The organism is Pseudomonas sp. AC247 (assembly GCF_979258015.1).
In genome coordinates this window covers 3,022,615-3,078,775 of sequence record NZ_OZ409829.1, presented here as the reverse complement: position 1 = coordinate 3,078,775, position 56,161 = coordinate 3,022,615, and the positions used below count along the sequence as shown (strand labels likewise).

Sequence of the window (56,161 nt, the reverse complement as noted above, 5' to 3'; positions counted from 1 at the left end):
CACGCTGGAAGGGCATGGCGATGAATGTCTGGTGGTCAAACTCAGCGCCGAAGTTGCCGACTTGTCCGAGTCGATGCGCCTCACCTTGCGTGACGGCGCCGAGCAAGTGGTGGCGCGCATCGCCGAATGCATCGAACAAGGTCAGGCGGAAAAAAGCCTGCCGGCGGGTGATGCCCGGCATCTGGCGGAGACCCTCTACCAGCTGTGGCTGGGCGCGAGTCTGCTGAACAAATTGCAGCGCACCGGGCAATCGCTGAATACCTCGATGGCTACTACGCAGCAACTGCTGCGCGTCTGATCATCGATTCAACGGTTCAACGGCGCCGACCTGCCGCTAAGCAACGGTGGCAGGTCGGTGTTGCTCACCCTGACGAGATCAAAACTCCGGCGTGTACTTCACGCTGAACATCACATTGCGCGGGTCGCCGAAGTTGTTGTTGCCGTTGAGCTGGTTGTACGCGGAGGTGTAGTAGCGCTTGTCGAACAGGTTGTTGGCGTTGACCGCCAGACCGATTTCCTTGCTCAACTGGTAGCCGAGGCGCGCGCTCCATACGGTGGAGCCCGCCACATCGTAGGTGTGTTCATAACCCAGCGTATGGCTTTGCGCGGTGAAACCGAGGCCGGTGCTGACGCGTTCCCAATCGCCGCTGAACTGGTAATCGCCCCACACCCGCAGCATGTGCTTCGGTGTCCAGGTGCTGAAGACTTTGCCTTCGTTGTCCGGGTCATCCAGGTACTTGGTGGTGTTGTAGGTGTAGCCGGCGAACAGTTGCAGGTTGTTCAGGACTTCACCGCTGATCTCGGCTTCGATCCCCTGGCTGCGGACTTTGCCGGCAGCGTTGGAGCAATACCAACCGTCGCAGACCATGCCCGACGCGAGGTCGTTGATGGCGCGGTTCTCCTGGTCATAGCGGAATACGGCCAGCGAGGTGTTGACCCGGCCGTCCAGCAATTCGCCCTTCAAACCGACTTCGTAGTTGCTGCCCACCACCGGTTTCAGTGTTGAGCCACCGGCATCGCGGTTGGTCTGTGGCTCGAAGACGTCGGTGTAGCTGGCGTACACCGCCCACTCGCGGCTCAAGTCGTAGACGATGCCGGCGTACGGCGTGACCACGCCGGTTTCCGTCACAGTGCTTTCCGGTTGTGGGATCGCCGCATTGAAGGCTCTTTGCGTCGCGTACTTGTAGCTGTAGTCGTACCAACTGACGCGCGAGCCGAGTACGAGGGTCAGTGGATCGATCGGCTTGATCCGCCAGCTGCCATACAAACCTTTCTGCCGAATATCATATTTGCTCGGCGTGGCTTGGCCGCCCGGCGTGTTGAGAATGCCTTCGTAGCTGATCTCAGGGCGGTCGTGATCGATGTCAAAAATCGTGTCAGTGGTGTTGTTGTTGAAGGTTCGGGCGATTTTGTCGTCGCTGGTGTATTTCGAGTAGTTGCCGCCGAGCATTACTTCGTGGGCCATGGACAGCGCTTCGAACTTGCCGGTGACGTTCATGTCCAGACCGAGCTTGGTCGCATCGAAATCGGTGACGAAGTCGGCGTACTGAATGCCACTGCCATCGGGGTTGATGCCGTCGCCGCTGGTTTGCAGACGCTGGCTTTTGCCCTTGTTGGTTTCGTCCATGCGCACCGCACCGACCTTGAACGCCCAGTCGTCATTGAAGCGGTGCTCCAGATCGGCGTACAGCGTGGTGACGTCGATGTCCAGATGGTTCCAGCGCGCGCCGCCGTAGGTCGAGCGCGGCACGTTCAGCGGCTTGCCGTCGGCGTAGCGGGGCAGGCCACGGATCATCGGGCGCGACTCGCCATCGGAGTTGCTGATGGCCAGACCGAGGGTGGTGTCGTCGCGCAGATCAAAGTCCAGCGCGCCGTACAGCGAGTGGGTTTTGCTCCATTCGTAATCGACGAACGATTGGCTCTGGTCTTCGTCGGCAACGAAGCGACCGCGCACGCTGCCCGTCGAATTCAACGGGCCGCCGGCGTCCAGTTGCAGGCCGTAGTGATCCCACGAACCGGCCTTGCCGGTGATGGTCACGGTGGGCGCGTTTTGGCCGCGCTTGCGCACCAGATTGATCGCGCCGCCGGGGCTGCCGGTGCCTTGCAGCAGGCCGGAGGCGCCGCGCAAGATTTCCACGCGATCGAAGAAAATCAGATCCTGGGTCGCCCAGTTGCCCAAGGCGTAAGTGTTGCGCGAGATCGGTACACCGTCGTACTGCCAGTCATCGATCTGGAAGCCGCGCGAGGAAATGATCATGCCTTTGCCCACGCCCTGAAGGCCGACCAGACCGGTGGTTTTGTTCACCGCGTCTTTGAGATCAACCAGATCCTGATCGTCCAGCTGCTTGCGCGTCATCACGGTGATCGACTGCGGAATTTCCTTGAGCGTGTGCGTGCCTTTGCCGATGGTCACGGCACGCGCGGCGTAGGAGTTCGAGCCTTCGGTGGTAGCGTCGAGGCTGCGTTCAACGATGTTGGTGGCGTCCAGTTGCAGGGAGGCGCTGCTGTCGCTGGCGGGTTCGACGCTGAAGTTGCCTTGCCCCGTCACGCGCAGCTGCAAACCGCTGCCCGACAAGGCTTTTTGCATCGCCTGCGCGGCCGGCATCTGCCCGACCACCGCCGGAGCACGTTTGCCCTGAACCAGCGCAGGCTCCAGCGAAATGATCTGCCCGCTCTGACCGGCGATGGCATTGAGCGTGCTGGCCAAAGGGCCGGCCGGCAGGTTGAACGTCAGGTCTTGCGCCAGCGCTGAGGTCGACAGCGTTGCCAAGGCAACGCCAGCGTAAAGGTTACGGGGCCACGTGTTGAACACAACAATCTCCTGTTTTTGTGCAAGTGTCAGGAGATAGGTGCGATGAGAAATGAAAACCGGACACAAACAAGAACGATTTTCATAAAATATTTTTTCCGGCTCATTTTTTACTGATCAAGGTCAGCCAGGGGCTGTAGCGATCGACTCGAATGGGCAGCGTTTCGGCCAGGGCATTAAAGGTCCGCTCGGGATCGTCCAGCGGGAACACACCTTGTACGCGCAAGCTTCGAACGTCGGGAGCGACACGGACAAATCCTCGACAGTAGGGGCGCAGGGCCTCGACCACTTGCGCCAGGGATTCATCCAGCACATTCAATCGGCCGTTCAACCAATCGGCACGCCGACGCTCATCACCGCTGGCCAACGTGATAGTGCGCGAAGAAAGCACCGCCGCCTGACCTTCCCTGACGATTTGTGTAGTGCCGTCGAACAGCCGCGCTTCGACCGAATGCTGCAACACCACGAGGCGACTGGCGTCCTGCTCCTGAGCGACCAGAAAACGGGTGCCCAGAGCACGCATGTCACCTTCGGCGGTGCGCACGATCAGTGGGCGGCGCGAGTCGGGTGCGACGTCGATCAGCAGTTCGCCGTGGCGCAGAATGACCATGCGCTGCTGACCATCGAAGCGCAAATCCACCGCGCTGTCAGCGTTCAGGCTCAGACGGCTGCCATCGCTCAGATTGAAATTCTGCCGCTGGCCGCGCCCGGTGTGCAGATCGGCCAGCAACGATTCGCCGAACTGACTTTTGCTGCCCAGCCATAAACTGCCGCCGAGCAAGCCCAGGCCAGCGATCACGCGCAGGGCATCGCGGCGCGAAGCCTGCGGCTGCAATAACACCTGGCGGGCTTCGCTGGCCTGGCCGGGCAAGCGCCGGTCCAGCGTGCGAACGGTGTTGAACGAAGCGCCGAGCCGCTCCTGCAGTTTGTCCCACGCCTGGCTGTGCGCGCGATCGCTCGCCAGCCAGGCGTCGAAACGCGCCTGCGTGGCAGTGTCAGGTGTGGCAGCGCGAAGTTTGACCATCCAGTCGATGGCTTGCTCGCTGACCGGGTCCAGGCGCGCCTTGCTCATGAGGCCATTTCACATAGAAAGCACTGGCGCAAAGCCTGTTTCATGTAGCGGCTGACCGTCCGCTCCGACAGCCCGAGTTTTTGCGCAATCGCCACGTAGCTCAGCCCGTCCAGTTGGCTGTAAAGGAACGTGGCTTTGACGATCATTGGCAAACCATCGATCGCCCGGTCGATGGCCACCAGTGCTTCAATCAGTTGCAGTTGCTCTTCGGGGGAGGGCACCAGCACTTCCGGCAGCGTAGACAAACGCTCCAGGTAGGCGTGTTCCAGTTTGCGTCGGCGATGACGGTCAAAGATCAACCGCCGCGCAATCGTCGACAGGTAAGCGCGCGGCTGGTCGATGCTGTCCGGATCGACGCGTGCCACCAGCAACTGGCAAAACGTATCGGCGGCGGTGTCCTCGGCGTCCGCGTGATTGCGCACCTGCCGGTTGATGTGTTGCAGCAGCCAACGGTGATGGTCGCTGAAAAAGAATCCCAGCTTGCTGGACGGAGGAGAGTGCACTGGTGGTCTTTCCAGATGTTAGTGAGAATCTCTCTCAATACTACCTGTGCCAGCGGATACCGTGCAATGTCCCTGCGTTTTTGCCGAGAGAGGCGAAGTTGATTGTCCTGAATAGGTTGACGGTAAAACGCTTTTCAACCGATTTATCCCCCTTCGATGCGTCAGTAATCTGTACCCAACTTGAACGCAACAACAACTTCCAACATCGAAAAGGGACGCAGACCATGACCACTCCAACTTACAACCGCCTGAACAAAGACGACGCCATCGTGCTGCTGGTCGATCACCAGACCGGGCTGATTTCGCTGGTGCAGGACTTCTCGCCGAACGAGTTCAAGAACAACGTGCTGGCCCTGGCTGACCTGGCCAAGTTCTTCAACTTGCCGACCATCCTCACCACCAGTTTCGAACAAGGCCCGAATGGCCCACTGGTGCCGGAACTCAAAGAGATGTTCCCGGATGCGCCGTACATAGCCCGTCCAGGCCAGATCAACGCCTGGGATAACGAAGACTTCGTCAAAGCGATCAAGGCGACTGGTCGCAAGCAGATCATCATTGCCGGTGTGGTAACCGATGTCTGTGTCGCGTTCCCGACGCTGTCGGCGCTGGCGGAAGGTTTTGATGTGTTTGTGGTCACCGATGCTTCCGGGACTTTCAACACCACCGTGCAGCAAGCCGCATGGAGCCGCATGACCCAGGCCGGTGCGCAGATGATGAACTGGTTCTCGGTGGCCTGTGAGCTGCACCGCGACTGGCGCAACGACATCGAAGGCTTGGGCAACCTGCTGTCGCAGCGCATCCCTAACTATCGCAACCTGATGAACAGCTACTCGGCGCTGACGGCGCAGCAAAAATAAGCCGACACAGCTACGCGAAAAGCCTGCCCTGAAAAGCAGGCTTTTTGGCATGCGTTGGCGATTATATGGTCAACCACAGTCACCGCTTAGCCAGCGAGCAGCTCGCTGATCCACTGTGCTTGGCGAGCGACGTCTTGCACAGTGCCTTCCGGGAGGGCTTTCTGCGCCCGGGCAAGTTGGCTCAAGGTGTTTTGCTTGTGGCGCAGTTTGCGTTGCCACTTACTTAAAAACTCAGGGCTGCGCGCCTGCATCTGTAGCGGGCCGAAGTACAACTCCTGGTCGGTATAGCTCACCGGTTCGTCACGTTCGGCGACGATGATTTCGTAGTCGAAGCGGTTCTCCCGCAGGATTTCCTCGCAGAGGATGCGGTAGCCGTTGTCCATCAACCATTGGCGCAGCGGTTGCTCGCCGCCATTGGGTTGCAGGATCAGGCGTTCGCTGCCGCTCAAGTGGGTTTTGCCGCTGGCGAGGATGTCGCGAATGGTCTCGCCGCCCATGCCGCAGACGGTGATCACGGTAATGCCATCGTCAGGTTTGATCGCCGCCAGACCATTGGCCAGGCGAACCGTGATGCGATCGTGCAAGTCGTTGTCGCGAACGGTGCGCTCGGCCGAACGGAACGGCGTCAACGCGACTTCGCCAGCCACCGCCGCTGCAATCACGCCACGCCGCATCAGCGCCGCCGGCAGATAGCCGTGATCGGAGCCGATATCGGCCAGTCGTGCGCCGGCCGGCACATGCGCGGCGACGCGCTCCAGGCGCATGGACAATGTCTGTTGGTTCAACGGCAACCCCTGTTCGCCCCACACCGGCGGCATTTTTCGCGGAAAAGGGCTGCGACTTTGTCGAGCATCGCCGGGCGTGTCAAATCCCGGCGACAAAATCGACCAGGCCCATCGGCATCACTGCGCTGCCGATGGGCTTACGGCACTAGCCGGCGAGCGTGGCGTTATCGATCACGAAGCGATATTTCACGTCACCTTTGAGCATGCGCTCGTAGGCATCGTTGATCTGCTCGGCGCGGATCAGCTCGATGTCGGAGACGATGCCGTGCTCGGCACAGAAGTCGAGCATCTCCTGAGTCTCGGCAATGCCGCCGATCATCGAGCCGGCAATCGTGCGGCGTTTCATGATCAGGTTGAACACGTTCGGCGATGGGTGCGAAGTGGCCGGAGCGCCCACCAGCGTCAGCGCGCCATCACGCTTGAGCAGCACGAGGAACGCATCGAGATCGTGTGGGGCTGCGACGGTGTTGAGGATCAAGTCGAAGCTCTTCGCGTGCGCGGCCATTTCCTCGGCATTGCGCGACACCACCACCTCATCGGCGCCCAACGCTTTTGCCGCCTCACGCTTGGATTCGGAGGTGGTAAAGGCAACGACATGCGCGCCCAGGGCATGCGCCAGTTTGATGCCCATGTGGCCCAGACCGCCGATGCCGACTACACCGACTTTCTTGCCCGGCCCGGCGTTCCAGTGGCGCAACGGCGAATAGGTGGTGATGCCCGCGCACAGCAGCGGTGCGACTGCCGCCAATTGTGCTTGCGGGTGGCGGATGCGCAGCACGTAGCGTTCGTGTACGACGATGTTTTGCGCGTAGCCGCCCAGCGTCCAGCCCGGTGCATCCGCGGTCGGGAAGTTGTAAGTGCCGATCATGCCGTCGCAGTAGTTTTCCAGACCGCTTTCGCAGTCATCACAGTGTTTGCAACTGTCGACGATGCAGCCGACGCCGACCAGATCGCCGACCTTGTAATCCGCAACATGCGCACCCACCGCCGAGACGCGACCGACGATCTCGTGCCCCGGCACGCAAGGGAATTGCGTGCCGGCCCACTCGGCGCGCACCTGATGCAGGTCGGAATGGCAAATGCCGCAGAAGGCGATATCGATCTGCACGTCATGGGCTGCCGGGGCGCGACGCTCGATCTGCATGGGCTCAAGGGGGTTGTCGCCAGCGTGGGCGCCGTAGGCTTGTACAAGCATGGGAACATCCTCAGTCGATTTGTCGTGGGGACATTCTTGGGGTTTTGCCCCGCCGTGCAGTAGTGCATTCCTGTGCGATCCTTGCCTGATCCTGCGAGCCCTTGTGACGTTGCGCCGACAGACGCTCGCGCTGTTTGCAGGTAATCTGCCGGTTCTGACTAAAACAAAATCAAAGCAGGAGTCATTGATGCAAGCGATCCGTCTCGGTCTGGTGGGTTACGGCAAAATCGCCCAGGATCAACACGTCCCGGCGATCCACGCCAACCCCGGTTTTCAGCTGGTGTCCGTTGCCACGCAAGGCAAGCCCTGCGCCGGGGTAGAGAATTTTCAGTCCCTGAGTGAGTTGCTCGAAAACGGCCCGCCGGTTGATGCGATCGCGTTCTGCACGCCGCCGCAGGGCCGCTTTGCTTTAGTGCAGCAAGCACTGGCCGCGGGCAAACATGTGCTGGTGGAAAAGCCGCCATGCGCGACGCTGGGAGAGGCCATGGCATTGGTTGATCAAGCCTCGGAGCAGGGCGTCAGCGCGCTGTTCGCCTGGCATTCACGCTACGCGCCGGGCATTGCCATCGCCCGAGACTGGCTCGCCACGCGCACTTTGCAAAGCGTGCAGATCGACTGGAAAGAAGACGTGCGCAAATGGCACCCCGGCCAGACCTGGATCTGGCAACCCGGCGGCCTCGGCGTATTCGATCCGGGCATCAACGCGCTGTCGATCGTCACCCACCTGCTGGCGCTGCCACTGTTTGTCGAATCCGCCGAACTGCGCGTGCCGAACAACTGCCAATCACCGATCGCCGCCTCGATCAAAATGTCCGACGCGCAGCACCTTGATGTGCGGGCGGAATTTGATTTTGATCACGGGCATGATGAGCTTTGGAGTATCGAGGTTCGCTGCAAGGAAGGCGTGTTACGACTGGATAATGGCGGGGCGCTGTTGAGTATTGATGGTGTGCGTCAGGCCGTATCGGAAGAGGGTGAGTACGCGGCGGTGTATCGGCATTTTCAGCAGTTGATTGGCGAGAAGGGCTGTGATCTGGATTTGCAGCCGTTGCGGTTGGTGGCGGATAGTTTTTTTGTTGGGAGCCGGGTCTCGGTCGAGGCGTTTTATGACTGATCAAGGACCATCCCAGCCATAGACCTTTCAATTGTCAGCGGAATTGTGTCGCAACATAACCAGCAACACCGAGCTTCACATTCCTTCGAGGCTAATCGACAATGCACGCTCTGCTCCGGGGTAGTTCAGCGGTAGAACACTCGGCTCTTAACCGGGTGGGCGCTGGTTCGAATCCAGCCCCCGGACCCATTACATCGTAGGGTCACAAGGAAGTATGTCAAGGCGCGTCAGTGAGTACGGCGAAAGCCGTGGAGTGAACGCCGGTTATGCGGTTTATCAACTGTCTAACGCGTTGATCGCTTCGCAAAACGATGCTGCTCCGCAGACACTCAATCGGGTCGAGCGCTGGCAACGGGTTGTCGAACAGCTGATGAACGGCAACGCCCAATATGGGGCTCGCTTGCCATTTGCCGATTTACCGGAATGGGCCACGCTGGAAGTGGCTACGGGCGGTTTCGCCACTGGCCAACTCCTGGCCGGTGGGGATCTGACGACCCACGAGCATGAGTTGGCAGCGTCAATCCCCGGTATTCGCACAGGTCATGAACGATTTGATCTTAATGTCTGGCATCTTTCCGATGCGGGCGTTACAGCGCTACAAGAGCGTTTGGGGAAAGGCAACTATCAGATTGATGTCCCGGAGGAGGCTGCACTGCTGACGGTGGCATGGCTTCTGCTCCATCAGCGTATTGACGAAGCACGAACGCTGATTGAGCAGATCGCGCCTTTCTTTGATCGTCTGCGTTTCTTCCCGACTGCCATTGACGAGCCGCCGATTTCGACGGCCGAGGTGCATGTTTTTGATACCGCAACTGTCAGACAGCGGCTGACCCTGCAATTGGCTCAACCGCGTCTGGCCGTTCAAAAGCATGTTGTTGAAAATCGGCTGCCTCTTTACGACGCTGCGGTCTCGCTGTTTCTTTTGACGTATCAGGATGGCTGGCCTTGCAGGCACTACCCTGATGAATGGTTCGAGCGCGCGACCGCACTCGGCACGCAAGTCGTTGAAACGTGTGGCGCTGAAACTTACAAACTTGGTCCTTTCAAGACCCGGGCAGCGGAATTGTTTGCGTTACTCGCACAGTGTTCACGTGATCAAGCATCACTGACTGGCCGACACGTCGGTCGCATCCGGCGAATTGTCGATGACTTTGTCGCCAAACATGGCCATCCCGAATCCGACGCACACTCCATTAAGCGAGCAGAGCAGCGCAATCACGTGGCAGCCCCCGCGCATCATTTGATCGCCCAAGCTGTCTCGGCGCGTCTGGAAAACTATTCAGGTGCGGACGGTGTAAGTGACTTTTCGCCGCTGCTGAAATCCATCACCGACGAGGAGGCGAAGCGTTACGCGCTGACCGTCGGGACGATTATTCCGCCTGCAGTTCGTCGACGCCTTGAGCGTTGCCGCAAGGGCACTATCGCCGAACTGATTGACCATGGCTTGATTTCATCCGCAGACACCGTGGCGCAGGTTCTTCCAGCAATGACAGCTGAAATTTGTAGCGCTGCATATCGAGACGGGACGCTGCAATTGTTGGTTGGTACGACTTATTGTGCCTTCCGCCGTCGTCGATCGTTGTTACTGTTCAACCTGCAAAGTCAGGTCAAAATTGTAGAGCTACCTTGGGTCGCAGCTTTAGAGAGTGAGCGTGAGGCCGACGTTATCTCAACTGCAGGCGCCAGACAGGCGTTAATCGAAGCCTCTGCATTGACCCTCTCTGCGTTTCCGCAGGCGATTCTTCCTAACAAACTGTTGCAGGAGTTTGTTTCACTGGCTGAATCGGCGAAGCTGGATCTTCCCTTCGTCGAAGAGGTGGCCGCTGACATTTTCATGGGCGCGTTCTCCAATAAGTTTGCGAGAGCGGCCAGGCATTCGGCCAGATTGATGGCCGGAACGCTCTACGCCCGCTATTACGACATTGATACGGATAGGCTGGCGGGCCTTCCCGATCAGCGCCGATCACGACGCAAAAGTAAACCCCGTGATGCATTGGCGACGCTGTGCGCGCAACGTGCAAACGTCACCTTGGGCGGGTGGCAGTCAGCGGTTAACGGCAAGATCCTCGAACAGCAACAGATTCTGACAACGCACAATCTCGCGCTTTTGTTTGGCGAATTGGATCTCAAAACGCTGCTGCATCACCGTTTGAATGCGTTGGCCCTGGCGTGCTTCGACTGGATTTGCAGACGCCAGCAGATGCCAATCAAGTTTTACCATGCCCAACTGGTGATGTTGAAAAACACCGCATATGCCTGGCGGCAAATGATGTTTTACCTGTCGATGCTGGATGGCGAGATGATGCGTTCTGCGCTCGACAGCGTAGAGTCGCATTTTGCGGTGCAATCCAGTGAGTTCCGGGAAAGATTTCTGCCTGCCATGGTTGGGCTGCGTGTCGCCGCGGCCGGGCATCGGTTGACCTTGAGTCGCCAAGAAGATGAAGGTGCGAGGGTTTTTCTGGGATGGACCACTGAGCGACACTGGTTGATACCCTCGTAACGGCTGAGCCTCGAACCGCCGCAGATCTGCCAGGACGCTGCCACAAGCCCGTAGTGAAAAGCAGGCTTGTGGAGCATGACGTCCCTTCAGAAACGATCCAGTCGATAGAGTTTGCCATCTGGCCACGTGCAGACATCCCGCGCCCCCGCCATCCCGACAACCATCTCCGCCGTCACCGCCGCCTGCGTCAGCCCCAGATGCTGATGACCAAACGCAAGCAACACCTTGCCCCCACACACCCGATCAATCACCGGCAGCGAATCCGGCAACGACGGGCGAAAACCCATCCACGGCGTTGCACTTTCAGCGCTCAGATCCTTGCGAAACAATCCCTGGCTCAACCGATGCAACTGCCACGCGCGCTCCATGCTCGGTGGCTTTTCCAGCCCGGCAAATTCAACCGTACCCGCCAGCCGCAATCCCTCAGTCATCGGCGTCATGATGAACTTGCGTTCCAGTGAGGTGACGGGGAAGGGCAGGCGGTCGTGTTCCTGCGGCAGCATCAGGTGATAACCGCGTTCGGTGTCCAGCGGGACTTTCTTGCCGGTGAGTGCTGCGGTGAGTTTTGCCGAGTGTGCGCCGCAGGCAATCAGCACTCGGCGGGCGGCCAGAACGCCGTTGCCGGTGATCAGTGAAACGCCGTTTTCTTCAACAGAGCCCCCTTGCACTTGTTGCTGCAGAAAACTCACGCCGCTCGCTTTTGCCGCTTCAACCAATTCGCACACCACCCGGTACGGGTCAATGAAATGGCCGGTGCGCGGAAAGAACAAACCGCCCTGAATCTGCTCGCTGAGTTGCGGCGCAGTGTCCTGAATGGCTTTGGCCGGCCAGAATTCGACGGGCACTTCCTGTTGGCGCAATCGCGCTTGCAAGGCATCGAGGGCCTGACGCGATTCAGGGCGTTCGAACACCAGCAACGAGCCGTCGACCTTGAGCAGGTCAGGCCGCGCGATGTCCGCGAGCAAGCGTTGCCAGGCGTCCAGGCTGCTTTCATTGAGCGCGCGTAATCCGGCCACGGTGTTCTGAAACGGCTCCGCCCGCAGATTCAGCAGCAGCCGCGTGAACCAAAGCAAGGCACGGGGCAGGTATTTCCAGTCGAGACGCAACGGGCCCATCGGGTCGAGGAGCATGGCCGGCAGGTGTTTGAGGATCGACGCATCGGCAATCGGAAACACCTGCTCAGTCGCCAAGTGCCCGGCGTTGCCGAACGAGGCGCCGTGGCCCGGTCGCTGTTGATCGATGACCACCACGCGCAAACCCTGGCGCGCCAGGCGCAAAGCGCAAGCGACGCCGATGATGCCGGCGCCGACCACAGCGATGTCGTGGGAGACGTTATTCGCCATGGTTCAGGGCTTCCCTGTGCCCATCGAGCAGGCGACTCAAGTGCAATGGATTGGCCTGTTTCAGTGCGGTCGGCAGCAAGCTGTCGGGGAAATTCTGGTAACAGACCGGGCGCAGAAAACGCAGGATCGCTGCCGTACCCACGGATGTCGTTCGCGAGTCGGAAGTCGCCGGGAAGGGCCCGCCGTGCACCATGGCATCGCAGACTTCAACACCGGTCGGCCAACCATTCACCAGTAAACGCCCGGCCTTGCGCTCCAGAGTCGGCAGCAGCGCGCGGGCTTGCTCCTCGTCTTCATCATCCAGATGCAGCGTGGCGGTCAGTTGACCTTCCAGGTGCTCGGTGACCTGACGCATTTCTTCCACGCTGGCGCATTGCACGATCAGCGACGCAGCGCCGAACGCTTCGCTTTGCAGGTTGTGATCCGCGAGGAAATCTACCGCGTCGCTGACAAACACATGCGCCTGACCTTGATTCGGGGCGCTGTCAGCCTGGCCGATGGCCGCAACCGTCGCCCGAGGGTTTTCGTCCAGTGCATTCACCGCCGATTCATAGGCCTTGAAGATGCCTGGCGTGAGCATCGTCTGCGCCGGGCTGCGTTCAATCCGTTGCGCTGTGGCGGCGATAAAACTGTCCAGCGCCGCACTCTTCAGCGCTATGACCAATCCCGGGTTGGTACAAAACTGCCCGGCACCCAGCGTCAGTGAAGCGACAAAGCCTTCAGCCAACGCTTGCGTGCGGTTTTGCAAAGCCGCCGGAAACAGCAACACCGGGTTGATCGAACTCATTTCCGCGTACACCGGAATCGGCTCGGGCCGCGACTGCGCCGCTTGCATCAGCGCCAGACCACCGCTGCGCGAGCCAGTAAAACCGACGGCTTTGATGTGTGGGTCGCTGACCAGCGCGATACCGACTTCGCGCCCGGAACCGTACAACAGCGAAAACACACCTTCCGGCAAACCACAGGTTTTAACTGCTTGTGCCACCGCGCGGCCAACCAGTTCGCTGGTGCCGGGATGCGCACTGTGCGCCTTGACGATCACCGGGCAACCGGCCGCCAGCGCCGACGCGGTGTCACCGCCCGCGACCGAAAACGCTAACGGAAAATTACTCGCGCCGAACACCGCCACCGGCCCCAGCGCAATCTGCCGTTGACGCAGATCCGAACGTGGCATCGGTTGGCGATCCGGCTGCGCGTTGTCGACGCGCACATCCAGCCATTCGCCCGCGCGCACGGTGCGTGCGAACATTGTTAATTGTTGGCAAGTGCGCCCGCGTTCACCCAACAGGCGAGGGCGTGGCAGTCCGGTTTCCGCCATCGCGCGATCAATCAGTTCATCGCCGAGGGCTTCGATTTCTTCGGCGATGCTTTCCAGAAATTCAGCGCGGACATTCAGGGGTGTCTCGCGATAAGCGTCGAACGCCGCCCAGGCCAATGCGCAAGCCTGCTCGACGTGTTCAGCCGAACCGCCGGCATAGGCCGGTTCCAGCGCGGTATCCGTGGCCGGGTTGATGCCTCGAATGGCTTCGCGGTTGCCCGCAACCGTGTGCTGGCCGATCAGCATGTGGCCCGTCAGAGTCATGGTGTTTTCCTGATGAAAGTAGTGATGCCTGCCGTGAGTCAAAAACTGCACGGCAAGCGAAAGAAAAGATCAGGCGAAGTTCTGTTCTGCCGACCAGTTCTCGTACCAGTGACGGAACAGCGAGTACTGCTTCTCGGCATAACGTCGCTGCGAGTCGCTCAACGCATCGGTTTCGTTGAAGTGCAGGGTGTATTCCTTGTCGCCGTTGAGCACCATCAAGTGCTTGTAATACAGCACCAGGTCGCAGCCTTCATCGAACGACGACAGCACTGCCAGCGCCGATTCCAGCTCCCGCGCCTGACGCCGCGCCTTGGCATCTCCTTGAGCGGCCTTCTTGCTCAGCGCCACCAATTGCAGCACTTCGCGGGGCAGGGCGTTGCCGATGCCGGTGATTGCGCCGGTGGCGTTGCAGTTGACGAAACCGTGTACCACTTGCGTGTCGACGCCGACCATCAGGGTCACGTTTTCATCTTTGGAGGTGATGTTTTCGGCGGCGTAACGCAGGTCGGCGCCACCGCCAAATTCCTTGAAGCCGATCAGGTTCGGGTGCTCGCGGCGCAGTTCGAAGAACAGGTCGGCGCGGGTGGCGAAACCGTAGTAAGGGCTGTTGTAGATCACCGCCGGCAGGTTCGGCGCCGCTTGCAGAATGGCTGCGAAGTGGGCCTTTTGCGCAGTGGCCGAAGCGCCACGGGACAGTACGCGCGGAATCACCATCAAACCTTGCGCGCCGACTTTTTCCGCATGCGCCGCGTGGGCGACTGCTTCACGGGAATTCACCGCGCCGGTGCCGACAATCGTTGGAATGCCCGCTGCCACTAGACGCGCCACGCCTTCCTGCCGCTCGGCCTCGGTGAGCAGCGGCCAGTCGCCCATCGAGCCGCAATACACCACCGCGCTCATGCCGATGTCGATCAGCTCGCGACCCTTGGCCACCAGCGCGTCGAAGTCCGGTTTGCGCTGGGCGGTGCACGGGGTCATCAGGGCCGGCATGCAACCGGTGAAGATGTTGTCGCTCATTGTTTTAACTCCTTGGCACATCATTCAAATTGAGGTGAAAAGTCTGCGCGGTGGCTCAGATGCCCCACGCGAACGGGTCTGCTTCGTCGATCAGCAAGGTGCTGTCGGCGGTCATGTAGGCTCGGCCAGTGATGAACGGGCGAATGCGTTCGCCCTCCCATTCGAAGCGGCCTTCGAACTGGCTGCCGGTGATGCTCGCCTGCACCCAGGTCACACCGGGTTGCAGCTTGTCGTCGGCAGCGAGGCAGGCGAGTTTGGCGCTGGTGCCGGTGCCGCACGGGGAGCGGTCGTAGGCTTTGCCGGGGCACATGACGAAGTTGCGGCTGTCGGCGTTGGTGTCATCGGCGAACAGTTCGATGTGGTCGATCACCGCGCCGTCTTCGCCATGAATGCCTTGGTCTTCGAGGGCCTTGAGCATTGCCCAGGTGTAAGTCGTGAGGTGTTCGACGTTGTCCATCGTCAGCGTCTGGCCGTGTTCGGAAACGAGAAAGAACCAGTTGCCGCCATAGGCGATGTCGCCGAAGACGCGGCCGAATCCCGGTACGTCCACCGGCACTTGTTTGCGATGCCGATAAGCGGGGACGTTGCCCAGCGTGACCGAGCCGTCGTCATGCAACGTGGCGCTGACCGGGCCGACGGGCGTGTCGATCTTGTGCACGCCGGGTTGGATTTTTCCCAGGTATTGCAATGAATTGATCAGGCCGATGGTGCCGTGGCCGCACATACCGAGGTAACCGGCGTTGTTGAAGAAAATCACCCCGCACGTGGCGTCCGGCGACACCGGTTGGCAATACAACGCGCCGACCAGCACATCGTTGCCGCGCGGTTCCAGCAGGCAGGCGCGGCGCCAGGCGTCATGCTGATTGCGCAGGGCATCGCGCTTTTCCACCATCGTGTTGCCGGGCAAATCGGGGAACCCTGCCATCACCAGACGCGTAGGTTCACCGCCGGTATGGGAATCAATGACGTGTAGTTTTTTCATGAAGAGATCCCGTTGGGTGATTTCAGTAGGCGCCGGCAGGTCGCGCGGTCACGGTCGAAGCAGGGGCGGCGACTTCGCTTTCTTCGTCGTCCTCTTCAAGGCGCAGCAGGTGCGCCGGTACGCCTGTTGCGGCGCCCCAGTAATAAATACCGGTGGCGCAAACGGCGACGACAATGGTGTCGAACGGATGAGCGAGGATGCCGAGGCCACCAAAGGTGCCGAGTTTCGACAGCACGATGGTCACCGCGTAGAAGGCGATCAACCACGCCGAGGAGCGCACCTGGCTGGCCAGATTGAGGTGAGCGGTCGGCACGAAACGGCCGCACAGCAGGTACACAACGAACATCAGAATTTGCAGGCCGAGTAGCCACGACACGGTGTTCCAGCCCGACCAGTAGACGATCAGCGCGGCGATGATGAATGACACCGGCCCGAGCACGCCCATGCACTTGACCCGGAACGGACGCGGCATGTTCGGCGCATTGCGGCGCAGTGCAGCCACCGACACCGGCGCCACGGCGTAGCTCAGCACCAGCGCGGCGGAGACCACGTTGATCAGCGCTTCCCACGACGGAAACGGCAGCGTCCAGAACACCGACAGGGCGAAGGTCAGCCACAGTGCCGGACGCGGGATGCCGGACTTTTCGTCGATGTGGGTGAAGACTTTGAAGAAGGTGCCGGTCTGCGCCCAGCCGTAAATCACGCGCGGCGTGGCGTTCATGTAGATGTTGCCGCAACCGCTTGGCGAGATCACCGCGTCAGCGACCACCAGATAGGCCAGCCAACCGACGCCCAGTGCCAGGGCGATGTCGCGGTACGGCAGGGAAAATTCCTTGCTGATCCCGGCCCAGCCATTGGCGAGCATTTCGGTGGGGATGCTGCCGAGAAAGGCCATTTGCAGCAGCACATAAATCAACGTCGACAGCAGCACCGAGAGGATCAGCGCGATAGGAATGGTGCGCTGCGGATTCTTCACTTCACTGGCCACCGAGATGATCGGTGTCAGCCCCAGATAAGCGAAAATCACGCCACCCGCCGACACTGCCATTTCGATACCGGACAAGCCGAACGGGGCGAAACCTTGCACGTGGAAGTTGGCCGGTTTGAAGAAGGTGAAGAGCACGCCGATCACCAGCAGCGGCACGATGAACTTGAACACGCTGACCAGATTGTTGGCCTTGGCGAAAGTTTTCACACTGCGGTAGTTGAGCAGGAAAAACACGCAGAGCAGACCGAACTGCAGCGTCCAGCCGAGGATCGTCGGGTTGCCGCTGCCCGCCTGGGTCAGCTCGGGAAACCATGCCGCCGCGTATTGGCGCGAGGCAACCACTTCGATCGCCACCAGACTGGAAAACGCGATCAGCGTGATGAAGCCCATCAGGTAGCCGAGCAGCGGCCCGTGGGAGTAAACCGGATAACGCACGACGCCGCCGGCACGCGGTAGCGCGGCGCCCAGTTCGCAGTAGACGATGCCCAGCAACAACACGGCAAAACCGCCCAGCAGCCAGGAAAAGATCCCCGCCGGCCCGGCAATCGCGGACACGTGACTGGCCGCGAACAACCAGCCGGAACCGAAGATCGCTCCGAGTCCGATAAATGTGAGGTCGATCAGTGAAAGCTGTTTTTTGAACTTGCCTTGGCCTGACATGGCATCGCCTTCTTGTGAGTTATTGGATAGGCAGTGGGGTGTCACTGGGGCCAGACTTTGAACCGAACAGGCTTGCGGCGATTGATGTTTTATCGCCGGTTCGATGACGAAATCAGCACAATTACGCCGATCAAACGCGGCCCTCGACACGGTCGGAACGATCCTGCAATCTGCAGGCAAATGCCGCCCGGCTTAACCTTCGACAGGGGAGCAACCTTGATGCAGAGCGCGTTATCGATGCTGTCCCAAGGCGTTGACGGCAATCGCCCGCACACCCTTGAAGCATTACTGGCCGGCGCCGCGCAGCTGTTGCCGATGCTCGACGTGATTCCCAACGCGGTGATTTTCATCAAGGATGTGCAAGCGCGTTACGTGCTTGCCAACCGCACGTTGGTGCAGCGTTGCGGCCTGAAGGATCTGCGCCCGTTGCTCGGCAAAACCAGTGCGCAGGTGTTCCCGGCGCAACTGGGGCCTGGGTATACCGAGCAGGATCGCAAAGTGCTGGAGGAGGGGTGGGTACTGGAGGATCAGCTCGAACTGCATCTCTACGGCAGTCGCGAACCGGGTTGGTGCCTGACGCACAAACAACCGTTATATAACCGCGACGGTGAGATCATCGGTCTGGCGGGGATTTCGGTCGATCTGCAATCGGCCAGCGAAACCCATCCGGCGTTCGAGCGGCTGGCCGCCGTCGACGAGCATATCCGTGGCCATTTCAATCGCCGTGTGACCTTGGTTGAACTGACGCGGATTGCCGGCATTTCCGTGGCGCAACTGGAGCGGTACTGCAAACGCGTGTTCCACCTGACGCCCCGGCAGATGATCCAGAAAGTGCGCCTGGAACACGCTCATCGCTTGCTGCACAGCGACCTGCCGATCACTGACGTAGCCTTGCAATGCGGCTACACCGATCACAGCGCTTTCACCCGACAGTTCAAGGCCTCGACCGGCTTCACCCCGCGCCAGTACCGCCAGGCAACAGCCCACTGATGCCCATGCCCTCAAACACCGCACCCCTGTAGGAGCTGCCGCAGGCTGCGATCTTTTGATATTGTTTTTTACGGTCAAGATGAAAAGATCGCAGCCTTCGGCAGCGCCTACAGAGGGGATTTCAGGCGAGGACGGTGAGCCATGCCGACAGCAGCAGTAACAGCGCCAGTGCCGCATTCATCCGCTTGAACGCCTGCGGTGTGCCGAACAACCGTGCGCTGCCGATACCGAGCAATGCCCAGAACGTCATGCACGGCAACGAAACCAGTAGAAAGGCCAGCGACAACACCAGCAGCCACAGCGTTTTGTCACCGCCGCCGACAAACACGCTGACCACCGCCACCGCCATCATCCACACCTTGGGATTGACCAGTTGCAACAATGCCGCGCCCATCGCGCTGATGCTTTGATCTGGCGCATCCGTCGAATCCAGCGAAGGCGGCGCACTGCGAAAGATCTGCCACGCCAGCCAGCTCAACCAGAGCACCCCGCCCCAGGCCATGGCTTGCTGCACGCGCGGAAAGCGCAACAACGTTTCGCCGGCACCGAGCCCTACCACCAGCACAATCAGCGCCGCCGCCGCGCAGGCAGCAAAAATGATCGGCAGCGTGGCGAACAACCCCTGACGCGAGCTGTGGCTCAACACCAGAATATTGGTCGGCCCCGGCGTGATCGAAGCAACGAATGCAAACAGCAGGAAGGGCAGTAATGACGCCATGGGCAGGCTCCTTGGAAGTAAACACAGGAAGCCATGATCGCCAGTCGACGCGCGTCAGTCTGGAAGATTTGAGCAGCGCTTGCGGTAGTCGGCAGGGGTCAGTTGATAGGCGCGGCGGAACCAGCGGCCGAGATGACTTTGATCGGCAAAGCCGAGCACGCTGGCGACCTGTACCGGCGTGTCACCCCGCGCAAGCAACTGCCGCGCCTTGGCCAGACGCAGTTGGATCAGGTAGGCATGCGGCGCCAGCCCGAAGGCAGCCTTGAAGGCGCGGGTCAGACGAAAACGGTCGATAGCACAGACTCGGGCCAGGTCATCGAGACCGATGTCTTCGTAGACGTAAGCGTGCAGATAATCGCGCACGACTTGCGCCACCCGTGGCAGGCGCGGATCGATTTCCTGGCGTTTGCGCCAGTCCAGATGACGCGTCAGCGAGCCCAGCAGACCGTCGATGGCGGTCTGGCGAACGATGCGCAAGTCACCGTCATGCAAGGCATGGAAGGCTTGAACGATGGCGGCGCAAAGGCGCGAATCCTGGCTCAGCGTGTCGGCAAAGCCAGGCTGACTGTCGGCCGGTGCGTCTTCGAACAGCGCATGCATTTCACGCTCAAGCCAATGCGGATCGAGGTAGAGCATCGAATAGGTAAAGCCTTCCTCGGTCGGCGCCTGCCCATCGTGAATCTCCCCCGGCTCCAGCAAGAACACGTTACCCGGCGTACTGCGATGGCGCACGCGGCGGCAATTGAACTGCTGCACGCCTTGCTCGGTGACGCCGACAAGAAAACTGTCATGCCAGTGCGGGTCGTAGGCGTGCCCCTGAAAATGCGCGCGAATCGATTCAATCCCGGTATCGACATCCTGGGACAGATCAATCCAGCTGCGTTTATCCACGGCAGGCTCCTGAGCTCGGCTTCGACAAATACGGCCTCATAAAATACCGCGCAGCGACCACCGGCGTTTAGAACATTTGTGCAAATGGGCAACGGCAAACGGCTAGACTTTACACGTCAACACCCACATGCAGCAGGTGAAACGCGATGATCGGCCCACTGCAACACCGATGCGCGCCGTGGCTCACGCTCTGCCTGATTGCCCTCAGCCTCACGCTGACTGCCGGCTGCTCAAACCGCAAACACTATCCGCCCTCGGGCGTCGGCGACAGTTGCTACGCCAAGGCATTGCCGACGGTCGGCGAGGGCGGCCTCGCCTGGGGCTCCAGCCTGAACATGGCGCGGCAGAAATCGATGAACAACTGCATCCGCTACGCCGGCCGCTCCGGGGGCACGCCCAATACGTGTCAGGTGGTGTTGGCCAAGTGCAAATAGTCTATGACAGAGGATAGAGTGGATAAGCGGTCCCACAATCAGCATCTTCGCGGCGCGCAAGATTTATCAGAAAGCGGGATTCGAGTTGTTGGAGGAGGGGCCGATACACAGTTTGACAAAGCCCTTGCCAGGCATATCTGGGCAAAGGAGCTTTATGGCGAAGTTGTTCTGATCAGGAAGGATTCATTGAATCTGCAACTTGAAATCGATAAGGTTTTTTCAGGTCAGGCATTTGCCCGGCCGTTGTTCTATGCCGTACCCGAAGGACTGCGTTTTCAACTCTCGGAGTCGGGAGCAGTGATAGATCGGTTCCTGCTCGCCTTGCGCAAGTCGGCCATGATCTGCAGTGATGTCTTCTCAGGGGAATCCGAGTGTTCGGTTTGTTTGCGCATTCATTCCGGCAACAACCGATTTGCCCATCGCACGTTACTTCGGACACTTCAAACGCTGGGCGTCGCGATCCCTGCAGAACGTTCAGTCTGGAGTGAGCAGATTGATCCCGCGGACTGGTTCTGCGAAAGCGCACCGGAGCATTGGGTTCACATTGCCTTTAAGGCCCCGGTGAGTCTGCTTGAGACATTGCTCTGGTGTGCATTGGCCAAAGACTTCGGCGTGATCAGGCCCGCACTGCATTGCGCGGTCTATCTGTTCAACTTGAAAGCGCGGGTCATGGTCCTGCCCTATGACGACCGGGGAATGGACGTGGTCGGGCCCAACAAGGCTCTGCTTGGAGCACTTTATCGTCGGCACAATGCGTGGCTGCTCGATCACGACCGGCCGGCAATGGACGCGGTGTTCACCGCGCACCTGATGGAGCCTTGCCCTCGCTGTAGCAGCGTCGCTCATGTTCGACCCAAAGCCCTGCTGATAGGTGCGGCAAGCCCCAAAAAGCGCTTCAACGGAGAAGAGAAGGCGGGTTATCAACGCCTTGATCAGCTCGCTGTTGATGAATGCAAAGCCGAGTTGTTGAAAGAGGCTCCACTCCAGCAACTGGTTGACGGCTTCTACTGCGATCAGTGTGGGCACGGATTTGTCGCCAGTGCTTTGAGAGGCGGGTGATCGTGTACGAGCAAGGCTTGTCCGCGAAGAGGCCACACCTGACAGCACCCCCACACGCACTCGCGACAAGCGTCCCCTGCCGTTACACTGCGCCCCCGAATTTAGGCAAGGAAGCTTTGGATGCGCTCTCTTTTAACTGGCGTGCTCTTGTGCACGTCTCTGGCCGCGCCGGTTGTAGCCGAGGCACTGTCATTTGCCGTCAATGATCCCAGCGGTCAATACCAGGTGGAAGTGCTGTTCCCGCAGGAACCCGAAACGCCTTACCAACTGGTGCCGGCGCTGATTACGTTGCGCGACCACCATACCCTCGAAACGCTGCAGCAATTGCGCACTCCGGCCGGGAACCTGTCGACTCAGCGCGATGACAACAGCCTGATGTGGCTGCTTGGGCCCTATGGTTTGGTGAACTTCATCGACTTCAATAACGATGGACGACTTGACCTGGTCATTCGCAACGGCAGCTCCGAGGCAGGCGATCAGTCGCGATTCGATGTCTATTTGCAAGATGGACAGAAACCCCAATGGGTGCTCAATGAGGCATTGACGGATCTGGCAACGCAGAGCAGCAGCGGCTTGTTTACGGTCAACCCGACTGACGGAACCCTTCATTCGCAAACGAACAGTGGGTGCTGTCAGATAACGTCTACCCAATGGGCCCTGCGCGATGGCCAATTGATTCGCCTCCACGCCTACACTCAGGAAGAGGTCTCGCCGAGCACGTGGAATGACACCTCCAGCATGCCTCGCGGCTACATGCTGCGCACGACCGGCGAATTGAAGGATGGGCAGTGGCACGAACAGACCCGTCTGGAGGGCCCGGTCACTGAAGACCCACAAATGCTCCGCGGTCTGCTCAATGGCAAGATCCCGGTAGAGCTTTGGTATCAGGATCAGGGCGCCGTGCTGATCGGCGAAGTACGCTACACCAAGGGCGGTAATGGCCAGCCGATCAAGTTGCTGGGTTTTCGCGACAGTTTTGACGAAGTCGATAATACCGTCGTCTTGCTTGAAATCGCTGACGACGGGCGTAAGACCGGCATCTGGCGCATGACCCGGGCCACCAGCGAGCCTTATGTCTATAGCGGAACATGGATCAGCGGGACGAAGGGTGACGCTCGTGAATTGGCGATTTCGTTGCACGATGAAGAGCGGGCGCCGGAGATGGGCAAACTCTACGATGTCCCCCATGATCAACGCAGCGGTCATTACCAGGTGCGTAACGATTTTCTCGGGCGCGACGGCGATCTGGCGTTGAAGATCCTGCCTGATCGCGATGCCCAAGGCCGGGAACTGGCGGAAGTCACGGTGAAATTGCGAAACACGGCAACCTCGACAGAAATCGTCACCGAACACCACATCGTGCCGATGGCAGCCGATAACCTGATCATCGTGCAGACACCGCAGGCACCGGAAAAAAACGGCCCGTATCACATTCAACTGGTGAAAAACTTCGCGGTCATCGCTTACAACTACGCGACCGACTCGCAGGACATGCTCACAGGCGTCTACCGCAAACAACCCTGACCAAACCTGCTACTCGACGCCTGTCGCCCCCTGTAGGAGCTGCCGAAGGCTGCGATCTTTTGATCTTGATCTTAAAAACCTAGATCAAAAGATCGCAGCCTTCGGCAGCTCCTACAGGGCGCCGGGATGGTGATGTTGTCTGAAAGTGTTCGATTACCGGATAGCCAAACCTTGCTTCAATTGCTCGCCTCAGCGCGGCGGCGTACTGTGACCGGTGATGCCGTAAAACCGTGAACCCATAATAACGACAAGATCGAGCACCGCCCCATGGACAGCCATCTGCTGAGCGACCGCAGCAGCGTGTTTCGTCACGCTGACCCTTATGCCGTCTCCGACTACGTCAATCAGCACGTCGGCCAGCACTTCATCGGTCTGTCCAAAACCACCCATCCGCAAGCCAGCCTCAACCATCGCAAACTCGCCGACCTCGATCTGGCCCGCATCAGCTATGGCGGCAGTGTTCGCGTGACATCATTGGCGCTGGAAACCGTGTACCACCTGCAAGTCCTGCTGCAAGGCAATTGCCTGTGGCGCGGGCACCAGCGCGAGCAGCATCTGGTGCCGGGGGAGTTGCTGTTGATCAATCCGGACGATCCGGTTGATCTGACCTACTCGGATGACTGCGAGAAATTCATCCTCAAAGTGCCGGTCAGCGTGCTCGAGTCGGTGTGTGACGAGCAGCGCTGGATACGTCCCTCGAACGGCATTCGTTTTCTGCGCAATCATTATCGGCTGGATGAGCTGGAAGGCTTCACGAATCTGCTGGCGATGATCTGCCAGGAAGCCGAGGCCAGCGATCCGTTGTTGCGGGTGCAGGAGCATTACGCGCAGATCATCGGCAGCAAGTTGATCTCGCTGATGAGCACCAACGTCAGCCGCGAAAATCTGAGTGCGCCCAGCGTCAGTTTCGAGCGCATTCTCGATTACATCGAACGCAACCTGAAACTCGATCTGCCCGCCGAACATCTGGCCGCACAGGCGAGCATGAGCCCGCGTTCGCTGTACTCCCTGTTCGAGCGCCAACTCGGCGTCACGCCGATGCAATACATCCGTCAACGCAAGCTTGCGCGCATTCACGCCTGCCTCAGCGACCCGAGCTGCCCGGTGCGCAACCTCACCGAACTGGCGCTGGACTACGGCTTCCTGCACCTGGGCCGTTTCTCCGAAAGCTATCGCCAGCAGTTCGGCGAACTGCCGTCGCACACCTTCAAACGTCGCCACTGATCGCCCTTCGAAACAATCCGAATCACCTGCCGCGCTGTCCTGCACAAAACGGATAGCGATCTGCAGGATTCGGCTATTGCCCCGTGCTGCGCCTCCCTAATCTGACCTGGCCTGAACAATAACAATGGAGGCCCTGGCCATGTCCCTGGGAATCGACTACCTCAATGCCATGCTTGAAGAAGACAAAGACAAGGGCGCCTACCGCTGCAAGCGGGAGATGTTCACCGATCCGCGTCTGTTCGAACTGGAGATGGCGCACATCTTCGAAGGCAACTGGATTTACCTCGCCCACGAAAGCCAACTGCCCAACAACAACGATTTTCTGACCACCACCATGGGGCGCCAGCCGATCTTCATCGCGCGCAACAAGGACGGTGTGCTCAATGCGTTCCTCAATGCCTGCAGCCATCGCGGCGCCATGCTTTGCCGGCACAAATCCGGCAACCGTTCCAGCTACACCTGCCCGTTCCACGGCTGGACGTTCAACAACAGCGGCAAACTGCTCAAGGTCAAAGACCCGAGTGAGGCCGGGTATCCGCAAAGCTTCAACTGCGAAGGCTCGCATGACCTGACCAAGGTCGCGCGTTTCGAGTCCTATCGCGGCTTTCTGTTCGGCAGCCTGAATGCCGATGTGAAATCCCTTACCGAGCACTTGGGCGAGTCAGCGAAGATCATCGACATGATCGTCGATCAGTCGCCGGACGGTCTGGAAGTGCTGCGCGGTTCCAGCTCCTATATCTATGAAGGCAACTGGAAACTCACTGCCGAAAATGGTGCCGACGGCTATCACGTCAGCTCCGTGCACTGGAACTACGCCGCCACCCAGAACCAGCGCCAGCAACGTGAAGCGGGTGAAGCGATCAAGACCATGAGCGCTGGCAGCTGGGCGAAGAAGGGCGGCGGTTTCTACTCTTTCGATCACGGCCATCTGCTGCTCTGGACCCGCTGGGCCAACCCTGAAGACCGTCCGGCCTATGAGCGCCGTGACGAACTGGCGCGTGATTTCGGCCAGGCGCGCGCTGACTGGATGATCGAGAATTCGCGCAACCTGTGCCTGTACCCCAACGTGTATCTGATGGATCAGTTCAGTTCGCAGATCCGCATCGCCCGGCCAATCTCGGTCAACAAGACTGAAATCACCATTTACTGCATCGCCCCCAAAGGCGAGAGCGCCGAGGCGCGCGCCAAACGCATTCGCCAGTACGAAGACTTCTTCAATGTCAGCGGCATGGCCACACCGGATGATCTGGAAGAGTTCCGCTCGTGCCAGACCGGTTACGGCGCCGGGCGCGGCTGGAATGACATGTCCCGAGGCGCGACCCATTGGGTCGAAGGCGCCGACGCTGCCGCCGAGGAAATCAACCTCAAGCCATTGCTTTCCGGTATGCGCACTGAGGACGAAGGCCTGTTCGTGCTGCAGCACAAGTACTGGCAGGAGACCATGCTCAAAGCCGCTGCCGCCGAGCCACAACTGATCCCCGTGGAGGCTGTGTGATGAGCAATCTCTACGACAATGTGCGTGATTTTCTCTACCGCGAAGCGCGTTATCTCGATGACGGCCAGTGGGATCAATGGCTGGAGCTGTACGCCGCCGACGCGACTTTCTGGATGCCGGCCTGGGACGACAACGACACGCTCACCGAAGACCCGCAAAGCGAAATCTCGCTGATCTGGTACGGCAATCGGGGTGGCCTCGAAGACCGCATCTTCCGGATCAAGACCGAGCGCTCCAGCGCGACGATTCCCGACACCCGCACCTCGCACAACCTGAGCAACATCGAGATCGTCGAGTACAGCGCCGACCAGTGCCAGGTGCGCTTCAACTGGCACACCCTGAGCTTTCGCTATCAGGTCACCGACAGCTACTTCGGCAGCAGTTTCTACACCCTCGATCTGCGTGGCGAACAGCCGCTGATCAAGGCCAAGAAAGTCGTCCTGAAAAACGATTACGTCCGTCAGCTCATCGACATCTACCACATCTAGTCGACACGGCGAGGTGCACCATGAATTTCCAGATCGCACTGAATTTTGAAGACGGCGTCACCCGTTTCATCGAGGCCGGCGGCCATGAAACTGTCGCCGACGCGGCGTATCGCCAAGGCATCAACATCCCGCTGGACTGCCGTGACGGCGCCTGCGGCACCTGCAAATGTTTCGCCGAGGCCGGGTGTTACGAGATGGGCGACAACTTCATCGAAGACGCCTTGAGCGCCGACGAACTCGCACAAGGTTATGTGCTGACCTGCCAGATGCGCGCCGAAAGCGATTGCGTGGTGCGAGTGCCGGTTGGCTCGCAGGTCTGCAAAACCGAACAGGCCAATTTTCAGGCGTCGATCAGCGCTGTCCGGCAGTTGTCCGAGAGCACCATCGCGCTGTCGATCAAGGGCGAGGCATTGAGCAAACTGGCGTTTCTGCCGGGGCAATACGTCAACCTGCAAGTGCCGGGCAGCGAACACAGTCGTGCATATTCCTTCAGCTCGTTGCAGAAGAATGGCGAGGTCAGTTTTCTGATTCGCAACGTGCCCGGCGGCTTGATGAGCAGCTTCCTCACCGGCCTGGCCAAGGCCGGCGACAGCATGAATCTGGCCGGACCCTTGGGCAGTTTCTATCTGCGCGAGATCAAGCGGCCGCTGCTGTTGCTCGCCGGTGGTACCGGTCTCGCGCCGTTCACCGCGATGCTGGAAAAGATCGCCGAGCAGGGCAGCGCGCATCCGGTGCATTTGATCTACGGCGTGACCAATGACTTTGATCTGGTTGAACTCGATCGCCTTGAAGCCTTTGCCGCACGCATCGCCAATTTCAGCTTCGGCGCCTGTGTGGCCAACCCGCAGAGCGTGCACCCGCTCAAGGGCTACGTCACCCAGCACATCGAACCGCGCCACCTCAACGACGGTGACGTCGACGTCTACCTGTGCGGGCCACCGCCGATGGTCGAGGCGGTCAGCCAATACATCCGCGAGCAGGGCATCACTCCGGCGAATTTCTACTACGAAAAATTCGCCGCAGCCTGATCCCCGTATGTGGGCCTGCCTCTCATCGTGGTCTGCCCCTCATCTGTGGATTGCCCCCAATCTGTGGCCTGACTCTCATCTGTAGGTCTGCCCTTACCTGTGGCGAGGGGATTTATCCCCGTTGGACTGCGCAGCAGTCCCCGACGATTGTTGCTGAAAAGAAGGGCCGCTACACGCCCCATCGGGGCGGTGCGACGTTTCGCTAAATCCCCTCACCACAGTTTCGCTATTTGTTTGCATCGAGGTTGTCATGAACGACAGATTCTCCAACAAAGTCGCGCTGGTCACCGGCGCAGCGCAAGGCATCGGCCGCCGTGTCTGCGAGCGCCTGCTCAGCGAAGGCGCGCAAGTGGTCGCCGTCGACCGCTCCGAACTGGTTCACGAACTGCAAGGCGAGGGTGTTCTGGCACTGACCGCCGACCTCGAACAATACGCCGATTGCGCCCGGGTCATGGCCGAAGCGATCAACACCTTCGGCCGTCTCGACATCCTGATCAACAACGTCGGCGGCACGATCTGGGCCAAGCCGTTCGAGCACTACCAGGTCGACCAGATCGAAGCGGAAGTGCGTCGCTCGTTATTCCCGACCTTGTGGTGCTGCCACGCCGCGCTGCCGTACATGCTCAAACAAGGTAGCGGCGCCATCGTCAACGTTTCCTCAATCGCCACCCGCAGCGTCAATCGTGTGCCGTACGGCGCGGCCAAGGGCGGCATCAACGCACTCACCGCGTGCCTGGCCTTTGAAAACGCCGAGCGTGGTATTCGCGTCAACGCCACCGCGCCCGGCGGCACTGAAGCGCCGCCTCGACGCATCCCGCGCAACGCCAGCGAACAGTCGCCGCAAGAGCAGGCCTGGTACCAGCAAATCGTCGCGCAAACCCTCGACAGCAGCCTGATGAAACGCTACGGCAGCCTCGATGAACAGGTCGGCGCGATCCTCTTTCTCGCCTCCGACGACGCCTCCTACATCACCGGCGTGACCTTGCCGGTCGGTGGCGGCGACCTTGGTTGAGCACTTCTCACGGAGCATTGATATGCAGCGAATCCTGATTGAAACCCTGACGGCGATCATCGTCGACCTGCCGACCATTCGCCCGCACAAACTGGCGATGCACACGATGCAAAAGCAGACGCTGGTGATCCTGCGCCTGCGCTGCAGCGATGGAGTCGAAGGCATCGGTGAAGCCACCACCATCGGCGGCCTTGCCTACGGTTACGAAAGCCCGGAGAGCATCAAGGCCAACATTGATGCGCACCTCGCGCCAGCGTTGGTCGGCATGGACGCCAACAACATCAACGCGGCGATGCAGCGGCTCGACAAGCTCGCCAAGGGCAACACCTTCGCCAAATCCGGCATCGAAAGCGCGCTGCTCGACGCCCAGGGCAAACGCCTCGGTTTGCCCGTCAGCGAACTGCTCGGCGGCCGCGTGCGCGACAGCCTGGAAGTGGCCTGGACCCTGGCCAGCGGCGACACCGCCCGCGACATTGCCGAGGCCGAACAGATGCTCGAAGCGCGGCGTCATCGCATCTTCAAATTGAAGATCGGCGCCAACCCGCTGGAGCAGGATCTCAAGCACGTCGTGGCGATCAAAAAAGCTCTGGGCGAGCGCGCCAGTGTGCGGGTTGACGTCAACCAGTATTGGGATGAGTCCCAGGCGATTCGTGGCTGCCAGGTATTGGGCGACAACGGCATTGACCTGATTGAACAGCCGATCTCGCGGGTCAACCGCTCGGGGCAAATTCGCCTGAATCAGCGCAGCCCGGCGCCGATCATGGCCGATGAATCAATTGAAAGTGTCGAGGATGCTTTCAGCCTCGCCGCTGACGGCGCCGCCAGCGTGTTCGCCCTGAAAATCGCCAAGAACGGTGGCCCCCGCGCCGTGCTCAGAACCGCGCAAATCGCCGAGGCCGCCGGCATCGCGCTGTACGGCGGCACCATGCTCGAAGGCTCCGTCGGCACGCTGGCCTCGGCCCACGCCTTCCTCACGCTCAAGCAATTGACTTGGGACACCGAGCTGTTCGGGCCGCTGCTGCTGACCGAAGACATCGTCGCCGAAAGGCCCGAGTACCGCGATTTTCATCTGCACATCCCGCACACACCGGGCCTCGGCCTGACCCTGGACGAACAACGTCTGGCGCGTTTTCGCCGCCATTGAGCCGCTGACCACTAGAGGAGAGCCACCATGCTGTTCCACGTAAAAATGACCGTGAAATTGCCCATCGACATGGACCCCGCCGTCGCCACTCGACTCAAGGCGGACGAGAAAGAATTGGCGCAGCGGCTGCAACGCGAAGGCCAATGGCGCCACCTGTGGCGCATCGCCGGGCACTACGCCAATTACAGCGTGTTCGATGTGCCCAGCGTCGAAGCGCTGCACGACACGCTGATGCAATTACCGTTGTTCCCGTACATGGACATCGAAATCGACGGCCTCTGCCGCCATCCGTCGTCGATCCACGCCGACGACCGCTGAAACAACCCAACCCCCTGTAGGAGTGAGCCTGCTCGCGATTGCGGTGATGTATTCAACATCAATGGCGACTGACAGCCCGCGATCGCGAGCAGGCTCACTCCTACAAGGGAATGGGGTGGTTTGAAGAACTGCGTTCACACAACAACAAGATGAGGTAAGCCACCATGACCGTGAAAATTGCCCACACCCCCGAGTTGCAAAAATTCTTCGCCGAAGCCGCCGGTTTCACCAACGACGACGGCAGCTCGCGCTTGAAAAACATCGTCCTGCGCGTGCTGCAGGACAGCGCGAAAATCATCGAAGACCTGGACATCAGCGAGAACGAATTCTGGAAAGCCGTCGACTACCTCAATCGTCTGGGTGGCCGCTCGGAAGCCGGGTTGCTGGTCGCCGGGCTCGGCATCGAGCATTTCCTTGATCTGCTGCAGGACGCCAAAGACGCGCAGATCGGCTTGACCGGCGGCACCCCCCGTACCATCGAAGGCCCGCTGTACGTGGCCGGCGCGCCACTGTTCGAGGGTGAGTGCCGGATGGATGACGGCAGTGAGGAGGGCGTCGCCACGCGGATGCTGCTTGAGGGCCAGGTGTTCGATCCTCACGGCCAACCGCTGGCCGGCGCCACCGTTGACCTGTGGCACGCCAACACGCGAGGCACCTATTCGTTCTTCGACCCGAGTCAGTCCGCGTACAACCTGCGCCGGCGCATCATCACCGACCCCGAGGGCCGCTATCGGGTGCGCAGCATCGTGCCGTCCGGTTACGGCTGCGACCCGCAGGGCCCGACGCAGGAATGCCTGAACCTGCTCGGCCGTCACGGCCAGCGCCCGGCGCACGTGCACTTTTTCATCAGCGCGCCGGGGCATCGGCACCTCACCACGCAGATCAACCTGTCGGGCGATCAATACTTGTGGGATGACTTTGCCTACGCCACCCGTGAAGGCCTGGTCGGCGAAGTCGTCTTCCATGAAAGCGAAACCTCGGGACGCCACGCCGAACTCACGTTCGACTTCCAGCTGCAAGCAGCGCCGGACGCCAGCGCCGAACAGCGCAGCCAACGCCCGCGCGCCTGACCCCCCACTGTAGGAGCTGCCGCAGGCTGCGATCTTTTGATCTTGTTTCTAAAAAACCAACATCAAAAGATCGCAGCCTGCGGCAGCTCCTACCGGGATTGGCCTAAGGTAATGCGAAAAAGGTATTGGATCGGTGTTTTTAAGATCGTTTAGTTTTGTCTGCGACGACGAATCAACGCATCAAACCGATAGACCCCCGATTGCCATGACGGCACACGCTGAATCGATCAAAGGTTCTTCAGGTTTGATTCACACGGGAGTGAATCATGCCGCATACCTTGGATATCACCGCTCTGCCAACGCTGGACCTGTCCCTGTTCGAAGGGACCGCGCAACAGCGTTACCAATTTCTTGAAAACCTGCGCCACGCCGCCCGTGACGTCGGCTTCTTCTATCTCACCGGCCACGGCATCGACAGCGCATTGCTCCAGCAAGTGCAGGCGCATGCGCGGCAATTCTTTGCCTTGCCCGACAGCGAGAAAATCGCCGTCGGCATGATCAATTCGCCGCACTTTCGCGGCTACAACCGAGCCGCCTCCGAGATCACTCGCGGTCAACCCGATCAGCGTGAACAGTTTGATCTGGGTGCCGAACGCGAGGCGCTGCCGCTGAACGCGGACAGCCCGCTGTGGGCGCGATTGCAAGGCCCCAACCAATGGCCGGCGGCACTCCCCGAACTGAAACCCTTGCTGCTTGAATGGCAGCAAGCGATGACGCGCATGTCATTGCGCTTGCTGCGTGCTTTCGCTCAGGCGCTGTCGTTGCGCGCCGATGCCTTCGACCAGCTCTACGGCGACCAACCCAACGAGCACATCAAGCTGATGCGCTATCCCGGCCAGGCAAATGCTGCGAGCCAGCAGGGCGTCGGCGCGCACAAGGATTCGGGGTTCCTCAGCTTCTTGCTGCAAGACCAGCAGGCCGGGCTGCAAGTCGAGGTCGAAGAGGGCCGCTGGATCGACGCGCTGCCGCGTGAAAACACCCTGGTGGTGAACATCGGCGAACTGCTCGAACTGGCCTCCAACGGTTATCTGCGCGCCACCGTGCATCGCGTGGTATCGCCGCCGGAAGGCAGTGAGCGCCTGTCGATTGCGTTCTTTCTCGGGGCGCAACTCGATGCGGTGGTGCCGCTGTATCCGTTGCCGACGTTGCTGCTGCGCGAGGCACGCGGGCCGGCCAGTGACCCGCTCAATCCGCTGTTCCGCGATGTTGGCTGGAACTACCTCAAGGGGCGCCTGCGCTCGCACCCGGATGTCGCGCAACGCTTTTACGCCGATGCACTGCTGCCGCCATTACCTGTTCGTAAAACCGCCTGATTCATCCATCGCTCAAGGACTTTGCACATGATTAAAAAAGCAGGTTTGACCCTGGCCGTCCTCGGCGCGCTGGTGACGTCGTTCGGGGCGCAGGCGCTGGAACCGCTGCGCGTGGCGGCCGACCCGGTGCCTCACGCGCAGATCCTCGCGTACATCCAGAAAATCGATCCGCAACTCAACCTCAAAGTCATCGAAATCCCCAACGGCGTGAACTCCAACGAGCTGCTGGTACACGGCGATGTCGACGCCAATTACTTTCAACACCTGCCGTACCTGAAGTCTCAGGAACAAGCCCTCGGCGAAAAACTCGCGGTGGCGGCCACGGTGCATATCGAACCGCTGGGTATCTATTCCCGCCGGCACAAAAGCTTCGCCGACGTGCCGGTCAAAGGCACCGTCGCCGTGCCCAATAACGTCACTAATCTGAGCCGCGCCTTGTACCTGTTGCAGGACAACGGACTGATCAAACTCAAACCCGGTTTCAACGACCCGGCCGCCGATCAGGCAACGCCCAAGGACATCGCCGAGAACCCGAAACAACTGAAAATTCTCGAAATCGAATCACCGCAGATTCCGCGCTCGCTGGACGACGTCGATCTGGCGGTGATCAACGGCAACTACGCGCTGGACGCCGGCCTGGTGCCCGCCAAGGACGCATTGGGTCTGGAGAAAGCCGAGCACAATCCTTACGCGAATATTCTGGTGACCACGCCCAAGCTCGAACACGACCCGCGCATTGCGCAACTGGCCAAGGACCTGACCTCGCCCGAGGTCGCCAAATACATCACCGACAACTTCGCCGGCTCGGTAATCCCGGTGGCGGGCGGCAAGCCATGATCGCCGTCGAGCAGGTGAGCAAGACGTACCCGTCGGCCACGCAGCCGGCGCTGGATCAGGTCTCGCTGAGCATTCCCGATGGTGCGGTCTACGGGATTCTCGGGCGTAGCGGGGCGGGCAAGTCGACGCTGCTGCGTTGCCTCAACCTGCTCGAACGCCCGGACAGCGGCAAGATCCTGATTGACGGGGTGGACCTGCTGGCGCTGTCCGAGCGCGAATTGCGCGAGCAACGCCAACGCATCGGCATGATTTTCCAGGGCTTCAATCTGCTGCACTCGCGCAACGTCTTCGACAACATTGCGGTGCCGCTGGAGATCGCCAATGTCGGCAAACCGTGGCGCCATGTGCGGGTTCGCGAGCTGCTGGAACTGGTCGGCCTGAGTGACAAGGCACAAGCCTTTCCCTCGCAATTGTCCGGCGGGCAAAAGCAGCGGGTGGGCATCGCCCGCGCTTTGGCAGCGGAGCCGGCGTATCTACTGTCGGACGAAGCCACCAGCGCCCTCGACCCGGAAACCACCGAGTCGATTCTGCAATTGCTGCGCGACATCAATCGGCAGTTGGGCCTGACCATCGTGCTGATCACCCACGAACTCGACGTGGTCAAGTCGATCTGCGACCACGCAGCGTTCATGGCCAACGGCCGGTTGGTCGAGGCCGGGCCGGTGCCACGGCTGCTGGCCGATCCACAGTCGGCGCTCGGCAGTTCCTTACGGCCGACCTGCGGACTGCCGCTGGGCCATGACGCGCCGGGCCTGACCTTCCTCAAGCAGTACGGCGTAAGGGCGGCGCAGTCATGAACCGCACGATCAATTGGGATGAAATCCTGCAACTGGTGTTCAACGCCACCGGTGAAACCCTGTACATGGTCCTGCTCGCGGGGCTGTTCACCCTGCTGATCGGCTTACCGCTGGGTGTGCTGCTGTTTATCAGTCGCCGCGACGGATTGCGACCGATGCCGCGTTTCAATGCGGCGCTCAGCAGTCTGGTCAATCTCGGCCGCTCGCTGCCATTCGTGGTGATGCTGATTGCGTTGATTCCGCTGACCCGTCTGGTCGTTGGTACCACGCTGGGGAGCACCGCAGCGGTGGTGCCGATCACCATCGGTGCGTTTCCGTTTTTCGCGCGCATCGTCGAAAACGCCCTGGACGAAGTCGACAAGGGCCGCATCGAAGCGATCCTCGCCATGGGCGGCGACATTCGCCACGTGATTTTCAAAGTGCTGTTGCCCGAAGCGCTGCCGGCATTGCTCGCGGGGATCACTCTGACGCTGGTGATGCTGATCGGTTTTTCGTCGATGGCCGGGGTCATCGGCGGCGGTGGACTGGGCGATCTGGCGATCCGTTATGGCTATCAGCGTTTCAACAATGAAGTGATGGTCGCCACCGTCGTGGTGTTGGTCATTCTCGTTCAAGGCGTGCAAAGCCTGGGCGATCGGCTCGTGCGTTCGCTGGCTCATCGCCGCTAAGGAATTTTATGAGTGGACCTGTCGCCGTGGCACCTGAGCCGCTGATTCGGGTACGTGAGCTGAGCAAGACCTTTGGTTCGAACCGGGCACTGGAGCGGGTCAGCCTGGAAATTTATCCGGCTGAAGTGGTGGCGTTGCTGGGCGCCAATGGCGCGGGCAAATCGACGTTGGTGAAAATTCTCGCCGGCAGCCAACTTGCTGATACTGGCGCAATCTTCGTTGAGGGGCAGCCGCGACTGTTCAGTTCGCCGCTGTCTGCACGGCGGGTCGGGATTGTCGCGGTGCACCAGCAGATCAACGACGGTATCGCTCCGGGATTGAGCGTTGCCGAGAATTTGCTGCTCGATGAATTGTGCCAGCCGGAAGCTGACTTCTGGCTCAATCGCCGGCGTCTGCTGGAACGTGCCGGTCACATCGCTGCCGGGCTCGGCCTGACGTTGCCGTTGGAGCAACCCATTGAACATCTCGGTCAGGCCGAACGGCAACTGGTGGTGCTCGCTCGGGCGTTCGCCCTGCAACCGCGCTTGCTGATTCTCGATGAACCGACGGCGGCGTTATCCGATGCCGAAGCGCAGCGCCTGTTTGGCTTGATCGACACGTTGCGCAGCCGTGGCGTGGCGATTCTGTACATCTCGCATCGGCTGTCGGACCTGCAACGGGTGGCGGATCGCGCAATCGTGCTGCGCGATGGTCGACTGGCCGGTGAGTTCAGCGCCCGGCAGTTGCCGGAGGCGGTTGAGGCGATGCTCGGGCAGGCGCTGGGCGAGCACGTTTACCGTCCGCGCGTGGCCGGACCTGCGGTGCTGCAGATGCGCGGGATACAGGTTATGCCGCGCGCGCAAGCGTTCGACTTGACGCTCCACGAAAACGAAGTGGTGGTGCTCACCGGTTTGCTCGGCGCCGGTAAAAGCGAGATTGCCGAGGTGCTGTTCGGCCTGCGCAACGCGGCGGCGGGCCACCTGCGGTTGGGCGGTGTCGAGTGGCAACCCGGATCGCCGCGCGAGGCGATTCGCAGCGGGGTGTTCTTCGCCGCCGAAGACCGCGCCAGTCAATCACTGGTGGCGGATTTCTCGCTGCGGTGCACCCTGACGTTGCCGTTTCTGGAGCGCTTCACCCGTGGCGGTTTCATTCGCAACCGCGCCGAGGCCGCAGCGGTTGAAGCGCAGGTTGCCGCGCTGGGGATCAAGACCGCCGGCATCGACGTACCGATGAGTGCGTTGTCCGGTGGCAATCAGCAGAAAGTCGTGCTTGGCCGCTGGCTGCTCGGCGAGGGGCGGGTGCTGATCCTCGATGAACCATTCCAGGGCGTCGATGTGCGCGCCCGCCGCGAAATCGGCCAACTGCTGCGCGACAGCGCCCAGGGCCGGGCGACGCTGGTGATTTGTGCTGATGTCGACGAGGCCCTGGAAATCGCTGATCGCATCCTCCTGGTGCGCGATCACGCGGTGGTCGCCGAGTACCCGCGCGCCGAGCTGAACCGCGCCGATCTGGTGGCCGCACTGGCCGGCACCGAGGTAAACCAACATTCCCTTCATGCCGCGCCAAGGAGCAGAGCGAGTGCCTGATTCCAATTCACTGTTGTCCACTCCACCGGCCTTCGCCGAGCGCTGGCTGCACGCGCTGATTCGCTATGGCCTGTTGTGGTTGCTGGCGCTGATCGTGGTGTTTTTCAGCGTTGCCGAGCCGGCGTTTCTGCGCGTCGGCAATCTGTTCAGCATCCTCCAGTCGGTGTCGATTGTGGCGTTGCTGGCGCTCGGTGTGACGCTGACCATGGCGGTCGGCGGCCTTGATCTGTCGATCGGCGCGGTGGCCGCCATGAGCCTGATGATCGCCAGTTACGTGATGGTGGTGCTCGGTTGGGGCGCGGTGCCGGCGGTGTTGATCAGCCTTGCGGGCGGTGCGCTGGTGGGGCTGCTCAACGGCTGGCTGATCGTCAAATTACGCGTGCCGGACATTCTCGCGACGCTGGGCAGCATGTTCCTGGTGATTGGCGTGCAGTTGATTCCCACCGGCGGGCGCTCGATTGCCGTGGGCATGACCCTGCCCAATGGCGAAGAAACCGAAGGTACGTTCAGCGCGGCGTTTCTCGCGTTGGGGCGCGCACGCTTGTGGGAGGTGGTGCCGATCCCGGTGTTGATTGCAGCGGTGGTCGCGATAGCGGTGTGGCTGTTTCTGGAGCGTACGCGCGTTGGGCGGCTGTTTTATGCCATCGGCGGCAACGAGCAGGCGGCGCGATTGGCCGGTGCGCCGGTGCAGCGCTTCAAACTGCTGGCGTACGTGCTGTCGTCGCTGCTGGCGTCGCTCGGTGGATTGTTGCTTGCGGCGCGCCTGGGACGCGGCGACGTCAGTTCCGGCAATGGTCTGGTGCTGGATGCCCTCGGCGCTGCGCTGATCGGTTTTGCCGTGCTCGGCGCGAAGAAGCCCAACGCCTTTGGCACGCTGATCGGTGCGCTGCTGGTGGCGGCGCTGCTCAACGGCCTGACCATGCTCAACGCGCCGTACTACGCGCAGGATTTCGTCAAGGGACTGGTGCTGGTGCTGGCCCTGATGTTCACTTTCGGCCTCGCGCATCGGGCGCGTTGAGCCGTTTTCATTCAAGGAAGTTGTATGCACGGTTCAATCAGACAGTTCGCCCGCCATTGCCTCGCCACCGCGTTGCTGTCGACGCTGGCGGTACACGCGCAGGCCAAGGCATTGCCCGGCGCACCGGCACCGTTCGATAAGGGGCAGGTGCAAATTGCGTTGGTGGGGTATTTGTTCTCCGGGGATTTTCCCGAAGCGTATTTGCGCGGCGTCGAGAAGCAGACCGAAGCGCTCGGTGCCAACCTGCGGGTGTTCGATGCGCGGCAACAGGCGGCGAGTCAGGGCGAGATGATCGATCAGGCGACTGACTTGGGCGTGGACGGGATCATCGTGCAACTGGGGCTGGCGGAAACCTTGAAAGGGCCGATTGACCGGGCGCTCGCCAAGGGCATCAAAGTCGTCGCCTTCGATGTCGACCTGAACACGCCGCAAGTCACTCAGGTCGAACAGGATCACCACGCGCTGGCGCGTCTGGCGCTCGACCAAGCGGTGAAAGACAACGGCACGCGCTTCGACGCCGGCTACGTGTACATCAGCGGTTTCACCCCGATGGAGCGACGTGATGAAATCTGGAGTCAGGTGAAAAAAGCCAATCCGGGGATCATCGAGAAAGCGCGTTTCGGCACGCTCAATCCGCCGATTGCCAACTCGGTGGCGGATCAGGCCAGCGCTGTGTTGCGCGCCAATCCGGGGATCAGCGTGATCTTTGCGCCGTTCGACGAATTTGCCAAAGGCGCGAAGATCGCTGTCGACGAAGCCGGATTGGCCAGCAAGGTGAAAATCTACAGCGCCGACATTTCCACCGCCGACATCCAGATCATGAAAGAGCCGGACAGCGCCTGGGCGGCGACGGCGGCGGTCAACCCGCAAGTGGCCGGGGCGATCAGCGTGCGCAGTCTGGCGATGTTGATTGCCGGGGAAAATCCGGGGCACCAGGTGCTGGTGCCACCGACGCTGATCACCCGCCAGCAGTTGCTCGACCTGGACGTGAAGAACGTCCGTGACCTGGCGCAGAAACTGCCGGCGTTTGGCGACACCGCCAACGTTGCGCGGGCGGCGTGGATACCGGTCGCCAACTGACCGTCAGCGGCCATCAACGCGCAGGCGTTGATGGTGTTTATTGCGCGCCGAACATCGCTGTCCAGTAAATGCCCGCATCGCTTTTCGGGTCGGTCGCGTAGGCTGCGCCGAGCTCCTTGTATTGCGGGTTCATCAGGTTGGCGCAATGGCCGGGACTGGCGATCCAGCCATCGACCACTTTGCGCACGGTGTCCTGGCCGGCGGCGATGTTCTCGCCAACCAATTGCCCGCTGTAACCGGCGAGTTCGGCGCGATCGCCCGGGGTGCGGCCGTCGCGGTCCTTGTGGTCGAGATAGTTTTTATTGGCCATGTCACGGCTGTGATCCTGGGCGACGCTGCCCAGCGTTGCGTTCCAGGCCAGCGGTGCCGCCGCAGCGAACGCCTGACCCCCGCATTGCCGTGGCTGGCTGCGCGCCGTGTTGAGTTGCTCGAGCAGTTTTTGCCCTTCGGCCTGCGCATCGCCGAGCCTGGCCGACAGCAGCGGCCGCGCCAGGACGATGCGCCAGTCGCGGTCGGCGCGGCTGACGCCGATGTCGACAAACTGCGGATCAAGCACCACCTGACAGAAACTCTCCTGAATCGCCTGCATTGCCGACGCCGCATCGCGCGGACCGTTGAGCGTGATCGCTTGCACGTTGACCATCGGGTAACTGGCGCGGGCCATGGCTTGTTGCAGGTCGACGGCGCCGCTGGCAGGCAGGATCAATCGTGGGTCGGCGGCCAGCGGTGGCAATTCGCTGGAGGCCTGCGAGCCACAACGCTGCGGCTGGCTGCGGTAGCTGTTGATTGACTCGACCAGTTGCGATTCATCGGTGGCCATGGCCATGGCCGAGGCTGCGGACGCCAAGCCTGCGGACAACGCGACAAAGCGCAAAACGGATGGCATGAAGCGCATGGAAATCTCCCTTGGGCTGAATGCGCCCATGATGCGCGAAACGCCCCCGGTGGGCGCAATGTCTTTTTCTTCATTCGGCGCTTTTTTCACTGGAACAATACGCCCGAATTTGCCGTCTACACTCTGCGAAGAGCCCGCAAACCGGGCTTCTCACCCACGCAACACCTTGCCCGACACGGGCGCTGCCGGAAGAACTGACATGGGATTGAAAGGCTTGGCGGGTTGTCTCGTATTTACCTTGTTGGCCAGTGCGGCATGGGCCACCGATCAGGCGCCGATCAAGGCGAAGGCGGAAGAAAAAGCCCAGGTGCTGGAGGAGAAAGCCGCCGACAAAGTCAGCGCGGCACCGGCGCCAAAATCCGAAGCAATCACGCCGACCGAAGCGCAAGCGGTGGACCCGGCAGGCGCGGCGCCGCTGGATGACCCGCTCACGTGCCTGGCGCGTAGTATCTACTGGGAGGCGAAGGGCAAGAACACACCGGAAATGGAAGCCGTGGCCAATGTGGTCATGAATCGTCTCGGCCACGAGGGGTTTCCTGACACGGTGTGCGCCGTGGTCAAACAGGGCTCGGAGACCAAAAGCTGCCAGTTTTCCTGGTGGTGCGATGGCAAGCCGGATCAGGTCAAGGAAGATTCCGAGTACGCGCTGGCCAAGGAAATTGCCGGCAAGGCGCTCAACCGTCAGTTGCCCGATCGCACCCGTGGCGCGCTGTATTTCCATGACCGCAACGTGCATCCGAGTTGGGCCAAGGAGTACCGCAAGACCGCCGAAACCGGCAAGTTCCTCTTCTATAAACCGGCGGGCGGCGATGCGCGCTAGGCGCACACCTGGCGCAGGCAATCGCGCAACCAACGATGCGCCGGATCGGCATCCATACGCGGATGCCAGAGCATGGAGACGTTGATCGGCGGCATGTCGAAGGGCAGTGTGAAACTGTGCAGGCCCGTGCGCAGTTTGCCGGTGTGACGGTTGGGGACGGTGGCGATCAGGTCTGACTCGCGGACCAGCGTCAGCGCCGCCGAAAATCCGCCGAATGAAGTGACGATGTCTCGCGTCAGCCCCACGGCGAGTAACGCTTCGTCGACCGGGCCGCTGCTGCGTCCACGGCGTGAGATCAGAATGTGCTGGCCTGAAGCAAAACGTTTTGCGCTGATTTTGCCCTTGCTCAAGGGGTGCCCCTCGCGCACCACACCGATCCACTGATCCTGAAAAAGCAGGCGGCTGTGCAGCGTCGGGTCGGTGCTGTCGTCGACCACGCCGGTCTCCAGATCAACCCGACCTTCGCGCAGCGGCGTGCTGTCCTTGTCGGCTTTCTGCACGAAGCGCAGGCGTACGCCGGGCGCTTCTTCGGCAATGCGGGCGAGCAGGGCGGCGGCAAAGGTTTCGACAAAACCATCGGTGTTGCGCAAGGTGAAGGTGCGTCGTAACTGGCCAGGGTCGAGGATCTCGGCGGGGCGCAACACCGCTTCGGCCTCCTGCACCAGTTGCCCGACCCGTTCACGCAACGCCAGCGCGCGCGGCGTCGGCACCAGCCCGCGCCCGGCGCGCACCAACAGCGGATCCCCGGTGGTCTCGCGCAAACGGGCGAGCGCCCTACTCATGGCCGACGGGCTCAGCCGCAGGCATTTGGCGGCGCGGGCAACGCTGCCTTCGCGTAGCAGCACATCGAGGGTGATCAGCAGGTTCAGATCCGGGGTGGACATGACATGGCGTTCCATGCAGGTATTGAGTGCAAAGCATGCGTCTTGCGCCTGCTATTGTCGAGGCTCAGGCTAAGGCGCATGTCCTTTGCCCTGTGAGCAGCCCATGCCCCGAGAACCCTTGAGCACGACGGCCCGTTGGGCGTTGACCAGCCTGGCCCTGTCGATGCTGATGCCGTCGCTGGACACCAGCATCGCCAATGCCGGGTTGCCGATACTGGCGACGGCGTTTGATGCGACGTTTCAACAGGTGCAGTGGATTGTCCTGGCGTATCTGCTGGCGATCACCACGTTGATCGTCAGTGTCGGGCGTCTGGGTGACAGCTTCGGTCGGCGGCGATTGCTGTTGATCGGCATTGGCATTTTTACGGCGGCTTCATTGTGCTGTGCGCTGTCACCGGGGCTTGGCTGGCTGATCGGCGCGCGCGCAGTGCAAGGGCTTGGCGCGGCAATCATGTTTGCCCTGACGGTCGCGCTGGTGGCCGATGCAGTACCGAAAGCGCGGGCGGGGAGTGCCATGGGTTTGTTGGCGACGATGTCAGCAACGGGCACCACGCTCGGGCCATCGTTGGGCGGATTGTTGATGGCCTCTGTGGGTTGGCAGGCGATTTTTCTCCTCAATGTGCCGCTGGGTTTGCTCAATGTATGGCTGGTGTACCGCTTTCTGCCGGCGGACCGTGCATCGGGGCCGCGTGTGCCATTCGATTATTCTGGCAGCGCGGTGTTGATGCTGACGCTGGCGGCCTATGCGCTGGCAATGACGCTTGAAGGCTTGATGTGGCCGCTGCTGCTGGCCAGCCTGTGCGGCGCGGGGGTATTTATCCTGGTCGAGATGAAGGCCCAATCGCCGCTGATTCGCTTGTCACTGTTCAGCGACGCGCGACTGAGCAGCAGTCTGGCGCTGACGTTGCTGGTGACGACGGTGATGATGACCACGCTGGTGGTCGGGCCGTTTTACCTGCACCGAGGTCTGGGCCTCAGCAGCACCATGGTCGGCGTGACGTTGTCGGTCGGGCCGCTGTTGTCAGCGCTGAGCGGAGTTCCAGCTGGACGTCTGGTCGATCGTTTCGGCGCACAACGAATCGTCCCGGGCGCATTGTTGGGCATGGCTTGCGGCTGCGCTTTGCTGGCGCTCCTGCCCATGAGTCTTGGACTGCCCGCGTATGTGCTGCCGATCATGCTGATCGCGGCCGGTTACGCGTTGTTCCAGGCAGCCAACAATACCGGGTTGATGGCCGGGGTCAGCCAGGATCAGCGTGGCGTGGTCTCGGCGATGCTCGGGCTGGCGCGCAACCTGGGCTTGATCACCGGGGCGGCGGTGATGGGCGCGGTGTTTGCGCTGGCGGCGGGGGATCCGACGCAGGCGCCTGCAACGGCGATCGCCAGCGGCCTGCACACCACCTTCGGCGTTGCCACAGCGCTGATGCTGCTAACCCTGATCATCAGCCGAGTGCAAGCCACCACCCGCGATAGCGTCAACACAGCCCAACCCCTGTAGGAGCTGTGGCACGCTGCGATCTTTTGATCTTGATCTTAAAAACGAAGATCAAAAGATCGCAGCGTGCCGCAGCTCCTACAGGGAGGGGGGTGTTTGATGGCGGGCGGGGAAGAAGAGTTCGAAGCAGGTTTCGCCGTTTTGGCTGCTGGCGCTGTAGCGGCCCTGATGCAGTTGCATGATGGTGGCGACGATCGACAGGCCCAGACCGTTGGATTGCGCCGAGCGCTCGCGGGATTGGTCGACGCGATAGAAGCGTTCGAACAAGCGCGACAGATGCTCCGCCGGGATCGTTGTGCCATGGTTTAGCACGCGCAGATAGCTGCCGTCGGCCGCGGCAATCGCCTCCACCCGGACCGTCGAATCCGCCGCACCGTACTTGATTGCATTCGCGCACAGGTTGGCCAGTGCCCGGCGCAACAACATCGGTTCGGCCCAGATCACACCGCTGCCATGCGCCTCGATGCACACCCCGACATCGGCGGCGAGCCCTTCGAAATAATCGGCGATGCGCTGCATCTCATCTGCCGCATCCAGTTCCTGGCGCTGGCTCAGCGCGCTCGCTGGATCGGTGCGCGCCAGAAACAGCATGTTGTCGAGCATCCGGGTCAGGCGTTCAAGCTCTTCGACATTCGAGGCGAGCAACTGCTGATAGGCCTCGACGCTACGCTGCTGGTGCAGGGCCACCTGGGTTTCGCCGAGCAGGTTGTTGATCGGCGTGCGCAGTTCGTGAGCCATGTCGGTCGACACCTGGCTCAACTGCGCAAAGCCTTTGCCGAGGCGATCGAGCATGGCGTTGAAGGCATTGATCATCGGCAGCACTTCATGCGGGGCGCCGTGGCTGTCGAGGCGTTCGCCGAGGTTACCGACACCGATGCCGTGAGCGTGCTCGGCCAATCGACGCAGCGGCAGCAACCCGCGATACACCAGCAGGCAACCCGTCAGCGCCAACAGCAGCGCCGCGAGGGACGCGAGGCCGTAAACACTCAGGCGATAATTGGCGAGCATCGCCGTGCGCTCACTCATCAGGCGCCCGGTGGTCACTTGCAGATTGCCCAGTTCGCCGGAATCGATGGCTGCCGCCACCGCCGAAAACGGCACACCGTTGACGTTGGGCAGGTGCTGCACGTCGTCCAACGTCATTGTGTGGTTGATCGGCACGGCAGGCAGCGTCGGCATGCGCAGATTGCCGGGGTTGACCACCAGTAACGGCGGCTGCCCCGGCGCACCGATGGTCAGCAGCGCTTCGCGGTTGCCGAGCATGTTCTGGAACAGCGCCGGTTTGTTCTTGATCAGCTCAAGGGTGTTGCTGTCGTTGAGGAACGTGCGCAACTGATCGACGCGGCTGACCAGCGAGATGTCATCGCGACGAATCAACTGCTCCTCGAGCTCGCCATACAATGCTGCGCCCAGTCCCGCCAATGAGCCGAACGCGAGCAAGGCGAACACCAGCGCCAGGCGCAGTGTCAGGGAGTAGGTGCGCCCGGCGTTCATGGCTGAGTATCGAAGCGATAGCCGATACCGCGCACGCTGTGGATCAGCTTGAGTGCGAACGGATCATCGACTTTCGCTCGCAAGCGGCGCACGGCGACATCGACGACATTGGTGTCGCTGTCGAAATTCATGTCCCACACCCGCGAGGCGATCAGCGAGCGGGCCAGCACTTGCCCGCTGTGCGTGGCGAACAGCTGCAACAAAGCGAACTCTTTGTTGGTCAGGGTGATACGCACTCCGGCGCGGGTGACGCGGCGCTTGAGCACGTCGATCTGCAGATCGGCGACTTGCAGCTGCTCGTCTTCGTGAATCGGCCCGCGCCGGGTCAGGGTGCGCAGGCGTGCCACCAGCTCGGCAAAGGAAAACGGTTTGATCAGGTAATCGTCGGCGCCCAGTTCCAGGCCTTTGACGCGGTCGGCAATGTCATCGCGGGCGGTGAGGAACAGCACCGGCGTGTCGGCTTCCTTGCGCAGCCGGCGCAGGACTTCCCAGCCATCCATTTTCGGCATCATGACGTCGAGCACGATCACGTCGAAGCTGTGCTCCAGCGCCAGGTGCAGACCGTCGGCGCCATCGCGGGCCAGGCTGACGCTGTAGCCCAACTCTTGCAAACCGTTGAGCAGGTAATTGCCTGCCTTGGGTTCATCTTCGACAACCAGAATATTCATCGGGGCTCAGTCTTAATGGTCGTTGATGCAGCCGCTGCCCTGCACGTCATAGTTCAGCACATGCTCACGGCCCTGATGGTCGAGGTAGTTGAGTTGCGCCGGAATCACACCGCAGGCACTGGAAATATCGGTGCTGGACAGGACTTTGTCGACATCCAGATTGACGTAAAAGCCGGTTTTGTCATGAATCACGGCGCTGTCAGGCATGTTCGCAGCGAAAGCGGAGCCGGTGGCGAGGAGGGCGGTGAAGGCGAGCAGAAGGGTTTTCATGATCAGTCACTCAGTGGTTGGCGTTGATCGGCGTGGGTGCCGGGACAACGTCAGGCTACTGGGCGATTCGCACGGCAAACCGACAGCTGAATGACAAAGTTGTAATGAATCCCCCTGTAGGAGCTGCCGCAGGCTGCGATCTTTTGATGTTGATTGTAAAAACAAGATCAAAAGATCGCAGCGTTCCGCAGCTCCTACAGGGGGATTGGTGCTGGGTCAGCTTGCGTGGGTGTTGAGGATGCTCGCCACTTGCTGCGGCTGGCAGTTGAGGTACGGCGAGGATTTCAGCCAGCGCTGATCGGGATACCAGGAAAACATGAACTGGCCATTCTTCAGTCGGTCGATCACTTGCCTGGCAATTTGCGGACGCACCGCCGGGCAACCCTGGCTGCGACCGATGCGGCCCTGACGCTTGCTCCACAACGGGTTCACGTAACTGGCGGCATGGATGACGATGGCGCGGTCGCGGGCCATGTCATTGAAACCCGGCTCCAGGCCGTCCATGCGCAGCGAATAACCGTGGGTGCCGCTGTAGCTTTCCTGCGTGCGGAACAGGCCGAGGCTGGACTGGTAACTGCCTTCGACATTGGAAAACTGCGTAGCGAAGTTTTCCCCGGAATTGGAGCCGTGGGCGACCAGGTCGCGTAGCACCAGTTTCTTTTTGCTCAAGTCAAAGATCCACAAGCGGCGTTCGGTGGACGGCTGCGAATAGTCGATGATTGCCAGGTGACGGGACGGTTTCGCGCCGTTATTGACCGCGCACTGCATGGCGTTCAATGCACCTTTCAGCGCCTGGGGATTGAGTTCTGGCGCGGCGTGCGCGAGGCTGGTGAAGAGAACCGGCGATGGCTTGCCGGCGGCAAAAGCTGGACTGGTCACAGCGACAAGGGTCGCGGTGGTCAGCAGAAGTCGGCGCAAAAACGTCAACATTTATAAAGTGTCCTCACTTGCTACTCATTTGGCACTTTGGCTCCTGACTCCCAGTCGACCCTGCCACGCCCGAAGATCGAGCCTGACTGTTCAGCGCACCTGATGTAAGGTTGACCGTCATCAAGACGGCCATGGATTGGAGTAAAGCAGTTGTTCAAAAAGTACGCATGCTACTTGAGCATTTGTTTGCTCGCAGCGCCGTTTGTCGCTTGCGCCGAGGAGTCGCTGCCACCGCTGCAGACACTGCCGACGCCAGCGGCGCAAATGCCCGTCGAGCCGCAGAGTCCGCTGCAGGCCGTTTTGCTCAGTCTGCCGCAGGCGTGCCCGGCGGTTGCCGCGCATCTCAATGGCCCGGCGCTGGTGCAGATGCAGGCGTTCTATGAGCAGCAGGACTGGATGCCGGTGTGGGCGCGCGAGTCCGGACGATTGCAGGCTTTGCAAGGGCAATTGCAGCTGTTGGCCGACGATGGCCTCAACCCGAAACGCTATTCGGTGGCGGCAGTGCCTCCACAGGATGGCGAATTGTGCGCCGACATCGACATCAGTCACTACTACTTGCAAGCCCTGCAGGATCTGCATTACGGCCGTCTGTTGCAGTCACATTTCGAGCCGCTGTGGCACGCCGATGACAGCCCGCGCGACCGTCAGGCGGAATTGTTGGCCATCGCCGTACCGGGCATGCAGGACATTCCTGCGGCGTTTGATCTTGCTCGCCCGCGCCTTGCGCAATATCAGAACCTGCGCCACCTCTATGCCGCGCAACGGCTCACCGCCTTGCCGCAATGGCAATCAGTCGGCAACGGCCCGTTGTTGCGTCCGCAGATGGAAGACAAACGCGTGCCGGAACTGGCCCAGCGGCTGTTCAACGAAGGCTATCTGACCCACGCCGTCGGCACGCCCGGCAATGCCTACGAGGGTGTGCTGGTGGAGGCGGTGAAGAGTTTCCAGGCCAATCATTCGTTGCAGGCTGACGGCGTGGTCGGGCCGGGGACGATTGCCGAACTGAACATCAGCCCGCTGACTCGGCGCGAGCAATTGCGCGTCAACCTTGAGCGGTTCCGCTGGATGGCTCAGGACATGGAACCCGATGGTTTGCTGGTCAACGTCGCCGCCGCCGAATTGACCCTGTATCAGGGTGGCCAACCCGTTTGGCAAACCCGCACCCAGGTCGGCCGGGCCGAACGCCAGACGCCGTTACTCAAATCCCGCGTCACGCGCCTGACCCTGAACCCGACCTGGACCGTGCCGCCGACCATCTGGAAGGAAGACAAACTGCCGGCGATCCGCAAGGATCAGACCTTCCTCAGTCGCCAGAACCTGCAAGTGCTCGACGCCAACGGCCAGCCTCTGGCGGCAGCGGACATCGACTGGGACAACCCGGGCAACATCCTGTTGCGTCAGGATGCCGGGCCGCGCAACCCGCTGGGGCAAATGGTCATACGCTTCCCCAATCCGTTCTCGGTGTACCTGCATGACACGCCGAGCAAGGCACTGTTCGACAAAGGCCCACGAGCGTTCAGCTCCGGTTGCGTGCGCGTCGAACACCCGATGCAACTGCGCGACCTGCTGTTGAGCCCGGCGGAAAAGGCCCGCACCGAGACCTTGCTGGCCACCGGCACCACCCACGAGTTCCGCCTCTCGGCACCGGTGCCGATCCTGATGACTTACTGGACCGCGCAAGTTGGCGACGATGGCCACGTGCGTTACGCGCCGGACATCTACAGCCGCGACAGCGCATTGCTCGCAGGACTCGACCGCGCCCATTGATCCCAATGCAGGAGCTGCCGAAGGCTGCGATCTTTTGATTTTGTTTTTCAAGATCAAAAGATCGCAGCCTTCGGCAGCTCCTACATTGTGCGAATCGAAGGTGTGCGGTGTGATTCGGCATTGATCGGCAGCGTCTAGCCCAAGTGTCCCCGCAATCCCATGGGGCGAGACTTCGGAACCCGGCATGCAAGCGCTGTTGAACGAGATCCTTGACGCTGTTCGGCCCCTGATCGGGCAAGGCAAGGTGGCTGACTACATTCCTGCCCTCGGCACTGTGCCGGCCAATCAACTGGGCATCGCCGTGTACGGCAACGACGGCGAAATGTACTGTGCAGGCGATGCTGAAACGCCGTTTTCGGTGCAGAGTATTTCCAAGGTGTTCAGCCTGGTGCAGGCCATTGATCATTCCGGTGAAGCGATCTGGGACCGCCTCGGTCATGAGCCGTCCGGCCAGCCGTTCAACTCGCTGGTGCAACTGGAATTCGAACGCGGTCGCCCGCGCAATCCGTTCATCAATGCCGGTGCGCTGGTGATCTGCGACATCAACCAGTCACGCTTCGCCGCGCCGACCCTGTCGATGCGCGACTTCGTGCGGCGCCTGTCGGGCAATCCGCAGATCATGATCGACGGCAAAGTCGCCGACTCCGAATACCAGCACCGCGCGCGCAATGCGGCGATGGCGTATCTGATGCAGTCGTTCGGCAACTTCCACAACGACGTCGAAGCGGTGCTGCGCAGCTACTTCAGCCATTGCGCGTTGCGCATGAACTGCATCGATCTGGCCCGGGCGTTCTGCTTTCTGGCCAACGACGGCTACTGCAAACACAGCGGTGAACAGATCCTCACGCGGCGTCAGACCCAGCAAGTCAACTCGATCATGGCCACCAGCGGCCTGTACGACGAGGCGGGCAACTTCGCCTACCGCGTCGGTCTGCCGGGCAAGAGCGGTGTTGGCGGCGGAATCGTCGCGGTGGTGCCGGGGCAGTTCAGCGTGTGCGTGTGGTCACCGGAACTCAACGCCGCCGGCAACTCGCTGGCGGGGATGGCGGCGCTGGAAATGCTCAGCTCGCGGATCGGCTGGTCGGTGTTCTGAACCAATCCCCAAACCCCATAAATCCCTGTGGGAGCTGGCTTGCCAGCGATGAGGCCGGAACATCCAGCATGAGTATTGCCTGAACAGCCGCCATCGCTGGCAAGCCAGCTCCCACAAGGATCTTTAGTGTTCGAAGAGATGTATTTCATCGCGTAATCCGCTACATTTTCCGGCCGCTTCCTGCATGGTGAATCCGCTTCATGTCTCTTGCACTCGAACGTCTCGTCGCTGGCACGCCGATCCCTTTCGCCGGTAACCGCGTCACCGTGGTCAGCCCCGAACTGGCTGAGCGTTTTCAGCCCGGTGACCACCTGCTGGTCGAGCAGGTGAGTGGGGAACTGTTGCTGATTCCGGTGGCGGATCAACTCGCGGCGTCGGTCGCGATCGAGCGAGCGGTTGCGGCGTTTACGGCGTTGTCGGCGGTCTCGGACGAGGCGATCAGCCAGTTTTTCGATCTGTTCGCACAGCGCCTGGAAACCCCGCAGTGCTGGGCGCAAATCGCCGCGGTCAACCTCGCCGACATCGAGCGGGCCAAGGCGCGCGGTCGCTCCACCACGCGCCTGCTCGCCGATGAACGCATGCGCGGCGACATGATTGCCGGCCTGCGTGCCTGGCGTGATGCGGCGCCAACCCGTGGCAAGGTGATCAGCAGCGTCGAGCACGATGGCTGGAAGGTTGAGCAGGTCGTCTCGCCACTGGGCATCGTCGCGTTCGTCTTTGAGGGGCGGCCGAATGTGTTTGCCGATGCCGCCGGTGTATTGCGCACCGGCAACACGGCGGTGCTGCGCATTGGCAGCGATGCCTTGGGCACGGCGCAGGCCATCGTCACCCATGCCCTGAATCCGGCGCTGGCCGAAGCCGGTTTGCCGGATGGTGCGGTGTCGCTGGTCGAAAGCGTCAACCATGCCGCCGGTTGGGCGATGTTTGCCGATCGACGCTTGTCCCTGGCGGTGGCGCGCGGGTCGGGCCGTGCCGTCAGCCAGTTGGGCAGCATCGCGCAACAGGCGGGCACTGCCGTCAGTTTGCACGGCACCGGTGGTGCGTGGTTGATCGCTGATCGCGAGGCCGACGCTACGCGTTTTGCGGCAGTGGTGCGCAACTCGCTGGATCGCAAGGTCTGCAATACCTTGAACGTCTGCCTGATTCAGCGTGATCGGGCAGATGAGCTGGTGCCGTTGTTCCTTGATGCGCTGAAGCAGGCCGGAACCGCACGTGGCCAGGGTTGCAAACTGCACATCGTCGAAGGCAGCCAGGAATGCCTGCCGGCCGAGTGGCAGAACGCGACGGTCGAGGTTTATCGCGCCGAGGGTTATCAGACCGAAGCGCTGGCCGAACCGTTGGCGGAGTCAGCCTTGGGTCGCGAGTGGGAATGGGAGGAAACCCCGGAAGTCAGCCTGATGATCGTCGACGATCTGGATCAGGCGATTGCGCTGTTCAACCGTTACAGCCCGCAATTCACCGTGTCGCTGATCAGTGAAAATGCCGCCGTTCAGGAGCGTTTCTATAACGCGGTCAACGCGCCGTTTGTGGGCAACGGCATCACGCGTTGGGTCGATGGGCAGTACGCGCTGAACAAGCCGGAACTGGGACTTTCGAACTGGGAGAGCGGGCGGTTGTTTGCGCGCAGTGCGATTCTTTCGGGTGACGGCGTGTTCACCGTGCGTAGCCGCATGAGCCAGATCGACCTCAGCGTAAAACGCTGATACCCGACAACACAGACCCCTCACTGTAGGAGCTGCCGAAGGCTGCGATCTTTTGATCTGTTTTTTAGGGGCAAGATCAAAAGATCGCAGCCTTCGGCAGCTCCTACAGGGGTGTTTCAGGCTGCGTCGGCGCTGTTTGCGTAAACTGCACATGTCGCCGGTTGCTCCGCCAACGGCACAAACGTGCGCCGAGCCGACGACAGCGCATCGATCGATCCGGTCTCGATGTCATACACCCAGCCATGCAGGTTCAGCAGGCCTTTTTCCTGGGCCAGGCGCACGCTCGGGTGGGTCTGGATATTCGCCAGTTGCGCGATCACGTTCTCGCGCACCATCGAACTCAATTTCGCCGCGTCATTGGCGTGTGCTCGCGCTTCATTCACCACTTTCGCCGACTCGGCGTGTTGCAGCCAGCCGCTGACGGCGGGCAGGTGGTCCATGCATTTGCACTGGGCGATGGCGGTCATTGCGCCGCAATCGGAATGCCCGCAAATCACAATGTCGCTCACCCCAAGCACCGCTACCGCGTATTCAACTGTCGCTGAAACCCCGCCCGGATGCGGGCTGTAGGACGGCACGATATTGCCGGCGTTGCGGATCACGAACAGCTCGCCGGGCTCTTGTTGGGTCAACAGTTCCGGGACTACACGGCTGTCGGAACAGGTGATGAACAAGGTGCCGGGCTGTTGCGTCGTCGCCAGGTGTTTGAACAACTCGGTGCGTTGCGGGAAGGCTTCGTTCTGAAATTTCAGGAAGCCGTCGATCAGGGCTTTCATGTGCGTGTCCTCTTGCAGGGAGATCGGGAAGGCCCGCACGCGGGTGCGGGCCGGGGCACATCAGAACGGACGCAGGGGCAGGAACTTGCCGTCGAGGGTAACCACGGCGCGGGAACCGCCTTCCGGGTCTTCGACTTTCTTGATGTCGAGCTTGAAGTTGATCGCGCTGATGATGCCGTCGCCGAACTGCTCGTGAACCAGCGCTTTGAGGGTGGTGCCGTAGATCTGGATCATCTCGTGGAAGCGGTAGATGGTCGGATCGGTCGGCACACCGCTGAGGCTGCCACGCAGGGGAATGATCTGCATCGCGGCAACGTCTTCAGCGCTCAGTTCCAGCTTGTCGCCGACGACCTGGGCGGCGTTTTCCGGCAACGGATGCTGGCCGAGCAGGGCAGCGGTAACGTAGGCCAGGCTAAGGCCGGTACCGTCGGCGAGGTCCTGCCACGACAGGTCTTTGCCTGCCTTGGCGTCGAGAATGCGGGTGGTCAGGGCCAGGCTGGTGTCGTTGTAGGCGTGGGACTGTTGCATGTGTCACTCCTTTCAGGGTTGGCTTGCTGTGTGGAGCAATCTTCGGCTGATTGATCCATAGCGTCCAAGACCGATATACAATGCGCGGCATAAGTCCTGCCTATAGATAGAGCGCCCTATGCTATTGCGACATTTGCGTTATCTGTTGGCCGTTGCCGATCACGGCGGCTTCACCCGCGCGGCCGAGGCGCTGCACGTGTCGCAGCCGACCCTGTCGCAGCAGATCCGCCAACTGGAAGAAACCCTCGGGGTGAGTCTGTTTGACCGGACATCGCGCTCGGTCAAACCCACTGACGCTGGCCAGGCTTACATCGAATGCGCGCGGCGGGTGTTGGTGGAGCTGGAGGCGGGCCAGCGGGCGTTGCATGACGTGAAGGATCTGTCGCGCGGCAGCTTGCGCCTGGCGATGACGCCAACGTTCATGGCGTACCTGGTCGGGCCGTTGGTGCGCGACTTTACGGCGCGGTATCCGGGGATCCATTTGCAGATTTTCGAGTTGTCGATGGACGACATCGAGGCGGGGCTGGCGGATGACTCGCTGGATGTTGCGATTGCGTTTACGCCCGTGCGCAGTCCGGAGATCGAGTGTATTCCGGCGTTTACCGAAACACTGGGGATCATGGTTGGGCGTGAGCATCCGTTGTATGAGAGCACTGCGGTGCTGGCGGCGGATGACATCGCGCAGCTGGATTTCGCTTTGCTGGCGCCGGATTTCATCACGCGGTTATCGGTGGATGAGTATTTTCGTCAGCACGGAATCACGCCCAAGGTCCGCATCGAGGTGAACTCGGTGAGCACGTTGCTGGAGGTGGTTCGGCATTCGCCGATGGCGACGATGCTGCCGCAGGCGATTGCCACTGAAGAGCGGGCGCTGCGTCGATTGCAGGTCGACAGCGACGCACCGCAACGCGGGGCGGCATTGTTAAGACGCAAGAACAACTACCACAGCGCCGCCGCCGTGGCCTTCACCAAACTGGTCCTGAACCCCCACCCCCTGTAGGAGCTGCCGAAGGCTGCGATCTTTTGATCTTGTTTTTTAGGGGCAAGATCAAAAGATCGCAGCCTTCGGCAGCTCCTACAGGGTGATCAATAAAAAGGGCCTGTTCCTTGGCAGGAACAGGCCCTTTTTATTATTGAAGGAGTGACTCAGCAGAACCGATCAATCACCCGAACTTCGTTTTTGTTCTGCAGCGAGTCCCACGCCTGTTTCAGCGTTTGCAGAACATTACCAATGAAGTCCTTGTCGGCGGCGGCTTTTTTGCCGACATAGCCGTGGCCGCGACGATACATCTTCAGGCGGGCCGCCAGGTTCTGGTTGTTCTGGTCGAACTCTTCTTCACCAGCATGCGGCGACAGGCAGTCGATATGCACCTGACCCGACTTGCTGATCCACAGAATGTGGCTGTCGTGGCTGTCTTTTTGCGCAGCGAACATACGAGCCAGTTCTTCGATAGTTGGTTGATTGTTCAGATTCATGATTATGCCCCTTGACCAGTGTGGTGATCTTTCAAAGTTGATTCGCTAATACAGGTAGCCCATCGGTTAGTTGATCCCTGGCACCGAAACCAGGACGTCAGCGCTCGCCCGTTGAAGTACGGGGTCATGCCTCTGTTGCATGTAGTCGTGTTGAATAACTGCTACGCAATAGCGTCACAACGAAGAGAAGCAGCGAAAACCGGGAGGCTTCTTGACGACATTTACCGTGTCGACCACAAGCGTCTTGAGAATTTTCGCCAGCGCTTCTCGTCCTTGTACTGGACGTTCAGGCCAGGTCAGCTTCTTCAATCTGCCTTGTGGGCAGCGTGTATCCGGAAAAAACAACTCGGCGGTCAGACGAGTTTGCTCAAGCGTGTTACCCGTGTTCCCGATCGGGGAACGTCTTCATCATGCAAAAGCAAAACGACGCCGTCAACGGTTTTGTAGTGATTATTTTTGAGCACTACATATTGTCGGACAAAGCTGTTTTGGAATGAGAAAGGATCCGTTCAGGCAACGGAAAAAGGCGTACGCAAGCCGTAGAAAGTGCACGGATAACCGTCCACTTCACGCTGCTGCCGGGTGAATTCGCCGCCGCTCAATGCCGGGATCAGCCCGGCCCAGAAGCGCCGGGCCGGCAGGTTGGCGTCGATATGGAAAATTTGCCATTGACCGGGGAGGCGGCTCAAGAGGGTGGAGACGACAAACTGGGCGACACCTTGGCCACGAAAACGCCGCGTGAGGAAGAAGTAGCCGATGTTGTGCTCGGCGCCGGCCATCTGCGTTTCGGTGTCGACGGTCACGAACCCGGCGAGTTCGTCATCGACGCGGATCAGAAAGGGTTGCGTGCCTGGGTGGCGCCAGTAGTCGAGCTTCGGCTGGATGGAAAAGAAACCATGGTCGGCGAGTTTCAGTGGTAGCCACTCGCTGAAATCGTACATGTAGAACTGCATGAGGTTTTCGAGGGTATCGAGTTCGTCGCGCTGGGCGGGGTGCAGTTCAATGGTTGGCATGGGGCGTTCACTCCCGGCGATATGACTACTGACACAGTAGTCTGGATTGAACTCAAAACTTGTGGGGAGGGGATTTATCCCCGATGGGTTGCGAAGCAGCCCCTCTTTTGACTTTAAAAAAGCAGGGGACTGCTGCGCAGTCCATCGGGGATAAATCCCCTCACCACAGTGGGATGTTATTTGGTGCTGGTTTTGGCCGTGCGCTTGGTTGGGCTACGGGTTGATTTGCGTTTTTTCTTCCACGGGGTCGCCGCTTTGCCAGCAGGGGGCGGGCCGCTGATGGTCAGGCTCAGGGCGGAGCAGCGGGTCACTTGCTTGCTCATCCATGCGGCCTGTTTGGTGACGAATTCTTCCAGGCTCATTTCGCCACTCTGCACCATGTCCAGCGCCTGTTCCCAGATCGCCGTGGTGCCGGGGTCGGCAATCGCGCGGGGCACGGCGTCGATCAGACTGAACGCGGCCGGTGTAGCGGCGAGTGCCTTGCCGTTTTTCAGCAGATAGCCGCGATCCAGCAAACCCTGAATGATCGAGGCGCGGGTAGCCTCGGTGCCGATCCCGGTGGTGTCCTTGAGCTTCTGTTTCAGCAGCGGGTCTTCCACCAGTTTGGCGACGTTTTTCATCGCCTTGATCAGATCACCCTCGGTGTAGGGTTTGGGCGGTTGCGTCCACAGATCCTTGAGTCTTACGTCGGCGATGGCGCATTCGACGCCCTGGCTGAGTGCCGGCAAGGGTTGCGGCGCAGGGGCTTCGCGGCCCTTGGCCGGTGCCAGCGCTTCGGGCAGGGCGCGTTTCCAGCCGGGCTCGATGATTTGTTTGCCGACAGCGCGCAACGCTTCACCGTTGCAATCGAAGTCGGCCTGGGTGCGATCGTATTCATGATTGGGCAGGAACTGCGCCAGATAGCGCGCGCGGATCAGCGTGTAGACCGCGCGGTGCTTGCCGCTCAGGCGCTCAAGGTTTTTCGCCGCAGCGGTAGGGATGATGCCGTGGTGAGCGCTGACCTTGGCATCGTTCCAGGCGCGAGACTTGCGCTGCGGTTGAAGAAAACCGTTCAACGCTTCCAGGCTCGGATCGGCCTGGCGCAACGCCGCGAGAATCGCCGGCGCCTCGCTGTGCTGGCTCAGCGGCAGATAACCGCAATCGCTGCGCGGGTAGGTGACGACTTTGTAGGTTTCATACAGCGCCTGGGCGATGTCGAGGGTTTCCTGCGCACCGAGGCCGAGCTTCTTCGAACAGACTTCCTGCAACGTGCCGAGATCGAAGGGCAGCGGCGCCACTTCGCGCATGCGTTCGGTTTTCAGCTTGATGACCCGTGCGCTGGCAGCGCTGCCGATCGCTGCTGCGGCTTGTTGCGCCAGTGCCTGATTCAGGCAGCGATCCTGATCGTCACAGGCATCCGACGGCGCCCGCCACTGCGCCATGAACGCTGTGCCGCTGTGCAGCAGTTGTACATCGATTGCCCAATACGCCACCGGCACGAAGTCGGCGATGCTGCGATCACGATCCACCACCAGCCGCAGGGTCGGCGTCTGTACTCGGCCCACGGGCAGCACGCCCTGATAGCCGGATTGCCGGCCGAGCAGGGTGAACAGGCGACTCATGTTCATCCCGATCAGCCAGTCTGCCCGCGAGCGACCGAGCGCCGAGTGATACAGGCTGAAAGTCTCTGCCCCCGGTTTCAGGGCGGCCAATGCCTTGCGAATTGAGGCTTCGTCCAGCGCCGACAGCCACAGACGGCGGATCGGCCCGCGATAACGGCAGTGCTCGACCAGTTCCCGGGCGATCATTTCGCCCTCACGGTCGGCGTCGGTGGCGATGATCAGTTCGCTGGCCTCGCCGAGCAGGCGTTTCACCGCTTTGTACTGGCTGGCCGTGCGCGGCTTGACGGTCATTTTCCATTTGTCCGGAATGATCGGCAGATCTGCCAAAACCCAGCGCTTGTAGCGGGCATCGTAGGCATCCGGCGGCGCGGTTTCGAGCAAGTGGCCGATGCACCAGGTCACCGTGACGTCTGTTCCCAGCCAGCAGCCATCGCCCCGGCGCTTGGCACCGAGGACGGCCGCAATGTCTTTGGCCTGGGAAGGTTTTTCACAGAGATACAGCCGCATAACCACCATCGTCGATCAAGGTCGGAACAGGCGCACAGAATGGCCGGACTTGGCGTCAGGGGCAACTTTTATCTGTATGGATATACAGATAAAAAGCATTGCCGCAAGTGACGGGCAATCCCGGGACGGCATACGGCACTATCGAGAAATTGATTAGCGCCGTG

At 60.8% G+C, this 56,161-nt stretch carries 52 protein-coding genes and 1 tRNA gene (1 of these 53 cut by a window edge); 30 read left to right on the top strand and 23 right to left on the bottom strand.

Annotated features, from left to right (window positions below):
* Nucleotides 1–298, top strand: partial view of a TetR/AcrR family transcriptional regulator gene (locus ACZZ0B_RS14070; RefSeq protein WP_008081396.1) — the 3' portion only. 287 nt of this gene lie to the left of the window's left edge; 298 of the gene's 585 nt are visible here — the last part of the coding sequence; its start codon lies off the left edge, out of view; its stop codon occupies nt 296–298.
* 78 nt (nt 299–376) lie between these two features.
* Here ACZZ0B_RS14070 and ACZZ0B_RS14065 read toward each other — a convergent pair whose 3' ends face one another.
* The 3 genes from ACZZ0B_RS14065 to ACZZ0B_RS14055 all read right to left on the bottom strand — a co-directional run bounded on the left by ACZZ0B_RS14065 (nt 377) and on the right by ACZZ0B_RS14055 (nt 4,384).
* Nucleotides 377–2,812 (bottom strand): TonB-dependent siderophore receptor, encoded by a 2,436-nt coding sequence (locus ACZZ0B_RS14065; protein ID WP_463545517.1) that lies wholly within the window; start codon nt 2,810–2,812, stop codon nt 377–379.
* 100 nt (nt 2,813–2,912) lie between these two features.
* Nucleotides 2,913–3,881 (bottom strand): FecR family protein, encoded by a 969-nt coding sequence (locus ACZZ0B_RS14060; RefSeq protein ID WP_008081398.1) that lies wholly within the window; start codon nt 3,879–3,881, stop codon nt 2,913–2,915.
* Nucleotides 3,878–4,384: a sigma-70 family RNA polymerase sigma factor gene (locus ACZZ0B_RS14055; protein WP_008081399.1), complete on the bottom strand. Its 507-nt coding sequence runs from the start codon at nt 4,382–4,384 to the stop codon at nt 3,878–3,880. The genes ACZZ0B_RS14060 and ACZZ0B_RS14055 overlap by 4 nt, the downstream gene beginning before the upstream one ends.
* Before the next feature lie 224 nt (nt 4,385–4,608).
* Here ACZZ0B_RS14055 and ycaC point away from each other — a divergent pair, with 224 nt between their 5' ends.
* Nucleotides 4,609–5,241, top strand: a complete 633-nt coding sequence (ycaC, locus tag ACZZ0B_RS14050; RefSeq protein ID WP_008081401.1) for an isochorismate family cysteine hydrolase YcaC — start codon at nt 4,609–4,611, stop codon at nt 5,239–5,241.
* An 86-nt stretch (nt 5,242–5,327) separates the two neighbouring features.
* On the opposite strand, the gene ACZZ0B_RS14045 is transcribed toward ycaC, so the two are convergent.
* Together ACZZ0B_RS14045 and ACZZ0B_RS14040 are read right to left on the bottom strand one after the other, a co-directional pair.
* Entirely contained in the window at nt 5,328–6,026 is a 699-nt protein-coding gene (locus tag ACZZ0B_RS14045) for a tRNA (adenine(22)-N(1))-methyltransferase (RefSeq protein ID WP_463545516.1), read from the bottom strand.
* 145 nt (nt 6,027–6,171) lie between these two features.
* A complete protein-coding gene (locus ACZZ0B_RS14040) occupies nt 6,172–7,221 on the bottom strand; it encodes an NAD(P)-dependent alcohol dehydrogenase (protein ID WP_463545515.1) in 1,050 nt (349 codons plus the stop codon).
* 187 nt (nt 7,222–7,408) lie between these two features.
* Here ACZZ0B_RS14040 and ACZZ0B_RS14035 point away from each other — a divergent pair, with 187 nt between their 5' ends.
* The 3 genes from ACZZ0B_RS14035 (at nt 7,409) to ACZZ0B_RS14025 (ending at nt 10,835) form a co-directional block, all read left to right on the top strand.
* A complete protein-coding gene (locus tag ACZZ0B_RS14035) occupies nt 7,409–8,335 on the top strand; it encodes a Gfo/Idh/MocA family protein (RefSeq protein WP_463545514.1) in 927 nt (308 codons plus the stop codon).
* A 114-nt stretch (nt 8,336–8,449) separates the two neighbouring features.
* Nucleotides 8,450–8,524, top strand: a tRNA-Lys gene (locus ACZZ0B_RS14030).
* A 64-nt stretch (nt 8,525–8,588) separates the two neighbouring features.
* Entirely contained in the window at nt 8,589–10,835 is a 2,247-nt protein-coding gene (locus ACZZ0B_RS14025; protein ID WP_463545513.1) for a hypothetical protein, read from the top strand.
* Nucleotides 10,836–10,921: 86 nt separating this feature from the next.
* Here ACZZ0B_RS14025 and ACZZ0B_RS14020 read toward each other — a convergent pair whose 3' ends face one another.
* From ACZZ0B_RS14020 to ACZZ0B_RS14000, 5 genes are all read right to left on the bottom strand, one after another.
* Nucleotides 10,922–12,178, bottom strand: a complete 1,257-nt coding sequence (locus ACZZ0B_RS14020) for an NAD(P)/FAD-dependent oxidoreductase (RefSeq protein ID WP_463545512.1) — start codon at nt 12,176–12,178, stop codon at nt 10,922–10,924.
* A complete protein-coding gene (locus ACZZ0B_RS14015; RefSeq protein ID WP_440096137.1) occupies nt 12,168–13,760 on the bottom strand; it encodes an aldehyde dehydrogenase (NADP(+)) in 1,593 nt (530 codons plus the stop codon). The genes ACZZ0B_RS14020 and ACZZ0B_RS14015 overlap by 11 nt, the downstream gene beginning before the upstream one ends.
* A gap of 69 nt (nt 13,761–13,829) precedes the next feature.
* A complete protein-coding gene (locus ACZZ0B_RS14010; RefSeq protein WP_463545511.1) occupies nt 13,830–14,777 on the bottom strand; it encodes a dihydrodipicolinate synthase family protein in 948 nt (315 codons plus the stop codon).
* Between the two features lie 55 nt (nt 14,778–14,832).
* The gene (locus tag ACZZ0B_RS14005) at nt 14,833–15,759 is read right to left on the bottom strand and encodes a 4-hydroxyproline epimerase (RefSeq protein WP_463545510.1); all 927 of its coding nucleotides are present in this window, start codon (nt 15,757–15,759) and stop codon (nt 14,833–14,835) included.
* Between the two features lie 22 nt (nt 15,760–15,781).
* Nucleotides 15,782–17,407, bottom strand: coding sequence for an APC family permease (locus ACZZ0B_RS14000; protein ID WP_463545509.1), 1,626 nt, complete (start codon nt 17,405–17,407; stop codon nt 15,782–15,784).
* Between the two features lie 219 nt (nt 17,408–17,626).
* Between ACZZ0B_RS14000 and ACZZ0B_RS13995 the strand changes: the two genes are divergently transcribed.
* Entirely contained in the window at nt 17,627–18,397 is a 771-nt protein-coding gene (locus ACZZ0B_RS13995; RefSeq protein WP_463545508.1) for a PAS domain-containing protein, read from the top strand.
* A 121-nt stretch (nt 18,398–18,518) separates the two neighbouring features.
* Here the strand turns inward: ACZZ0B_RS13995 and ACZZ0B_RS13990 are convergent, their stop codons facing one another.
* Nucleotides 18,519–19,115: a LysE family translocator gene (locus ACZZ0B_RS13990; RefSeq protein ID WP_463545507.1), complete on the bottom strand. Its 597-nt coding sequence runs from the start codon at nt 19,113–19,115 to the stop codon at nt 18,519–18,521.
* A 54-nt stretch (nt 19,116–19,169) separates the two neighbouring features.
* A complete protein-coding gene (locus tag ACZZ0B_RS13985; protein ID WP_463545506.1) occupies nt 19,170–20,006 on the bottom strand; it encodes an AraC family transcriptional regulator in 837 nt (278 codons plus the stop codon).
* A 146-nt stretch (nt 20,007–20,152) separates the two neighbouring features.
* Between ACZZ0B_RS13985 and ACZZ0B_RS13980 the strand changes: the two genes are divergently transcribed.
* The 18 genes from ACZZ0B_RS13980 to ACZZ0B_RS13895 all read left to right on the top strand — a co-directional run bounded on the left by ACZZ0B_RS13980 (nt 20,153) and on the right by ACZZ0B_RS13895 (nt 38,080).
* Nucleotides 20,153–20,440, top strand: a complete 288-nt coding sequence (locus tag ACZZ0B_RS13980; protein ID WP_008081335.1) for a hypothetical protein — start codon at nt 20,153–20,155, stop codon at nt 20,438–20,440.
* 18 nt (nt 20,441–20,458) lie between these two features.
* Complete coding sequence (locus ACZZ0B_RS13975) at nt 20,459–21,499, top strand: DUF3885 domain-containing protein (RefSeq protein WP_463545505.1); 1,041 nt, start codon at nt 20,459–20,461, stop codon at nt 21,497–21,499.
* Nucleotides 21,500–21,619: 120 nt separating this feature from the next.
* Nucleotides 21,620–23,023 (top strand): XAC2610-related protein, encoded by a 1,404-nt coding sequence (locus ACZZ0B_RS13970; RefSeq protein WP_463545504.1) that lies wholly within the window; start codon nt 21,620–21,622, stop codon nt 23,021–23,023.
* Between the two features lie 267 nt (nt 23,024–23,290).
* Complete coding sequence (locus tag ACZZ0B_RS13965; RefSeq protein WP_440096128.1) at nt 23,291–24,247, top strand: AraC family transcriptional regulator; 957 nt, start codon at nt 23,291–23,293, stop codon at nt 24,245–24,247.
* 139 nt (nt 24,248–24,386) lie between these two features.
* Nucleotides 24,387–25,742 carry a benzoate 1,2-dioxygenase large subunit gene (benA, locus tag ACZZ0B_RS13960; RefSeq protein WP_463545503.1) on the top strand — a complete coding sequence of 452 codons (1,356 nt, stop codon included), beginning with the start codon at nt 24,387–24,389 and terminating at the stop codon, nt 25,740–25,742.
* Entirely contained in the window at nt 25,742–26,230 is a 489-nt protein-coding gene (gene benB / locus ACZZ0B_RS13955; protein ID WP_463545502.1) for a benzoate 1,2-dioxygenase small subunit, read from the top strand. The genes benA and benB overlap by 1 nt, the downstream gene beginning before the upstream one ends.
* Nucleotides 26,231–26,250: 20 nt before the next feature.
* Nucleotides 26,251–27,258, top strand: a complete 1,008-nt coding sequence (benC, locus tag ACZZ0B_RS13950; RefSeq protein ID WP_463545501.1) for a benzoate 1,2-dioxygenase electron transfer component BenC — start codon at nt 26,251–26,253, stop codon at nt 27,256–27,258.
* Nucleotides 27,259–27,508: 250 nt separating this feature from the next.
* Nucleotides 27,509–28,270 (top strand): 1,6-dihydroxycyclohexa-2,4-diene-1-carboxylate dehydrogenase, encoded by a 762-nt coding sequence (locus ACZZ0B_RS13945; protein ID WP_463545500.1) that lies wholly within the window; start codon nt 27,509–27,511, stop codon nt 28,268–28,270.
* A 22-nt stretch (nt 28,271–28,292) separates the two neighbouring features.
* Nucleotides 28,293–29,414, top strand: a complete 1,122-nt coding sequence (locus ACZZ0B_RS13940) for a muconate cycloisomerase family protein (protein WP_463545499.1) — start codon at nt 28,293–28,295, stop codon at nt 29,412–29,414.
* A gap of 27 nt (nt 29,415–29,441) precedes the next feature.
* Nucleotides 29,442–29,732, top strand: a complete 291-nt coding sequence (gene catC, locus ACZZ0B_RS13935; protein ID WP_463545498.1) for a muconolactone Delta-isomerase — start codon at nt 29,442–29,444, stop codon at nt 29,730–29,732.
* Between the two features lie 164 nt (nt 29,733–29,896).
* On the top strand, nt 29,897–30,802 hold the full coding sequence (gene catA / locus ACZZ0B_RS13930; protein WP_463545497.1) for a catechol 1,2-dioxygenase: 906 nt from the start codon (nt 29,897–29,899) through the stop codon (nt 30,800–30,802).
* Between the two features lie 266 nt (nt 30,803–31,068).
* The gene (locus ACZZ0B_RS13925) at nt 31,069–32,115 is read left to right on the top strand and encodes an isopenicillin N synthase family dioxygenase (protein ID WP_463545496.1); all 1,047 of its coding nucleotides are present in this window, start codon (nt 31,069–31,071) and stop codon (nt 32,113–32,115) included.
* A gap of 27 nt (nt 32,116–32,142) precedes the next feature.
* Entirely contained in the window at nt 32,143–32,952 is an 810-nt protein-coding gene (locus ACZZ0B_RS13920; RefSeq protein WP_008081310.1) for a MetQ/NlpA family ABC transporter substrate-binding protein, read from the top strand.
* Entirely contained in the window at nt 32,949–33,749 is an 801-nt protein-coding gene (locus ACZZ0B_RS13915; protein WP_008081308.1) for a methionine ABC transporter ATP-binding protein, read from the top strand. Before ACZZ0B_RS13920 ends, ACZZ0B_RS13915 begins: the two co-directional genes overlap by 4 nt.
* Nucleotides 33,746–34,417, top strand: coding sequence for a methionine ABC transporter permease (locus tag ACZZ0B_RS13910; RefSeq protein WP_008081307.1), 672 nt, complete (start codon nt 33,746–33,748; stop codon nt 34,415–34,417). Before ACZZ0B_RS13915 ends, ACZZ0B_RS13910 begins: the two co-directional genes overlap by 4 nt.
* An 8-nt stretch (nt 34,418–34,425) precedes the next feature.
* Nucleotides 34,426–35,982, top strand: coding sequence for a sugar ABC transporter ATP-binding protein (locus tag ACZZ0B_RS13905; protein ID WP_463545495.1), 1,557 nt, complete (start codon nt 34,426–34,428; stop codon nt 35,980–35,982).
* Nucleotides 35,975–37,000 (top strand): ABC transporter permease, encoded by a 1,026-nt coding sequence (locus ACZZ0B_RS13900; RefSeq protein ID WP_463545494.1) that lies wholly within the window; start codon nt 35,975–35,977, stop codon nt 36,998–37,000. The genes ACZZ0B_RS13905 and ACZZ0B_RS13900 overlap by 8 nt, the downstream gene beginning before the upstream one ends.
* Before the next feature lie 24 nt (nt 37,001–37,024).
* Nucleotides 37,025–38,080 (top strand): substrate-binding domain-containing protein, encoded by a 1,056-nt coding sequence (locus tag ACZZ0B_RS13895; protein ID WP_463545493.1) that lies wholly within the window; start codon nt 37,025–37,027, stop codon nt 38,078–38,080.
* Nucleotides 38,081–38,117: 37 nt separating this feature from the next.
* Here ACZZ0B_RS13895 and ACZZ0B_RS13890 read toward each other — a convergent pair whose 3' ends face one another.
* Nucleotides 38,118–38,975 carry a CAP domain-containing protein gene (locus ACZZ0B_RS13890; RefSeq protein ID WP_463545492.1) on the bottom strand — a complete coding sequence of 286 codons (858 nt, stop codon included), beginning with the start codon at nt 38,973–38,975 and terminating at the stop codon, nt 38,118–38,120.
* Between the two features lie 199 nt (nt 38,976–39,174).
* Between ACZZ0B_RS13890 and ACZZ0B_RS13885 the strand changes: the two genes are divergently transcribed.
* Nucleotides 39,175–39,795, top strand: a complete 621-nt coding sequence (locus ACZZ0B_RS13885; RefSeq protein ID WP_008081296.1) for a cell wall hydrolase — start codon at nt 39,175–39,177, stop codon at nt 39,793–39,795.
* Here the strand turns inward: ACZZ0B_RS13885 and ACZZ0B_RS13880 are convergent.
* On the bottom strand, nt 39,792–40,679 hold the full coding sequence (locus tag ACZZ0B_RS13880) for a LysR family transcriptional regulator (protein WP_008081293.1): 888 nt from the start codon (nt 40,677–40,679) through the stop codon (nt 39,792–39,794). The genes ACZZ0B_RS13885 and ACZZ0B_RS13880 overlap by 4 nt on opposite strands.
* Before the next feature lie 103 nt (nt 40,680–40,782).
* On the opposite strand from ACZZ0B_RS13880, the gene ACZZ0B_RS13875 reads away from it, so the two are divergent.
* On the top strand, nt 40,783–42,174 hold the full coding sequence (locus ACZZ0B_RS13875; RefSeq protein WP_463545491.1) for an MFS transporter: 1,392 nt from the start codon (nt 40,783–40,785) through the stop codon (nt 42,172–42,174).
* 75 nt (nt 42,175–42,249) lie between these two features.
* Here the strand turns inward: ACZZ0B_RS13875 and ACZZ0B_RS13870 are convergent, their stop codons facing one another.
* The 4 genes from ACZZ0B_RS13870 to ACZZ0B_RS13855 all read right to left on the bottom strand — a co-directional run bounded on the left by ACZZ0B_RS13870 (nt 42,250) and on the right by ACZZ0B_RS13855 (nt 45,533).
* Complete coding sequence (locus ACZZ0B_RS13870; protein WP_463545490.1) at nt 42,250–43,665, bottom strand: heavy metal sensor histidine kinase; 1,416 nt, start codon at nt 43,663–43,665, stop codon at nt 42,250–42,252.
* Nucleotides 43,662–44,333, bottom strand: a complete 672-nt coding sequence (locus ACZZ0B_RS13865) for a heavy metal response regulator transcription factor (RefSeq protein WP_463545489.1) — start codon at nt 44,331–44,333, stop codon at nt 43,662–43,664. Before ACZZ0B_RS13865 ends, ACZZ0B_RS13870 begins: the two co-directional genes overlap by 4 nt.
* Before the next feature lie 12 nt (nt 44,334–44,345).
* A complete protein-coding gene (locus ACZZ0B_RS13860; RefSeq protein ID WP_463545488.1) occupies nt 44,346–44,603 on the bottom strand; it encodes a DUF2790 domain-containing protein in 258 nt (85 codons plus the stop codon).
* Between the two features lie 216 nt (nt 44,604–44,819).
* The gene (locus ACZZ0B_RS13855) at nt 44,820–45,533 is read right to left on the bottom strand and encodes a murein L,D-transpeptidase catalytic domain family protein (protein ID WP_008081284.1); all 714 of its coding nucleotides are present in this window, start codon (nt 45,531–45,533) and stop codon (nt 44,820–44,822) included.
* A gap of 150 nt (nt 45,534–45,683) precedes the next feature.
* Here ACZZ0B_RS13855 and ACZZ0B_RS13850 point away from each other — a divergent pair, with 150 nt between their 5' ends.
* The 3 genes from ACZZ0B_RS13850 (at nt 45,684) to ACZZ0B_RS13840 (ending at nt 50,096) form a co-directional block, all read left to right on the top strand.
* Complete coding sequence (locus ACZZ0B_RS13850) at nt 45,684–47,300, top strand: L,D-transpeptidase family protein (RefSeq protein ID WP_440096118.1); 1,617 nt, start codon at nt 45,684–45,686, stop codon at nt 47,298–47,300.
* Nucleotides 47,301–47,484: 184 nt separating this feature from the next.
* Nucleotides 47,485–48,393, top strand: a complete 909-nt coding sequence (gene glsB / locus ACZZ0B_RS13845; RefSeq protein ID WP_158831801.1) for a glutaminase B — start codon at nt 47,485–47,487, stop codon at nt 48,391–48,393.
* A 200-nt stretch (nt 48,394–48,593) separates the two neighbouring features.
* Nucleotides 48,594–50,096: an aldehyde dehydrogenase family protein gene (locus ACZZ0B_RS13840; RefSeq protein ID WP_463545487.1), complete on the top strand. Its 1,503-nt coding sequence runs from the start codon at nt 48,594–48,596 to the stop codon at nt 50,094–50,096.
* Between the two features lie 116 nt (nt 50,097–50,212).
* On the opposite strand, the gene ACZZ0B_RS13835 is transcribed toward ACZZ0B_RS13840, so the two are convergent.
* Nucleotides 50,213–50,872, bottom strand: a complete 660-nt coding sequence (locus ACZZ0B_RS13835; RefSeq protein ID WP_463545486.1) for a carbonic anhydrase — start codon at nt 50,870–50,872, stop codon at nt 50,213–50,215.
* A 60-nt stretch (nt 50,873–50,932) separates the two neighbouring features.
* A complete protein-coding gene (gene cynS, locus ACZZ0B_RS13830; RefSeq protein WP_008077320.1) occupies nt 50,933–51,400 on the bottom strand; it encodes a cyanase in 468 nt (155 codons plus the stop codon).
* 118 nt (nt 51,401–51,518) lie between these two features.
* On the opposite strand from cynS, the gene cynR reads away from it, so the two are divergent.
* On the top strand, nt 51,519–52,400 hold the full coding sequence (cynR, locus tag ACZZ0B_RS13825; protein WP_463545485.1) for a transcriptional regulator CynR: 882 nt from the start codon (nt 51,519–51,521) through the stop codon (nt 52,398–52,400).
* A gap of 146 nt (nt 52,401–52,546) precedes the next feature.
* Here cynR and ACZZ0B_RS13820 read toward each other — a convergent pair whose 3' ends face one another.
* The 3 genes from ACZZ0B_RS13820 to ACZZ0B_RS13810 all read right to left on the bottom strand — a co-directional run bounded on the left by ACZZ0B_RS13820 (nt 52,547) and on the right by ACZZ0B_RS13810 (nt 55,997).
* Entirely contained in the window at nt 52,547–52,876 is a 330-nt protein-coding gene (locus ACZZ0B_RS13820; protein ID WP_008077317.1) for a hypothetical protein, read from the bottom strand.
* Nucleotides 52,877–53,385: 509 nt separating this feature from the next.
* Nucleotides 53,386–53,889, bottom strand: a complete 504-nt coding sequence (locus ACZZ0B_RS13815) for a GNAT family N-acetyltransferase (protein ID WP_463545484.1) — start codon at nt 53,887–53,889, stop codon at nt 53,386–53,388.
* Between the two features lie 176 nt (nt 53,890–54,065).
* Nucleotides 54,066–55,997, bottom strand: coding sequence for a DNA topoisomerase III (locus ACZZ0B_RS13810; RefSeq protein WP_463545483.1), 1,932 nt, complete (start codon nt 55,995–55,997; stop codon nt 54,066–54,068).
* Nucleotides 55,998–56,161: the final 164 nt, after the last annotated feature.

Excerpts from the sequence above, each read along its gene's own strand:
- ACZZ0B_RS14015 (WP_440096137.1), bottom strand. The coding sequence starts at position 13,760 with ATGACTCTGACGGGCCACATGCTGATCGGCCAGCACACGGTTGCGGGC.
- ACZZ0B_RS13880 (WP_008081293.1), bottom strand. The coding sequence starts at position 40,679 with ATGTCCACCCCGGATCTGAACCTGCTGATCACCCTCGATGTGCTGCTA.
- ACZZ0B_RS14005 (WP_463545510.1), bottom strand. The coding sequence starts at position 15,759 with ATGAAAAAACTACACGTCATTGATTCCCATACCGGCGGTGAACCTACG.
- ACZZ0B_RS13890 (WP_463545492.1), bottom strand. The coding sequence starts at position 38,975 with ATGCGCTTCATGCCATCCGTTTTGCGCTTTGTCGCGTTGTCCGCAGGC.
- ACZZ0B_RS13905 (WP_463545495.1), top strand. The coding sequence starts at position 34,426 with ATGAGTGGACCTGTCGCCGTGGCACCTGAGCCGCTGATTCGGGTACGT.
- catA (WP_463545497.1), top strand. The coding sequence starts at position 29,897 with ATGACCGTGAAAATTGCCCACACCCCCGAGTTGCAAAAATTCTTCGCC.
- ACZZ0B_RS13990 (WP_463545507.1), bottom strand. The coding sequence starts at position 19,115 with ATGGCGTCATTACTGCCCTTCCTGCTGTTTGCATTCGTTGCTTCGATC.
- ACZZ0B_RS13855 (WP_008081284.1), bottom strand. The coding sequence starts at position 45,533 with ATGTTGACGTTTTTGCGCCGACTTCTGCTGACCACCGCGACCCTTGTC.
- ACZZ0B_RS14035 (WP_463545514.1), top strand. The coding sequence starts at position 7,409 with ATGCAAGCGATCCGTCTCGGTCTGGTGGGTTACGGCAAAATCGCCCAG.
- ACZZ0B_RS13810 (WP_463545483.1), bottom strand. The coding sequence starts at position 55,997 with ATGCGGCTGTATCTCTGTGAAAAACCTTCCCAGGCCAAAGACATTGCG.
- ACZZ0B_RS14040 (WP_463545515.1), bottom strand. The coding sequence starts at position 7,221 with ATGCTTGTACAAGCCTACGGCGCCCACGCTGGCGACAACCCCCTTGAG.
- cynS (WP_008077320.1), bottom strand. The coding sequence starts at position 51,400 with ATGCAACAGTCCCACGCCTACAACGACACCAGCCTGGCCCTGACCACC.
- ACZZ0B_RS13865 (WP_463545489.1), bottom strand. The coding sequence starts at position 44,333 with ATGAATATTCTGGTTGTCGAAGATGAACCCAAGGCAGGCAATTACCTG.
- ACZZ0B_RS14000 (WP_463545509.1), bottom strand. The coding sequence starts at position 17,407 with ATGTCAGGCCAAGGCAAGTTCAAAAAACAGCTTTCACTGATCGACCTC.
- ycaC (WP_008081401.1), top strand. The coding sequence starts at position 4,609 with ATGACCACTCCAACTTACAACCGCCTGAACAAAGACGACGCCATCGTG.
- ACZZ0B_RS13965 (WP_440096128.1), top strand. The coding sequence starts at position 23,291 with ATGGACAGCCATCTGCTGAGCGACCGCAGCAGCGTGTTTCGTCACGCT.
- ACZZ0B_RS13815 (WP_463545484.1), bottom strand. The coding sequence starts at position 53,889 with ATGCCAACCATTGAACTGCACCCCGCCCAGCGCGACGAACTCGATACC.
- ACZZ0B_RS13820 (WP_008077317.1), bottom strand. The coding sequence starts at position 52,876 with ATGAATCTGAACAATCAACCAACTATCGAAGAACTGGCTCGTATGTTC.
- benB (WP_463545502.1), top strand. The coding sequence starts at position 25,742 with ATGAGCAATCTCTACGACAATGTGCGTGATTTTCTCTACCGCGAAGCG.
- ACZZ0B_RS13870 (WP_463545490.1), bottom strand. The coding sequence starts at position 43,665 with ATGAACGCCGGGCGCACCTACTCCCTGACACTGCGCCTGGCGCTGGTG.
- ACZZ0B_RS13875 (WP_463545491.1), top strand. The coding sequence starts at position 40,783 with ATGCCCCGAGAACCCTTGAGCACGACGGCCCGTTGGGCGTTGACCAGC.
- benC (WP_463545501.1), top strand. The coding sequence starts at position 26,251 with ATGAATTTCCAGATCGCACTGAATTTTGAAGACGGCGTCACCCGTTTC.
- ACZZ0B_RS13995 (WP_463545508.1), top strand. The coding sequence starts at position 17,627 with ATGCAGAGCGCGTTATCGATGCTGTCCCAAGGCGTTGACGGCAATCGC.
- ACZZ0B_RS13835 (WP_463545486.1), bottom strand. The coding sequence starts at position 50,872 with ATGAAAGCCCTGATCGACGGCTTCCTGAAATTTCAGAACGAAGCCTTC.
- ACZZ0B_RS13910 (WP_008081307.1), top strand. The coding sequence starts at position 33,746 with ATGAACCGCACGATCAATTGGGATGAAATCCTGCAACTGGTGTTCAAC.
- ACZZ0B_RS13915 (WP_008081308.1), top strand. The coding sequence starts at position 32,949 with ATGATCGCCGTCGAGCAGGTGAGCAAGACGTACCCGTCGGCCACGCAG.
- cynR (WP_463545485.1), top strand. The coding sequence starts at position 51,519 with ATGCTATTGCGACATTTGCGTTATCTGTTGGCCGTTGCCGATCACGGC.
- ACZZ0B_RS13980 (WP_008081335.1), top strand. The coding sequence starts at position 20,153 with ATGATCGGCCCACTGCAACACCGATGCGCGCCGTGGCTCACGCTCTGC.
- ACZZ0B_RS13970 (WP_463545504.1), top strand. The coding sequence starts at position 21,620 with ATGCGCTCTCTTTTAACTGGCGTGCTCTTGTGCACGTCTCTGGCCGCG.
- ACZZ0B_RS13920 (WP_008081310.1), top strand. The coding sequence starts at position 32,143 with ATGATTAAAAAAGCAGGTTTGACCCTGGCCGTCCTCGGCGCGCTGGTG.
- ACZZ0B_RS13925 (WP_463545496.1), top strand. The coding sequence starts at position 31,069 with ATGCCGCATACCTTGGATATCACCGCTCTGCCAACGCTGGACCTGTCC.
- benA (WP_463545503.1), top strand. The coding sequence starts at position 24,387 with ATGTCCCTGGGAATCGACTACCTCAATGCCATGCTTGAAGAAGACAAA.
- ACZZ0B_RS14010 (WP_463545511.1), bottom strand. The coding sequence starts at position 14,777 with ATGAGCGACAACATCTTCACCGGTTGCATGCCGGCCCTGATGACCCCG.
- ACZZ0B_RS14020 (WP_463545512.1), bottom strand. The coding sequence starts at position 12,178 with ATGGCGAATAACGTCTCCCACGACATCGCTGTGGTCGGCGCCGGCATC.
- ACZZ0B_RS13940 (WP_463545499.1), top strand. The coding sequence starts at position 28,293 with ATGCAGCGAATCCTGATTGAAACCCTGACGGCGATCATCGTCGACCTG.
- ACZZ0B_RS14060 (WP_008081398.1), bottom strand. The coding sequence starts at position 3,881 with ATGAGCAAGGCGCGCCTGGACCCGGTCAGCGAGCAAGCCATCGACTGG.
- ACZZ0B_RS13885 (WP_008081296.1), top strand. The coding sequence starts at position 39,175 with ATGGGATTGAAAGGCTTGGCGGGTTGTCTCGTATTTACCTTGTTGGCC.
- ACZZ0B_RS13840 (WP_463545487.1), top strand. The coding sequence starts at position 48,594 with ATGTCTCTTGCACTCGAACGTCTCGTCGCTGGCACGCCGATCCCTTTC.
- ACZZ0B_RS13860 (WP_463545488.1), bottom strand. The coding sequence starts at position 44,603 with ATGAAAACCCTTCTGCTCGCCTTCACCGCCCTCCTCGCCACCGGCTCC.
- ACZZ0B_RS13945 (WP_463545500.1), top strand. The coding sequence starts at position 27,509 with ATGAACGACAGATTCTCCAACAAAGTCGCGCTGGTCACCGGCGCAGCG.
- ACZZ0B_RS13895 (WP_463545493.1), top strand. The coding sequence starts at position 37,025 with ATGCACGGTTCAATCAGACAGTTCGCCCGCCATTGCCTCGCCACCGCG.
- glsB (WP_158831801.1), top strand. The coding sequence starts at position 47,485 with ATGCAAGCGCTGTTGAACGAGATCCTTGACGCTGTTCGGCCCCTGATC.
- catC (WP_463545498.1), top strand. The coding sequence starts at position 29,442 with ATGCTGTTCCACGTAAAAATGACCGTGAAATTGCCCATCGACATGGAC.